We start from the raw sequence: 56,897 nt of genomic DNA on the forward strand, positions 1-56,897 counted from the left end.
CTGATGCACACCTCGACTTCGCCGCAATACTCGATCATCGCTTCGTGCGATGTGGCCGCGGCCATGATGGAAGCGCCGGGCGGCACCGCCCTGGTGGAAGAATCGATCATGGAAGCGCTTGATTTCCGCCGCGCCATGAAAAAAATCGACCAGGAGTGGGGCCAGGACTGGTGGTTCCAGGTGTGGGGTCCGGCCACCTTCAACGACGAAGGCATGGGCCAGCAGGAAGACTGGATGATACGCGCCGAGGATGACTGGCACGGCTTTGGCGACCTGGCTCCGGGCTTCAACATGCTCGACCCGATCAAGGCGACCATCGTCAACCCGGGCCTGTCGCTGGACGGCCAGTTCGGCGAAACGGGCATTCCCGCGTCCATCGTCACCAAATACCTGGCCGAGCACGGCGTCATCATTGAAAAATGCGGCCTGTACTCATTCTTCATCATGTTTACCATCGGCATCACCAAGGGCCGCTGGAATACCCTGTTGACGGCCTTGCAGCAGTTCAAAGACGACTACGACAAGAACCAGCCGATGTGGCGCATCCTGCCGGAATTCGCGGCGGCCAACCCACGCTATGAAAAAATGGGCTTGCGCGACCTGTGCCAGCAAATCCACGATTTCTACAAGGCTTACGACGTGGCCCGCCTGACGACGGAAATGTACCTGTCGGACATGATCCCGGCCATGAAGCCGTCGGACGCGTTCGCCAAAATGGCGCACCGTGAAATCGAGCGCGTGGCCATCGACGAACTGGAAGGGCGCATCACGTCCATCCTGCTGACGCCGTATCCACCGGGCATTCCGCTGCTGATCCCGGGCGAGCGCTTCAACAAGACCATCGTCGACTACCTGCGCTTCGCGCGTGACTTCAACGAGCGCTTCCCCGGCTTCGAGACGGATGTGCATGGCCTCGTGAAACGCGAAGTCGATGGCAAGCGTGGTTACTTCGTCGACTGCGTCAAATTGGATGAGAACGTTTAAAAACGTCGCCCTTCCTTAGACAGTGGTCATGAACGCCGCCTGATGCAGATCAGGCGGCGTTTTTCATTTCAGACGGTTGCTCATGGCTGGCTCCGATGAAAGACGGAGGGCCCCATGCCTTCCTCACGCAAGGGCCATGCCGGCCAAGCGCAGGGCACGGACGGGGTAATGACGAACGGCGTTTCGCCGATAGCGTAAAAACCATCGTTTCCGGCGTAGCGCGTTTCCTTGTCAAGATAAGCTTTCAAACAAGCTTAATCGGCTGGAATGATTACGTCGCCTATCCGCCACAGTGCGCGTCATCAGCAAAAAATATTTTTCATTTTCAAATAACAAACTTCGCTCTACCTCACTATAAACAGCCTGAATAACACGCTAACGTCCATTAAAAATAAACGTAGTCAACATGCAAATACTTAATTGAAAACGGGATTTTGGTAAGCAAGCCCTACAATTAACAGGCCAGATTTTAATTGCCTGAAAGAAACTAAATGACGCACCCTACTTTGCGCCGCTTACTGTCCATCACATTGCTCAGTCTGCTTGCCGCCTGCGGCGGTGGCGGTGGCGGTGGCGGCGACAGCAAGACCGGCTCTACCCAGAACCCGGACGTTTCGGTCGTGCCGCCAGCGATCACCGCTCCCGGCACGTCGCCTGGCGATACCATTCCGCCGCCGCCCCTGACCACGCCGCCTGCCAAGCAGACGGCCACCTTTACGCGCCCGGAAGCGTCGCGCTTCCTGGGCCGCGCCACGTTCGGCCCGGACATGGCAGCCATCGATGCGCTGGTCGCCAGCGATAGCGATGTCTGGTTCCGCGCGCAGTTTTCCAAGCCGCAAACCTTGCACCGCAAATATATCGATGCCAAATATTCCGCTGCGGGCGCGGTGGCCACCAAGGCCGTGCCAAACGACTTTTATGAGTCGTTCTGGCAGCAGGCCGTGCGCGGCGATGACCAGTTGCGCCAGCGCGTGGCCTTTGCCCTGTCTGAAATTTTCGTCGTCTCTACGCAAAACGAGGCCGTGTGGCCGCAAACGCGGGGCGTCGCCAGCTATTACGATATGCTGGGGCAACAGGCGTTCGGCAACTTCCGCACCTTGCTGCAGGGCGTGGCCACCCATCCGATGATGGGTCTGTACCTGTCGCACCTGCGCAACCAGAAGGAAGCGGCCACGCGCACGCCCGACGAAAATTTCGCGCGCGAAGTCATGCAGTTATTTACCATCGGCTTGTACCAGCTGAACGCCGATGGCTCATTGAAATTGTCCGGCGGCAAACCCATCGACACCTACACACGCGACGATGTGAGCGGCCTGGCGAAAGTATTTACGGGCTGGAGCTGGGCCGGGCCGGACCAGGCCGCGAACCGTTTTTATGGCAGCGTGGCCGATCCGGACCGCGACTGGAAACCGATGCAGAACTATGCGGCGTTTCACTCCACCAGCGAAAAACGCTTCCTCGGCGTGAGCGCGGCGGGCGCTGGCGGCGGCGAAGCAGACATGGCGCTGGCCCTCGACACCCTGTTCAACCATCCGAATGCGGGCCCGTTTTTTGGCCGCCAGCTGATACAGCGCCTGGTCAGCAGCAATCCCAGCCCGGCCTATGTGGGCCGGGTCGCAGCCGCCTTTGCCAATAATGGCTCGGGCGTGCGCGGCGACATGCAAGCCGTGATCCGCGCCGTGCTGCTGGACCCCGACGCGCTGGCGCCAGCGGGCACCAGCCTGCGCACGGGCAAACTGCGCGAACCGCTTGTGCGTTTGGGCAACTGGATGCGCGCGTTTAACGCCAAGGATGCCGCCTTGCAGTACCGCATCTATTACCTGAGCGACCCACTCTCCGGCTTGGGCCAGAATCCCATGAACGCGCCATCGGTCTTCAACTACTTCCGTCCCTCCTACGTGCCACCCAATTCGGCGCTGGCGACGGCCGGCCTGGTGGCGCCGGAAATGCAGATCACGTCGGAGCCGTCCGTCACCGGTTACCTGAACTTCATGCAGGACGCCATCCGCGGCGGCGTGGCGGAAAGCCGTGCCGTGCGGGCCGACTACTCGGCCGAACTGGCTCTGGCCGACCAGCCGGCCGCCTTGCTGGAGCGGGTCAACTTGCTGTTGATGTCGGGCAATATGTCGTCCCGGCTACGCAGCAAGATCGTCTCGGCTGTGACCAGCATCGCGATTCCCGCAGCCAGCGGCAGCAATGCCGCGCAAGTGACGACGGCGAAAACCAATCGCGTGCACCTGGCCATTTTCCTGGCCATGGCCTCGCCTGAATACCTGGTTCAGAAATAAGGAAGCTGCATGACTATCACCTCCCACTTCTCGCGCCGCCGCTTCCTCGGTTCCATGCTGGGCCTGGCCGGCAGCACGGCCGCGCCATTCGCCCTGAACCTGGCCGCCATGGGCCAGGCTGCGGCCCAGTCCGCCGACGACTACAAGGCCCTCGTGTGCCTGTTCATGGCCGGCGGCAACGATACCTTCAACACGGTACTGGCCACCGACACGCCCTCCTGGAGTGAATACTTGCGGCTGCGCAACACGGGCGGCAACGACTCGATCCACCTGCCCGGCGTCGGCGAAACGGGCGGCGTACTGCCGATCGTGCCTGCCACGGCGCAAGCGGGCCGCAGCTTTGCCCTGCATCCCGCCCTCGGCCCCGTGAAAGACCTGTTCGACGGCGGCCGTGCCGCCATCCTTGCCAACGTGGGCACCCTGATCCAGCCAGTGACGCTGGCGCAATACAAGGCAGGCAATGTGGCGCTGCCGCCGAAACTGTTTTCGCACAACGACCAGCAATCGACCTGGCAATCGGGTCTGCCGGAAGGCGCCAGCGTGGGCTGGGGCGGACGCCTGGGCGACCTGCTGGGCACGCGCAACTCCAATGCGACGTTTACGGCCATCTCGGCCGCGTCGAACGCCCTATTCCTCAGCGGGCGCCAAGTGCGCCAGTTCCAGGTGGGACAGGCAGGCGCCGTGCCGATCCGCAATATCGGCAGCGGCTACCTGTTCGGCACCACCCAGGGTGAGACCGCCTTGCGCGACATCATCAGCACGGCGGGCGACGACATGATGGAGCAGGAACACGTAGCGACAGTCCAGCGCGCCATTTCCAGCCAGAGCGTGCTGAGCGGCGCCATGCTGGCGGCCGGCGCGGGCGGTGTGCCGAATCCGCCGCCGTATGTCAACCCGAACACGGGCGCGTCTGGCGTCAACCAGTTGGCCGTGCAATTGCAGACCGTGGCGCGCATCATCGGCGGACGCGGCGCCCTGGGGGCGAAACGGCAAGTGTTTTATGTGACACTGGGCAGCTTCGACACGCATGACCGGCAAAAAGTGCTGCACGGCGACCTGATGGCGCGCCTGGCGCACGCGCTGGCGTATTTCGACGCGACCCTGGCTGCCCTGCAGGGCGCCGACGTGCGGCGCCAGGTGACGACATTTACGGCATCGGACTTCGGCCGCACCTTCAGCAGCAACGGCGACGGCACGGATCACGGCTGGGGTGCGCACCACTTTGTCGTGGGCGGCGCAGTGAAAGGCCGCGACATCTACGGCACCGTTCCCGTCACGGGCCTGGGCCATGCACTGGACGTGGGTTCCGGCGCCCTGCTGCCGACCACGTCCGTCGACCAGTACGGCGCCACCCTGGCCACGTGGTTTGGCGTGGCCGACAGCCAGCTGGCCGAGGTGTTTCCGAACATCGGCAACTTCAGCCGGCGCGACCTGGGTTTCATGACGGCAAGCTAGCCGTTGACGGCCACCGTCAAGGTGACGACATAGCCATCCGTGGCATTGCCCGTCACCGTGGCCATCTGCAGGCTGGTGCCGTCGCTGAAGACGTTGTCGGTGGCATAGCTGATCTGTGCCAGGTTGCGCACGCTGGCCGTGTAGCCGCTGGCCGCATACACCTCGTTTAGCGTTGCCATCGGGAAGGTGAATTGCGAGGTCTTGATGCGGTTCGCAGCGCTGGCCGCCTTGGCCAGACTGGGATAGACCTCGAAATGCACGTGCGGCATGCGCCCCGCGTAGCAGCCGGGGAAAATGGTGGTGAAGGCGAGGTTGCCGGTGCTGTCCGTTTCCTGCACGCCGCGCAAATAATTTTGCGCCGTCACGCCGCTCGAATACAGCGAATACAGGCCTTCGCGGTCGCAATGCCACAGGTAGACGGCATAGCCGGCCAGGCTGGCGCAACTGCCGCTGGCATTGAGCAACTGCAGCCTGATGGTGAGCGGCACGCCCGCCGCCGCGCCCGTGGCGCCATTAAAGCTGGCGCGGATATCGCTTCGCACCACGCCCGACTGGTTCAGCACATTAATGATGCTGCCGCCATTCGTGTTCGTGCCGTCGGCCGGATACGGCCCGCCCGTTTCCTCGGGAATCACCGTGCAGGCGCCCGTGGTGGGCGTCGCGGCCGTACCCGTACCGGAGGTGCCCGTGCTGGCGCCGCTGCTCGCGGCGGTACTGCTGGCGTCCGAACCACCGCCGCAGCTGACCAGGGGCAAGGTGGCGGCGCCGGCCAGCAGCCAGCGCAGGACTTTCCGCCGCTCAGCCGCCTGCCGCATCATTTCGAGGTCGGATGCCAGACCGTGATCGTGTAATTCCATACATACTCCAATAAGTGGGGCAAGCCCGCCAGGGCGAGCTTGCGTTCCATGGTTCAGGCCGTTGTATTGACCAGATTGCCGCTGGCAGACAGGCTACCGCCCGCATTCGCCGCGCCCAGGCTACCCGACAGCGCCTGCAGGAAGCTGCCCAGTTTGCTACTACTGCCGGTGCTGCCCTCATCGCCGCCCAGTGCGCTGAGCAGGCTGGCAAAGCTGGACTGCAAGTCCGTCACGCTGCTGTCCGTGCTGTCGCTGCTGCTGTCGCCACTGTCGCTACTGGACGCGGCGAGTTTTTGCAGCAGGTTTTGCAAGTCCGACTCAATGTTGCCGGGTCCGCCAGCGCGCGCGCCACCGCCGGGCGGCGGTTCGGAAGGCGGTTCGCCGCCCTCATCTTGCCCGCCGACACTGCCGCCGCTCTGCGCATGCAGGCTGCCCATCAGCTGGTGCAGGAAGGCGCCCAATGCCTGGCCCACGTCGCCGCTGGCGCCACTTTCAGACGTGGCGGTATCACTGCCGCCATCACTGGCGTCCACTGACACGCCAATCGATGACAAGGCGCTGGAAATGGCGTCGAGAAAGGCGCCATCGTCAGGCTTTTGCGGCCGCGCGCCGCCCACGCTGCCGGTGCCGCCGCTGCTGCTGGTACTGCTGGTGCTGCCGGTACTGCTGGTGCTGCCGGTACTGCCACTGCCGCTCAGGCGGCTGAGCGTGCTCAGCTGGCTGGCGGTGCTGTTTGAACTCAAGGCAATGATGCTCATGCTCAATCTCCTATGCTTCGATGATACGGTTATTGGGGGTGGCGCGGACCGGGGCGGCTGTCGTGCTGCTGCGTCTGCTCGCGCTGCTCCGGCGTCAGCACGGCCAGCAATTGCTGCTCCAGCCGCGCCTGCTGCAAGCTGATTGTCGCCATGGCTTGCGCCGCCGTGTTCGCTAACGCGCTGGCTTTCGTATCGTCGTAGGCGCTGGACGCGGCCAGTTCGCGCAGCTGTGCATGGGCCTTGAAGGCGATCTTTTCCTGTTGCCGCAGCAAGGGCGCCTGGGCGTAGGTGGCAGCAAGAACCTTGTCCTGCTGCGCTTCGCTCAACTCGATGCCGCGCAGAAACGGCAGCAAGCCTTGCGCGCCTGGAGCGCTTGGAGCGTGAGCAAAGCCGGGCGGCGGCTCTGGCATGGCGCGTGGCGGCGGGCCGTCCGGTGCCGGGGTCTGCTGGCTCTGCTGGGCCAGTGCGAGCAGCGGCATGCTGCAGGCGGACAGCAGCAACAGGGATACGGCGATACTCAGGTGTTTCATCGGGCTTTCCTTTCGTGGCGATCAGCCCTGATTGTCGGCGTCTGGCATGTAAAGCAACGTTAGGGCTGCGTAAAAGCGTGTAAAGGAAGGTGCGCAAATGTAAGTGGACGTATGTAAAAGCGCGTAAAACCGCCTTGAACAGCCCCCTTTGACTGCTATCATCGGGCGATATTCACCCGAAAAAGCACAGGCATGAGCAAGGTTTTGTTAATCGATGACGACGTGGAACTGGTCGGCATGTTCCAGGAATACCTGACGCAGGAAGGTTTTGACGCCCGCGCCGTGCATGACGGCGAAAGCGGCGCGGCCGAAGCGCTGACAGGCCTGTACGCCATCGCCATCCTCGACGTCATGATGCCGCGCATGAATGGCCTGGAAACCCTGCGCCGCATCCGCGCCGGCAGCAACTTGCCCATCTTGATGCTGACGGCGCGCGGCGACGATACGGACCGCATCGTGGGCCTGGAACTGGGCGCCGACGATTACGTGACAAAACCTTGCACGCCGCGCGAGCTGACGGCGCGCATCCGCGCCATCCTGCGCCGTTCGCAAGCGGCGCCGCACGACAGTTCGGGCCTGGCGCCGCTGGCCGTGGGCCAGTTGACGATGTGGCCGGAACAGCGCCGCGCGTCCTGGGCCGGTGCGCACCTGGAGCTGACGAGCACGGAATTCAACCTGCTGGAAGTGCTGGTGCGCCATGCGGGCAAGCCTGTGAGCAAGAATCAATTGTCTGAGCTGGGCCTGGGCCGGCCCATGGCACGCTTCGACCGCAATATCGACGTGCACTTGAGCAGCCTGCGCCGCAAGCTGGGCAGCCTGGCCGACGGCCGTTCCTGCCTGCAAACCGTGTACCGTCTCGGCTACCAGCTGATCAAGGAGTAAGCGTGGGCCGTCTGTTCTGGAAGTTTTTTCTGTGCATCATGCTGGCGCAAGTAACGGCTACCATCGGCATCGGCGGCACCTTCTGGCTGAAAAACCGGGCCGCGCAGCAAGAGCGGGCCCTCGACATCGACACCAGTCCGCCGGCGCAAATGATCATCGAGGCCGCCAGCGCCACCCTGGAAGCGGGTGGCAGCCGGGCCTTGCGGCAATTCCTGGGCAAGCTCGAACGCATGCGCGTATTTGCCGTCGATATCCAAGGGCAAGAACTGATGGGCCGCACGGTGCATCCCACCATGCTGGCCAAGGCGCGCGCCATGCTGGAACAGGGCCAGGCCCATCCCGTGGTGCGCGAAGCGGCCGGCAGCGATGGCAAGCGCTACCTGCTGTTCCTGCCGTCGTCTGAACGCTTCCGCAATGCCGGAGCGGGCGCCGCGCGCGACACGCTCAATGCCGTCGCCATGAGCGGCCCGCGCGCCATGGGACCCGGTCCACGACCCAACGAAGCGGGCGCCCCGCCGCCACGCGGCGAATTCGGCCGCGGCATGCCGCCCGGCCCGCGCATGGACAGTCCCTACCGCACCTTCATCCCGCTGGCCGCCGCCATCGCCGCCAGCCTGCTGTTCTCCTTCTTGCTGGCCTGGTATTTTGCGCGCCCCATCCGCGACTTGCGCCAAGCGTTCGAAGCCGCTTCGCACGGTAATCTGGCGCCCCGTTTTCATGCCAGCGGCAAGCGTGGCGATGAATTGACGGACCTGGGCCGCGATTTCGACCGCATGACGGGCCGTTTGCGCAGCCTCATGGAAAGCCAGACGCGCTTGCTGCATGATGTCTCGCACGAGCTGCGCTCGCCATTGGCGCGCTTGCAGGCTGCCATCGGCCTGGCGCACCAGCAGCCGGAAAAGATGGACGCCTCGATGCAGCGCATCGAACGCGAAAGCGAACGCATGGATAAGCTGATCGGCGAGCTGCTGACCCTGTCGCGGCTGGAAGCGGGCGCCGGCTCGCCCCTCAGCGAAGACGTCGACATCGCCGACCTGTTGCACGACATTATGGAAGACGCCCGCTACGAAGCGAAGGCGCGCCAGGTGAGCATAGCCCTTGCGGGCGACGCGGCCATCGCCGACGCGGCTGTCTCGGGCCGGCCAGAACTGCTGGCGCGCGCCGTGGAAAACGTGGTGCGCAATGCCGTCAAGCACAGCCCCGATGGCGGCACGGTGGAAGTGAATTTGTCGCGCCTGCATGACGGCAAGCAGGATCTGCTGTGCATCGCCGTGCTGGACCGGGGGCCTGGCGTGGCCAGCGCCGACCTGGCCAACATTTTCCAGCCGTTCTTCCGCGCCAGCCATACCCAGCACAGCACGGATGGGCATGGCCTGGGCCTGGCCATCGCCCAGCATGTGATCAGCGCCCACGGCGGGCGCATCGGGGCCAGCTTGCGCAGCGGTGGCGGGCTGTGCGTGGAAATGCTGTTGCCCGTCAAAACGCCAGGCTGACCTGTCGGCGAGCCTGGCGTCGGGTATTGCCGGGAACTTTGCTAAGCCTGCGTATCGATGATGCTGCCCAGAGTGGACGAAGTCGATTTAGCAGGACTCGTCGCCGTATCGGCGCTGCTGGCCGTCTGCGTATCTTGTTGCGCCGCCTGTTGCGCGGCCGCCGCTTGCAACTGAGCAATTTGCGCCTGCAAGGCCTGGATTTGCTGCGCCAGCTGCTGTTGCAGCTTTTGCGACGCGTCCGTCTGCGTGCCCTTCTGCGATTCCGTCAATTGCTTTTGCGCCGCCGTGATCTGCTTTTGCAGCGCCGCGATCTGCGAACTGCTGCCCGAACTGGCGCTACCGGCCGCGCCGACTGTGCCGACTGCGCTGCCTGAACCGATTGCCGCTACCATGATGCCTCCCGAATGTGTCGATACCAAGGTTAACGGCAGGCATGGGCGCGGATGTAGTGCCGCGGGTGTAAAGGCAGGTAAAGAGCGCGGCCGGCACACATTGTTGCTCCTCGGCACAAAAAACTGGCACACTGACGCTTCCCCAGCCAAACCCTGATCGGATCGCCATGCCCCTGCTGCCCGCCCTGCCCGACCACGTGCCCCGCCAGCGCTGCGGCGTGATCGAGTTTCCCGTCCACCACATGCGTGGCGGCACATCGACAGGCCTGGTCTTGCATGCGTCCTGCGTACCGGCCGAGCAAACTCTGCGCGAGGAATTGCTGCGCCACCTGATGGGCGTGCCACAGTCCGGCCGGCTGCCGGGCAACCGGCAAATCACGGGCCTGGGACGCGGTGCGCCCACCAGCAACAAAGTCTTCCTGGTCGAGGTGGAACAGCATGCCGGCCAGCCGCGCCTGGTCAGCACCCTGGCGCAACTGGCCGGCGAGCACGCGGATATCGACTGGAGCGTGAACTGCGGCAATATGTCGTCCGCCCTGCAACTGTGGGGCCTGGACAGCGGCGTGATCGAGGCGCTGGCCATCGGCGCGCACGATATCGATATCCGCAACACCAACACGGGCGTCATCACCACCTCGCGCATGGCGCGCGAACTCGATGGCAGCTTTACGGCCACCGGCATTCCCGGCGTGCCCGGCCGCTTCCCCCGCGTCGACCTGTTCCTGCAGCAACCCGCGGGCGCCAAGACGGGTAAATTATTACCGACAGGCAAGGCGCAAGACAAGGTGCACGGCTACGACGTCTCGTGCGTGGACGTGGCCGTGCCCATGGTCATCGCGCTAGCGAGCCAGTTCGGCAAGACGGCACAGGAAGCAATACGGGAACTGGAGGCGGACACGGCGTTCATGCAAGCCATCCGCCAGGTATGGAGCGCGGCGGGACTGCTGATGGGCTTGCGGCGGCGCGATGGCGGGTTGATGACATTGGAAGAACTGGAACGCAGCGAAACTATCCCCAAGTTCTGCATTGTGGCAGCGGCAACGGGAGAGGGAAATATTGCGGTACGCTACTTTACGCCGCAAGCGGGCCACGCCTCGCTGGCCGTCTCGGGCGGCTGCTGCCTGGCGGCGGCTTGTCTGATACCGGGCACGGTGGCGCATGCGCTGGTGCGCGGCGTGCCGCCAGTCGGGCAAGCGGATGCAGAGATTGAACTGGGCATAGCAAACCCGGCCGGCATCCTGGCCACCACCATCGTGGCGCGCCAGGATGGGGCGACGGGAAACATCGTCATCGACAGCGCGGCCTACCGGCGCAGCACGCAAATCTTGCTGCGCGGCCATGTTCCCCTGTACCAGCCGTCAGCCGCATTGAAAGCGTGGCTACTGAAGCAGTTTTAAAGCAAGACCAGGCTGGGCTGGCGCCCCGCCATGCATGGCAATCAGGTCTTGGGCAAGGTCACGCCAACTTGGCCCTGGTATTTTCCACCACGGTCCTTGTACGAGGTTTCACACACTTCATCGGACTCGAAGAACAGCACTTGCGCCACGCCTTCATTGGCGTAGATTTTCGCCGGCAATGGTGTCGTATTCGAAAACTCCAGGGTCACAAAACCTTCCCATTCCGGTTCGAATGGGGTGACGTTGACGATGATGCCGCAGCGCGCATAGGTGCTCTTGCCCAGGCAAATCGTCAATACGTTGCGGGGAATGCGGAAATACTCGACCGTGCGGGCCAGCGCGAACGAGTTCGGCGGGATGATGCAATAGCCCTTGCCCGACACATCGACGAAGTTGTTTGCGTCAAAATCCTTCGGGTCGACGATGGTAGTGTTGATGTTGGTAAACAACTTGAACTCGTCGGCGCAGCGGATGTCATAGCCATAGCTGGACGTACCGTAGGATACGATGCGGTTGCCGTCGCGTTCCTTGACCTGGCCCGGTTCGAACGGCTCGATCATGCCCGTTGCTTCCGCCATGCGGCGTATCCATTTATCGCTTTTAATCGTCATCGCAGGGGGTTCTTTCTAGAATATCAGAATGGCGGGGGCCGCATGCCTGCTGCAGGCACGGCCCGAATGGCAGGATTTTACGCGAAAACCCGCCACTTTTGGCCCTTGCAAGATGAAAATCGTTGGTCTCAGGCTACTGTTTCGCCTGCAAGGAAGTGATCATCTCGCGCACCACTTGCGCCGTCAGTTCAGGGTTTTCCATAGGAAACAGATGGCCGCCCGGTACCTGGCGGAAAAACTTGCCGACCAGCTTGCGCGTGGCCGTCAAGCCCGCCTGGCGGCATTCCACCGATTCCGTGCCGCCGATAAAACCGATGGGCACGGGAAAGCCAGCCTTGACGAGGCCGCCGATATGGTGCGGCAAGCTGCGGTAGACATCCGTTTCCACTTCGCGCGTAAAGCGCAGCTGCACCCCTTCCGGATGAGGGACCAGGCCGCTGTCGATGTAGTCGTGCAAGACTTGCGGCGCCCAGATGGCGAACATGTCTTTGGCGGCAAAGTGTGCGTACGCGGCTTGCGCGTCGGGCCATAGCTTGCGCCGTCGGGCGGAAAAACGCGACGGAGAAAACCGTTCGCCCAGCGCCGTATTGCGCGCCAAGCGCACCAGCAAGGCGCGCCAGCCGGCCACAACGGGCGAATCGAGCAAGACCACGCAGCGCACCAGGTCGGGCCGCTGCTTGGCCACCATCACGCTGAGCATGCCGCCGAGCGAATGACCGACGAGGATCACGGGCCCGCTGTAGCGGCGCTCCAGCGCATCGATATACTCGCGCACCAGCTCGGGCCAGCCCGTGCTGACGGGGTAAGCAGGATCGTGCGCGTGCATGTCGAGCGCCTGCACAGCGTAGTGCTGGCTCAGCAAGCCGAACAGCTTGCGGTAGGTGCCGGCAGGATAACTGTTGGCGTGGGCAAAGTGCAGCTGCGGGAGGGTCATCGTGGGATGGTGCCGGTGAATGCGATAGGCAATTGTAATGGCATGCCGGCACGACGTATCAGAGGAAGGCCTCTAATTTCCGAGGTACCAGCGGGTGCGCTGAAGCCATGCCCGGCACGAAGGAGGCCAGCACCGCGCCCAGCTCCGCGCTTGATTCCACCACGCAAAAGGCATCGTCGAACGCATGCTCGCGGTTCATGTGATTGCGCACAATGATGCATTCCAGCCCAGCCGCGTTGGCGGCGCGCAAGCCGCGCGGCGAATCTTCCACGGCCACGCACTGGGCGGCGGCCAGGCCAAGGCGCTGCAAACCCAGCTGGTAGCCGTCGGGCGCCGGCTTGCTTTCCCCATACATTTCACGCGTCAGCACGAAGTCGAAATGTTGCAACATGCCCGTGGCCGCATGGCTGATCTGGAAGTGCTGTGCATACGCGCTCGTCACCACGCCCATGGCCACATGCGGGCGCAGCGCCGCCAGCACCGGTTCGATGCCGGGCATGGCCAGCCGACGCGCCTGGCGCAGCCGTTGCGCAAACAGCACGGTGCGCTCGGCGCGCAGGCGCTCGACCAGTTCGATGGCGTGGCCCTGCCCCAGCAGCACATGCCAGGCGCCGTAGTTATTGTCCAAAAACCAGTCAAAGAATTGCTTCAGCGTCAAGTCTATGCCGTAGGGCAAGAGCAAGTCGCGGTTGCTTTCGTAAAACAGCTGCTCGGTATTGACCAGCACGCCATCGTTGTCCCACAGCACGCCCTGGATGGTTTTCATGGTGAGGTTTTTACGTACAGTAATTACTTGAAAAATATGTCGTAAGACAATTTCACGATCAGCAACACCAGCAGCACCAGGAACAGGATACGCACGAAGGCGGCGCCGCGGCGCACGGCGATCCAGGTGCCGGTCAGGGCGCCCAGGATGTTGCACACAGCCATCGGTGCGGCCACCGCGTACACCACGTGACCGGCGGGAATGAAAAACGCCAGCGCGGCCACGTTGGTGGCAATATTCACCAGTTTCGAGCAAGCCGAAGCAAGGATGAAATCGAAGCCGAAGACGCGGATGAAGAGGAAGATCAAAAAACTGCCCGTGCCTGGCCCGAACAGGCCGTCATAAAAGCCGATGGCGCCGCCGATGACGATGGCGAGGATGCGTTCGCGCGGACCGATGGGGCGCGCTTCGCGCGTCGTGCCGAAATCCTTCTTGATGAAGGTGTAGATGGCCATGATGATGATCAATACCAGTACCATCGGGCGCACCACCTGCTGCGGCACATACGACACGGCCGCCGCGCCGATGAAGGACATGAAAAAAGCGCTGGCCACGGCGGGCAGCACCAGCAACCAGGGGATGTGCACCTTGCCGACAAACGAGCGGGCGGCAAACGTGGTGCCGCAGGCGGACGCCAGTTTATTCGTGCCCAGCAAGGACGTGGAAGCCATGTTCGGCATCAGGTTGAACAGGGCCGGCAGCTGGATCAGCCCGCCCCCGCCCACGGCGGCATCGATCAGGCCGGCAAAGAAGGCAAATAAACACAGCAGCGAGATGGTCAGCATGATAGGCAGTAAGGAATGGGCGACAGCGGCAGTATAGGCGCCGTGGATTTTTCCGGATGCAACTTCATATTGCGGAAAACGCAATCAGGCGTAACGCTTGACGGAATTCGCTCCGTGCGGTCTACTGGCTTCTTTTGCCGGGAGCCTCGCGATGTCGATGAAACTGATGTGGGAGATCCGCGCCTTCTGCAGCGTGGTTGAAAAGCGCAGCTTCATCCACGCGGCGCGCATGCTGGGACGCTCACCGTCCGCCGTCACGCGCGCCATCCAGTTCCTCGAAGACGCCATCGGCGCCGAGCTGATCCTGCGCACGCAAAAGCAATTCACCCTGACGACGGCCGGGGAAACATACTATGCGTCGGCCAAGCACTTGCTGGAAACGCAGGCCGAGGCGGAAGATCAATTGGCTGAGCTGAGCAACTCGCCGCAAGGCTGGGTGCGCCTCTCGGCGCCGGAAATCCTGTCGCTGGGCTTCTTGCCGAAAGTGCTGGCGCAATTTTCGCGCGATTATCCGAACGTCTCGGTCGACATTCATTTCTCGGACAAATCGATCGACCCCATCCAGGAAAAGCTGGACTTTGCCATCCGCGGCGCCTTTCCCCAGTCGAGCGAGCTGATCGGCTATCCCCTGTGGAACTACCGCCGCTACATGTACGCTTCGCCCGACTATATACAACGCATGGGCGCACCGGACGAACCCGAAGAGCTGGCCGGCCACGACATCATCATGCACTCGGCCCCGCGCATCCTGCGCGACTGGCATTTCGTCTCCAGCGACCGCAACGTGCGCTACCAGGTGCAACCGCGTTTCCGCTTCACTTCCGGCATCGCCACGTTCCAGGCCGCCCTGGAAGGCGCCGGCATCGTGCGCCTGGCCAGCTGGCTGGCGGAACCGGCCGTAGCCGCCGGAACACTGCGCCGGGTCTGCACGGCGTACCGCTTGACGTCATCCAAGGAGCTGGACCCCAGCATCCACGCCGTCTACGGCAGCTCGCGCATGGCCAAGGGCGCGCGGCTGTTTCTGGAATATGTGCGGCAGCGGGGGCTGGAGATACCGGATGAGCGGGTCGGCGTCGCGCACTCCCCCGCATGAACAAGCAGGCATAGTCGGCCTGAACTAAGTAATCCTCGGGACATTATGATGAACTTATGGCGCATAGAACCGGCTGCTATGCAAGGCGCCCGCTGCGACGCAGTGCGCGCATTGCGAGCAGTGGGCAACGCCGCAGAGCACCAGTGATGGAAGTCAGAAATCACAATAATTTATTGGGGGTTGCTTAGCGCCCATGCCAGTAGCGCGGCCGGCTGGCGCGATACTGCGTTACCTCAATTCCCGCCCCGAACTCCAGCACCACGGCACCCGCCACATCCGTGCGTAGCCGCGTGATCCCCATGTCGCCATAGCGCGCATACACCTGCGCCTTCGGATGTTTATAGCGGTTGCGGTGCCCGACCTGGAAAATCGCCAGGGTCGGATGAACGGCGTTCAAAAACGCCGGCGTGGACGATGTGCCGCTGCCGTGGTGCGGCGCCAGCAGCACGTCGGCCGCCAGTTCGCCATCCGCCGAGCGCGCCAGCAACTGCGCTTCCTGCCCCGCTTCGATATCGCCGGCCAGCAAAATTGCATGCTGGCCTGCCGTGATTTTCACGCTGCAACTGCGGGCGTTCGGTTTCAACGATATATCGTCGTGGCTGGCTGGCAGCGGGTGCAGCATGGCGAAATGTACGCCTTCCCAGGTCCAGCTCTGGCCCGCCATGCAGTGTAAATACGGCCGCCGGGCTTGCCGTCGGAGCTCGACGGCCGGATGGCCATCGAACAGCGACGAGGCCAGCCAGCCTACGTCTATGTTTTCCAGCAAGGACACGGCGCCGCCCGCGTGATCGAGGTCGCTGTGGGAAATAATCACGCCATCGAGCGTGCCTATGCCGCGTGCGCGCAAGTAGGGCACGATGACGCGACTGGCGCCATCGGCATCGAGGCTGTAGGCGGGTCCCGTGTCGTACAGCAGCCGGTGCCCATGCGTTTCCACCAGCACGGCCATGCCTTGTCCCACGTCAAAGGCCGTGATCCACATGCGGCCCGGCGGCGGACTGGACGGCAAGGCCGTCAGCAGGGGCAACCAGCCCAGCATGCCTGCCCAGCGATGCGGCCATCCCCGTGGCGCCAGCAGCCATGCCGTGCCAAATAATGCCCAGCAAAAACTCCACCACGGCGGCGCGGGCGCCGTCCACACGGCAAAACGGCGCGCGCCCAGCCAGTCCAGCACTTGCGCCAGCATCTGCACGATGGCGTGCGCCAGCAGCAGCAACCAGTCACACAGGGGCGCTGGCAGCAGGCTGCCCGCCAGCGACAAAGGCGTGACGACCAGGCTAATGATGGGTATGGCCAGCGCATTGGCCACGGGGCTGACCAGCGACACTTGCGAGAACAGCAGCATCGTCAAGGGCACCAGTCCCACCGTCACCACATACTGCGTGTGCGCGCCCAGCTCCACGGCGGCGCGCAGGCGGCGCCAGCGGCTGGCGCTCTCCGGCAAGGCCGCCGTGGTGCGGCCCGCCGTGGCGTACAGCATGGTGGCGACGGCGCCGAACGACAGCCAGAAACCGGGCCACAGCACGGCCCACGGATCGAACAGTACGACCACGCCCAGCGCCAGGCACAGCACGTGCCCTATGCTGGTGATGCGTCCCAGCCACAAGGCCAGCGCCACCACCAGCAACATATACAAGGTGCGCTGCGCGGGCACGCCGAAGCCAGCCAGCAGCACATAGACAAATGCCGCCAGCGCGCCCGCCAGTGCCGCCACCTTTTGCGCCGGCAACAGCAAAGGCAGTTGCCGGTCGGTAAAAAACGAGCGCCGCCACAGGGCGCCCGCGCCCAGGGCGAACAGGCCCGCAATCATGGTGATGTGCAGACCCGATATCGAGATCAGGTGACTGACGCCCGTACGGTTGAACACTTGCCAGTCCGACTGTGGAATGGCGCGCTGGTCGCCCACCACCAGCGCCACGATCACGCCCGCATACTGTTTGCCGTCCAGGCTACGCAGTATGCGCGCACGCAACGCCGCGCGGCTGGCCTCCACCACATTGCCGAAGCCGGGCACGAAGGCGGCCAGGCGCACGTTCGGCGTATCCGCGCGCGGTTGCGGCCGCACATAGCCGGTGGCGCGCACGCCCCGCTCCAGCAGCCACGCCTCGTAGTCGAAACCCATGGGATTCGCGTTGCCATGCGGGCGCTGCAGCCGTACCGTCAGGCGCCAGCGCTCGCCCGGCTGCACGTCACCCACCGCGTTCGTCACCTCATCGCGAAAACCCGCGTACCAGGACAGGGCGATCAAGGGCGGCACCTTCGCCCCAACAGCATTTTCCACGGCAAAATTGAAGCGCACACCCTGCTCGAAACGGTACGGCAGGCTGGCCACCGTACCGGTGACGGTGATGTCCTGGCCTTCATCGGCCAGCGCCAGTTGCGGCGCCAGGGCCGCGTGGGCCAGCCATGCAGCCCAATAAAAGCCCAGTCCCACACCGGCGACAAGCGCGACAGCAGAGCGCCAGCGCGCGTGATGGCGCAGCAGCAATGTAAGCAGTCCCCCTGCGCCAGCGATCACCCATAGCAGCGTGCCCGCATGCGGCGGCAAGCTGGCCTGCGTCTGCAGCCAGGCGGCGCCGGCGGCAAAACCGAGTATCAGAATGCGCATGAGTAGGCCGGATCGTCGCTCGACGCGAAAGGGGCTCAGGTACTGTGCCGCTTTCCACGCCCTGCCCTCTGATCTGGCGCAAAGATAGGGTAGATAAAACCGCTCTTGCACGCAATGCGCCACGGTCGCTGGCGAAACTTCCCCCATGCTAAGATGGTAGTTATCCGGCGCCAAAGCGCCACGACTTTGCGGACCTTGCATGACCCCACTGACAGCGGCCGAAACCTATTTGCGGGACTTTCATCAGCGCCAGGTCGGCGTGACCTCCGCAGCGTTTGCACACCTGCCCGCCCGCTCTGCGTCCACCCGCTACGCCTCGTCCTATGCTGTGCTGACCGACCTGGTGCTGACCGACCTCGTGCCGCTCAGCAATATGCCCCTGACGGTGCTCGACCTGGCCTGCGGCGATGGCTATCTGCTGGGCCTGCTCGCGGCCAGGGCACCGGCAACACTGCATTTGACCGGTATCGACATGAGCGAAGCCGAACTCGCTGTGGCGCGCGCCACCCTGCCCCCATCCGTGCGGCTGCAGTGTTGCCGCGGCCAGGCGCTGGACCTGCCATCGGCTAGCGTGGATTATCTCGTTTCGCACATGGCGCTGATGCTGATGGACGACATCGAGCAAGTCGTCAGGGAAATGCGCCGCGTGCTGCGGCCCGGTGGCCAGTTCGCGGCCATCGTCGGCCGGACTTTTTTGCTGGGCGAAGTCAACGACGTTTTCATGCGCGTCTTCAACGCCATTGCCAGCGTAGCGCTGCCGCCGCTACGCTTCGGCGACCGGCGCGCCGGGTCGGAAGCCGGCTGGCGCGAGCTGCTCGATGGCGCGTTCGCGCACGTCGCGTTTGACGATATCGACGTCCCATGGACGCCCACGCCCAACGAACTGTGGGCCGCCCTGACAGACACGTATGACATCGACCGCCTGGACGACGACGCCAGGCAGCGCCTGCGTAGCGCGTTCTTGGATGCCGTGGCGCATCTGCTAACCGGTGACGGAGTGATCGTCACCGGCTGGGGGCTGCGCCTGGTACGCGCGCGCGCCGTCTGAACTACCATCGACGCCATGACCTGCTGGCATCACCGGCAACAGGGCTGGCGCGCAGCCCCCCACCTGTCAATTGCAGGCTTGCTGGCAGGCGGACTGCTCGGCGCCGCACTCGGCTTGAGAAGTACCGCCAGCGATGCAAGCCCGCCATTCGACAGCGCAGTAGTGATAGCAGCTGGCGAGGGCTGGCGTCGCAGTCACAGCTAAGCCGAGACCTGTCGCAAAAAGAAATGCAGCGAGCTTTTTATTCATAGTGTTCTCCCAAAGTCGAATGGCTGATGAATCCCTGCGGGCGCCATCCTCTGACGCAGGGTCACATACACAGGTATGTCGGGTGTCATCGCAAGCTGTCTGTGCGTCAGCGCGAAGTGGAAAGTCCTGCGGCTGCCAGCGCATCCTGGAGCACCGTTAAGTCAAGCTGTCTATATTAACGCGGCGCGCCCCAGCTAATAGCCAGGCCGGCAGCCAGAATAATTTCGCGCATCGCCGTCAATTTCAGTTATTTTGAAAACATGCAAAAATTTCTTCGCCAAATCTGAGCCCATGATCAGCTCATCATTATTAATTGTCAAGATAATTCAATTCATTTCGCGCCATCGGATAATTCCTCACGCAATGAAAAGAATAGGCGCGAGACCGTAGCTGTACCGCTTTGCTTCATTTCAAATCCACGGTGTCGGGCGCCGTCACCATTGAAACGAAGCGGCAATTACTCCTTGTTCGACGCGCGCAAGAGAATAAGTCCAACCTTGCCCCCGGAAAAACAATCCGCACACCATGCAAATATCATTACCATGGAAATGAATAGAAACATACTCTTTGTTATTATCACCATAACGGCAATAAAAAATGCACAATTAAATTAAGCAGATCATAAGCAGATCAAATATACTTAATAAAAATACATTCATTTATTCTCTGGCAGAATAAAAGCGCAATAGGCAAAAACGACAAGCCACTTGAAAGATCAGCGCTCCTCATTGGCAGGTCGCGCCTTTGTGGCTCTCGTTCTTTGCAACAGCCGCACCACGCGCGCGGAAAAATCTTGGCCCTGCGCACGGTATAATCGGCCTCGCTTACCTCGACACCCAGGCACGACATGACTTCCTCCGCACTTCCTCCCGATACTTCCACCGACATTTCCGACAGCACCGAAGACAATAACGACGCTACCCTGGTCGCGGAACTGGGGGAACTGGCCGAACATATCCGCCTGGTCAAGATGGAAGGCCGCGTCTTTGTGCGCTTTTCCGGCACGGTCAAGGCGGGTGGCTTGCACGTGCCGTATGCACTGGTGCCAGCGCAGGGCGTGCTGGCGCGGCCGGCCAAGTGGCGCAAGATGGACCGCGAGGCCAAACTGGCCATGGTGCGCGAACGGGCCAGCGCGGCCGTCTTCGAGGAATTGCGCCAGCATGTGATGGAATTCGTCGCCGATATCGCGGGCCTGAGCGAAGACGTGGAGATGGACCCGATGGTCTTCCTGCACACCCTGGCCGACATGCAGACGTCGGAGCCGGCCGGCATGGTGTTCGACCGCATCCGCCAGCGCTTCAACCACGCCATCGAGCGCCAGCAGGAAGAGCAGCATGCGGCGCGTACGCGCCAGAGCATCAACCTGGCCGAGTATCCCGCCTCGTTCGAGATGGCCCGGCGCCTGCCGCGCCGCTTCATCGCCCTGCTGGGACCGACGAACTCCGGCAAGACACACCGCGCGATGGAAGCGCTGGTGAAAGCGAAGAGCGGCATTTATCTGGCGCCCCTGCGCCTGCTGGCCCTGGAAAACTACGAACGCCTGCAGGAAGCCGCGCCGCATGGCAAGCCGCTGGCCGTGAGCCTGATCACGGGCGAGGAACGCCGCCTCGTCGACGACGCCACGCACGTCGCCAGCACGGTGGAAATGCTGGACACGAAAACTGTCGTCGAGGTAGCCGTCATCGATGAAATCCAGATGCTGGCCGACCCGGACCGGGGCGCCGCGTGGACGGCGGCAGTCTGCGGCGCGCCGGCCCACACCGTGTACCTGGTGGGCGCGCCGGAAGCGCGGCGCGCCATCGAAGCGCTGGCCGAGCGCCTGGACTGCCCGCTGGAAGTGCACGTATTAAAACGCATGGCGCCCCTGTCGATGGAGCCGACCGCCGTGCGCAAGGTGCGCAACCTGCGCCGCGGCGACGCCGTCATCGCTTTCTCGCGCCGTGAAGTGCTGATGTGGCGCGACATGATCACGGAAACGGGGTTGTCGGTAGCGACCGTCTACGGCAACCTGTCGCCCGAAGTACGGCGCGCGCAGGCGCAGCGCTTTCGCGATGGCACGGCCGATATCGTCGTCGGCACGGATGCGCTGGCGATGGGCCTGAACATGCCAATCGCGCGCATCGTCATGACCACCTGCGTCAAATACAATGGCCGCGAAGAGGAAGAGATTTCGGCCGCGCTGGCGCGCCAGATCGCCGGGCGCGCGGGCCGCTATGGCGTGCATGAGGAAGGCCTGGTGGCCGGCTACGACAACGAGACGCATGAAGTCATGCGCGCGCTGCTGAAGGAAAAGCTGCATCCGCTGAACACCAGCGGCTTTGCCGTGGCGCCCTCGCTCGAACATTTGCACCGCATTTCGTCGGTGACGGGCGAGCTGTCGCTGTCAAAACTGCTGCGCCGCTTCATCCACAATATCGACGTGCCGGACGGCTTCTTCTTCCCCCGCATCACGGAAGACCAGAAGGAGCGCGCCGTCTGGCTCGACACCCTGCCCCTGTCCGTGGCCGACAAGTTCACCTTGTCGCTGGTGCCAATTTCCAGCAAGGTGCCATCGCTGCAAACGGCGTGGGAGCACTGGTCGAAGAACTTGTCGCAGGGCAAGACCAGCACTCTGCGCCAGCATGCGTATGGCGGCGGTACGGAGAATCTGCAGCAGGTGGAAGACACTTGCCGCTACTACTCGGCGTATGCGTGGCTCAGCTACCGCCTGCCAGAATTTTTCCCCGATATCGCCGTGGCGCAAAACCTGTCGCGCGACGCATCGGAACGCGTCGATTCCATCCTGCGCGCGCACAATGCGGCCTCGCGCGGACGCTCCGGAAAAAAGTTCAAATAAGCGTCAACTGATTTCCCAAAACCAGACCTCGCCGCAATCCCAGTAGCATTCGGTGCCGCAGGCCTTCACGCCGATGGATGGCAGCAGGATATCAATATGCCCGCCAGCGCCGCCCAGATAGCCGGGGATGCGGAAGAAGGCGACCAGGCCCTGGCGCTGGCCGATGCCGGCCATGGCAGCATCCCTGGCTAATTTTTCGGGCCTGCCAAACATCGATGGGCTGGCCAGCATGTGCGCCAGCTTGGCCTGTCCCGGCTCGATCAGCGCGCCCTTGAATGGCCCCTTGCGGATGGCCATGCGGCCTTTCAGCCTGATGCCGGCCTTGATCAGCGCCAGGCTGACGCGGATGGCGCAGGTGTTGGCAAAGCTGTCCTGGCCGATCAAATCCTCCCAGCCGATTTCGCCGAACAGGGCCGCCTGGTCGACGGCTGCCACGCTCGAGTAATTTTCACGCAGATTGATGAATGCAGGTTTCACGTCAGTCTCCCGTTGCCCCTGGTCGACAGGGAACATCAGGCCGATTGTAGGAGGCTGCGGCAGCCCCGCACTGAGCGAGGTCAAGCGTAGATCGGCTTAGGTCGGCTTAGGTCAAAGGCCGTAACCCGACAACACCCGTAACACCAGCAACGTGTCGGATGAGCGCCGCTTACGGTTTGCCCGGCGCCGCATAATGCAATTTGAGCACCAGCCCATTATGGTCATCGGCCATGTAGATATCGCCATCCTGGCCCTGCTTCACGTCGACGGGCGCGCCCCTGCCTTGCTTGCCCTTGCGCTCCCAGTTGCTGATCAATTCGACGGACTTGCCCAGCGGCGCGCCGGCCTTGTCGGGCAGCAGCGCCACCAGGCGGTGGCCGTTGCTGCGATAGCCGTGGTAGCCGATGATCAGGCTGTTCTTGTACAGCTCCGGGAAGCGGCTGGCCGTGTAGAACGTCATGCCCAGCGGCGCGGCGTGGCCGGGCAGCAGGCGCTGCGGCGCCGCATATTGGGCGTCGCAAGCCGTCTTCGGATATTCGGGGCTCGCCACATTGTCGTCGTAGCAGTACGGCCAACCATAGTGCCGGTCGGCCTTGATCAAATTCAGCTCTTCGTGTGGCAGGTTTTCGTCGCTTTTCAGTTGCGGCATGGCGGCCTGGATCGCGTCGCGTGCGTTTTCCGCCTGCCACAAGTCGCCCGTCGCCGGGTGGAAGGCCAGTGCCATGGAATTGCGCAAGCCGCGCGCATGCGTGCGCCAGCCCGTCACCGTGCCGGCCGGCCAAGCCATCTTGTACTCGCGGATGGCGCCCAGAGCTTCCGGACCTTCCGCCGAAGGGCAGGCCTTGGCCGGATCGGGTGCCTTGCCATCGTTCTCGCAATGGTCGGTGCTGGAACCCACGTTCACATACAGGTCGCCCTTGGGACTGAAGCGCATGTTCGTCAGCAGGTGCAAACCCAGTCCCGGCAGGCGCGGCGTCTTCGCCGTGCCGCCGATGATATCGGTGGTAGCGCGGGCGGGGTCGCGCAAGTCGACGCGGAAGATGCGTCCCACCTCGCCCACGTAGACCATGCCGTCCGGTCCCTGCACGATGCCGTTCGGGCGATCAAGCTTGTCGAGCAACAGCTTGCGCTCGTAGCCACCACCGGCCGCCTTGCGCTGCAACAGCCACAATTTGCCCTGCTTCGGCGTCCATCCCAACATGTCCGTGACGAGGATGTCGCCATTCGTCAGCGGCAGCACGCCACGCGGGAATTTCAGGCCGTCGGCCAGCACGGCCACGCAAAAACCGGGCGGCGTGGTGACGTCGAGGCGCGGCAAGCCGTCGCACTGGGCGCCGGGCGCCGCCAGGGCTTGCGCGAACGCGCCGCTCAAACAGGCCGCCAGGGCGCCAGAGGTGATCTTTTTGTTCATCAGGGTGTTTCCATCAAGGGTAGTCGGGGCATCACGGCGCGCGCGTTGGCACTGGTAACGGCGGCCACTTGCGCGATATCCAGGCCGCGCAATGCAGCCAGCATGGCGCCAATGCGCGGCAATGCTTCGGGGCTGTTGCGGCCAGGGTGTATCCAGGCCGGGGAAATATCGGGCGCGTCCGTCTCCAGCACGATAGCGTCCAGTGGCAAGTCCGTGGCCATGCGGCGTATCTGCAGGGCGCGGGTAAACGTCATGGCGCCGCCGAAACCGAGCTTGAAACCGAGGGCTATATAGCCCTGCGCCTGCTGGAAGCTGCCGTTGAAGGCATGCGCGATGCCGCCGTTCGGGCGAATCTGGCGCGCATGCTTGAGGACGATGTCCTGCGAGCGGCGCACATGGGCCAGCACGGGGAGGTCGAAGTCACGGGCGATTTTCAGCTGTTCGCGCAAAAAATGCTCCTGCTTGGCGCGCATGGCCGGTTCGCACAGCATGGGAATGAAGAAATCAAGGCCGATCTCGCCTATGGCGACAAAGCGCGGGTCGGCCATGGCCGCTTTCACGGCGTCGCGCAGGGCGATCAGATCGTCTTCCGTGGCGTGCGGCACGTAGATCGGGTGGATACCCAGCGCATAGCAGGCGTTGGACGCCGCTGCCGCCAGGTCGCGCACGATGGTGAAATTGGCCCGTTCGACGGCGGGAATGACGATCATTGCCACGCCCTGGCCGCCGGCACGTGCCGCCACCTGCAGCGATTCGCTGCCGAATTCATGCGCGTCGAGGTGGCAGTGCGTGTCGATCCACAGCATGGCGGCTCCTTAGTATTGCTTAGTATTGCTTAGTATTGCTTAGTATTGCTCAGTATCAGTAAGGCTGCAGCCCTTCGTCCGTCAGGCGCAGCACGCGGTCGCAGCGCTTGGCCAGTTCAATATCGTGCGTGACGATGACGAAGGCGGTGCCCAGGGTGCGCGACAATTCCAGCATCAGGTCGAAAATCTGTTCGGCCGTGGCGTGATCGAGGTTGCCAGTCGGTTCATCGGCCAGCACGCAGGCTGGCTGCGTAACGAGGGCACGCGCCAGGGCCACGCGCTGGCGCTCGCCGCCGGACAATTCGCCCGGCGTGTGCGTAACGCGCTTGGCCAGGTTCACGCGCGTAAGAATTTGCTGCGCCAGCTCGGTGGCGGGCGCGCGCTTCATGCGCCGTATCATCAGCGGCATGGCGACATTATCCAGCGCGGAAAACTCGGGCAGCAAGTGATGGAATTGGTAGACGAAACCCAGCGAGGCGTTGCGCAGGTCGCCGCGCGCCTTTTCGCTGAGGGTGGCGAAGTCCTTGCCCAGCAGGGTCACCTTGCCGCTGGTCGGCGTATCGAGGCCGCCCAGCAGGTGCAGCAGGGTCGACTTGCCCGAGCCTGATGCGCCGACGATGGCCACGCGTTCGCCGCGGTGGATGTCGATGTCGATGCCGGCCAGCACCTGCACCTTGTAGCTGCCTTGCGTAAAAGTCTTGCCCAGGCCACGGCAGCTAAGGACGGCAGAATCAGCGGAAGCGCCGTTAGAGGCAGGTTTGTTCAGATCGGTCATGGTAGTAGTCAGTGGTTTATTCATAGCGCAGGGCTTCCGCGGGTTTGACGCGGGCAGCCCACCAGCTTGGGTACAGGGTCGCCAAAAAGGCGAGGATCACGGCCAGCACGCCGATCTTGGTGACGTCGGGCCAGCGCAGGTCGGACGGCACAGTGCTGATGAAGTAAATGTCCTTGGAGAGGAACTGCACGCCCAGCAGATGCTCGATGAAGGGCACGATGACGTCAATGTTCATGGCCACCAGCACCCCGCCGCCCACGCCCAGCAGCGTGCCCAGGATGCCCACCAGAGCGCCCTGGATCATGAAAATCTTCATGATGGAGCGGGGCGAGGCGCCCAGGGTGCGCAGGATGGCGATATCGGCCTGCTTGTCCGTCACCGTCATCACCAGGGTCGACACCAGGTTGAAGGCGGCCACCGCGATGATCAGCGTCAAAATGATGAACATCATGCGCTTTTCCGTCTGCACGGCGGCGAACCAGTTGGCGTTCAGCTTCGACCAGTCGCGCAGCCACAGGTCGCCAGGCATGGTTTTTTTCAGCTCCGCCGCCACTTGCGGCGCCTTGTTCATGTCGGCCAGGCGCAGGCGCAGGCCGGACGGGCCGTCGAGGCGCAGCAAACGCTGGCCGTCTTCGATATTGATGAAAGCCAGGCCGGCATCGAATTCATTGTGGCCCGCCTGGAAGATGCCGCTGACGGTAAAGCTGCGCATGCGCGGCAGCACGCCGGCCGGCGTGACCTGGCCCTGCGCCAGCATCAAGGTCACTTTTTCACCGAGGTTGACGCGCAAGGCGCGCGCCAGTTCGATGCCCAGCACGATATTGAAGGTGCCCGGCTGCAGCGCCTTGAAGCTGCCCATGCGCGTCTGGCCGGCCACGTCGGAAACGTTCGGCTCTTCCTCGGGCAGCACGCCGCGCACGATGGCGGGGCGCAGCGCATCGTCGCGCAGCAGCATGCCTTGCGTTTCCACAAACGGCGCGGCGCCCTTGACGGCCGGGTTTTTAAATGCCTGCGCCGCCTCGGCGCGCCAGTCCGGCATGCTGCCGCTGTTGTCGAACACTTCCACGTGGGCCAGCACGGACAGCATGCGGTCCGTCACTTCCTTCTGGAAGCCATTCATCACGGACAGCACGACGATCAGCGCCGCCACGCCCAGGCCGATGCCGGCCATGGAAATGAGGGAAATAAAGGAGATGAAGCTGTTGCGGCCACTGCGCTTGCCGGCCCGCGTGTAGCGCAGGCCGACCAGCCATTCGAAGGGCAAATTCTTGAAAATACTCATTGTTCAGGCGGTCTTTATCGTTTCTTGGAAAGTTATTCGTAGCGCAAGGCCTCGGCCGGCTTGACGCGCGCGGCGCGCCAGCTCGGGTAGATGGTCGCCACCAGCGCCAGACCAAAAGCGATCAGACCGATCTGCGCCACGTCCAGCCAATGCACGTCCGACGGCACGGCGCTGATCTGGTAGATTTCCTTGGAGATGAAGTGCAGGCCGAAGATGCCTTCGATGAAGGGTACGATGACGCCCACGTTCAGCGCCAGCAGCACGCCACCGATCACGCCCAGCGCACTGCCCAGCAAGCCCACCAGCGCGCCCTGGATCATGAAAATCTTCATGATGGAGAACGGCGAGGCGCCCAGGGTGCGCAAAATCGCGATGTCGGCCTGCTTGTCGGTGACCGACATCACCAGCGTCGAGACGAGGTTGAACGCGGCCACGGCGATGATCATGCTGAGGATGATGAACATCATGTTCTTCTGGCTTTGCACCAGCGCATACCAGCTGGCACTGGCGCGCGACCAGTCGCGCATCCACAGCTGGCCCGGCATCGAGGCTTTCAATTCGCGCGCCACCTGCGGCGCCTGGTTCATGTCATGCAGACGCAGACGCAGACCGGACGGGCCATCGAGCTGCAGCAGCTGCTCGGCATCCTGCATGTTCACAAACGCCAGGCTGCCATCGAGTTCGTTATGACCCGCCTCAAAGATGCCGGTCACCTTGAGCGCGCGCATGCGCGGCATGACGATGCCATTGGCCGGGTCGCCCGCCCTCGGCTCGCGTTCCAGCATCAGGGTCACGTTCTGTCCCACTTTCACGTCGAGCGCCTTGGCCAGGTCGATGCCCAGCACGATGCTATACGAGCCTGGCGTGAGGTCCTTGAAACTGCCCTGCTTCATCTGGCTCGCCACGCTGGAGACGGTGGCTTCCTGCTGCGGCAGCACGCCGCGCACGACGGACGGGCGCATGGTTTCGTCGTTGAGCAGCATGCCCTGGGTTTCCACGAACGGCGACACGGCTTTTACTTGCGGGTTGGCGTAGGCGGCGCGCTCCTGCGCCTGCCAATTAGGCATGGAACCGCCGGTATCGAACACTTCGACGTGGGCCAGCACCGACATCAGCCGGTCGGTGACTTCCTTCTGGAAGCCGTTCATGACGGAGAGGACGACGATCAGGGCGGCCACGCCCAGGCCGATGCCGGCCACGGAAATGAGGGAGATGAAGGAAATGAAGCTGTTGCGGCCACTGCGTTTCCCGGCGCGCGTATAGCGCACGCCGACCTGCCACTCGAAAGGAAATTGTTTGATGATGCTCATGCGCTCCCGCGACAACGATGATATGCGAGCGCGCAGTGTGCCACACAATGGCCATTTCATGCATGAAACTGCATGTGAAACAGCGCACGCTGGCGCCAAATCTGGCGCCAGCGCCTTATTGTGCCAACCCAAACACCTGCAGCAGCTGCCCCGCCAGCGCATATTGCCGCATCTGCGCCAGGGTCAAACGGTGCAGCTGGTCGATGCGCCGCTGCTGTATCGTGAAGTAGCTGTCGCGCGTCTGGATGATCTGCTGCAGGTTGCGCCGCCCCGCCTCGTACTGGATACTGCCGCCGCGCACGACAAATGCCATTTTCTTTTCCTGCTCGTCGAGCAGAGCCAGGGTGCGCTGCGCATTGGCGATACGCGGCAGCATGCTGGCCAGGTCGGCGCGCGTGCCCTGCTCGGCACGCGCCACGTCCGCCTCGGCCGCCTGGGCGCGGCTGATGCTCTCGTCGCGCTGCGCCAGGGAGCCGCCGCCGAGCGGAAATTCCCAGCTAACGCCCACCGACCAGCCGCGCTGCTGTATCGTCGATGGCGGCGGCGTGGTCTTGTTATTGAGCAAATGTCTGACATCGAGGTCGATTTTCGGCGCCAGCGTGGCCGCCACGCTGCGCACGCGCAGCTGGGCCGCCGCCGCCCGCTCGCGCGCGGCGCGCAACTGCGCCTGCAGCATGTCGGCGTTTGCCAACGCCTGCGCCGGCAGCGGCGCAAACGTAAAGTCAGCAAACTGCGCCACCGGCTCGAAGGCCAGCGCCTCGAGCTTGATCTGCGCGGCCAGACGGTCCGTCAGCAGGCCGTCGTGTACCAGTTCCGCGTCCAGCTGCGAGCTTTGCGCCAGTTCGCGGTCCACTTCCGACGATTTTCCCAGCTCCGCCTGACGCGCCACCTGTTTCACCAACTGCGTCACGTCACGCAGGCGTTCCTGCGACTGCAGCAGGCTGCGTTCCAGGCGCTGCATGTCGAAATACGCTTCGGCCAGTTTTTCCGCGCTTTCCGCGCGCGCGCGCTGCACGTCGAAGGCGGCGCCCGCCATTTCGCGGTCGGCCGCATCGAGTTCGGCGCGGTCGGCGCCGCCGTTGTACACATTCCAACGCAGGCTCGCCTCCACTTCGTGCGTGCGCCGTTCCACGTCCAGCGTCCCGTCGAGGTCGTTGCTGCGCCCGCGCCTGGCCTGCAGCGCCGCATTCGGGAACAGGCGCGAGCGGGCCTGCTTGTAGCGCGCCTCGGTGGTGGCCAGCGCCGCCTGCGCCGCGATAAGTTGCGGGTCGCGCGGCACGGCGCGGGCCAGCAGGGCCGGCAAGCCGCGCATGGGCGCCGGCTGGACGGACAAGGTTCCTGGTGGCTGCGCCTGCGCTTCCACCACGATGCTGGCGCACGCCAGCATGATCGATACCAATATGACACGCATCAACGCTCCTGCAGGGAAGACTGCAAGCCGCGCAGCACGGGCTTGAACACATATTGCAGCACCGAGCGGCGCCCCGTCAGGATGCCCACGTCGACCGGCATGCCGGGGGTAATCGGCAGCACCTTGCCGTGCGCCGTCAACTGGCTGCGGTCGGTACTCAGCTGCACTTCGAAATACGGTTCGTTACGCTCGTCGGGGATGGCGTCGGCACCCACGCGCACCACTTGCGCCTTCATGCGGCCATAGGTGGTGGCGTCGTAGGCGAGCACGTTTGCCGAGGCGCTCTGCCCCACGTGGATAAAACCGATGTCGGACGGTTTCACGCGCACGGAAATGAGCACTTCCGAGTCGGCCGGCACGATTTCCAGAATAGGTTTCCCAGGCTGCGCCACGCCGCCCACGGTGGCTACCAGCACGCGGTTGACGACGCCGTCGACGGGCGCCATCACGTCGCGCCGGCTCACCTGATCCTGCTGGCCCTTGACGGTACTGGCCAGGGCGCCGGCCTTGGTTTCATATTCGCTGCGCTGCGCTCCCCACTGGCCGCGCATGCGCGCTTCCACTTCGCCAGCCTGCGCCTGCGCCTCGGCCAGGGTGGCCACCAGGCGTGGCACGGAGCTGCGCAGGCTGTCGAGCTCCGTGCGCTGCTGCTGCACGCGCTGCTGCGCGTTCAGGTAATCGCCGCGCGAACCAGCACCCTCTTTGAACAGCCGCTCTTCGATCGACAAACTTTCCAGGGCGATCTTCAAGCCAGTGTCGAGCTGGGCAATGCGGCTGTGCGCCTCGGCCAACTCGCCGCGCCGGCGCGTCACGCCTTCGCGCGCGGCCGCCGTGGCGGACGCAAATTCGCGCTGGCCATCGCGCCACAACTGCGTTTCCTTGGCGATCAGCTCGGGCGCCTCACGCTGCCATTCCGGTGCGAACTGCGGCGTGCCGCCCGTCAGCAAGGCATCGAGGCGTGCCCTGCCCGCCAGCGCGGCCAGGCGGTTCTGCACGCTGGCGCCCAGGTTGGCATCGTATTGCGCCGTATCAAGGCGCAGCAGCAAGTCGCCACGGCGCACCCGCTGGCCCGGTTTCACCAGCATTTCACGCACGATACCCCCTTCCAGGCTTTGCACTTCCTGCAAATGCGATGGCGGCGTGATGGCGCCGCGCCCATTCACGGACACGTCGAGCTGGGCGAACGTGGCCCAGGCCAGGGTCAGCGCCAGCAACACGGCCGTCAGGGCCAGCATGCAGATAATGATGCGGCGCGGCTCGCGTTCCGGATCCGGGTGCGCCTGCGGCAGCGGACGGGCATTCAGCGCGCTCATACTGCAGCGCCCGTCGTGTTGGCAACGGCGGCGGCTGGCTTGGCGGCCTGGTTTTGGCCCGCATTTTGACTTGCATTTTGACTTGCATTTTGGCCCGCATTTTGACCCGCATTTTGACCATTAATCACACGCAAGACTTCATCGCGCGGGCCGTCGGCCACGATGCGCCCCTTGTCGAAGACGATCAGCCGGTCCACCAGCGCCAGCATGGCCATGCGGTGCGTGACGAGGACGATGGTCGTATCTTTTAAGGTACGCAAACGGCCGATCAAACGCTGCTCGGTGGCCGGGTCGAACATGCTGCTCGGTTCATCGAGCAGCAGCATCGGCGGTTTCGCCAGCAAGGCGCGGGCCATGGCCACGGCCTGGCGCTGGCCGCCGGACAGGCGTTCGCCCCGCTCACCCACTTCCGTCGCCACGCCATTCGGCAGCTGGGTGATGATGTCGTCCAGGCAAGCAAGGCGGATGGCGTCAAGCAGGCCGGCATCGTCCGCCTGGCTGCGGCCCAGTTCGATATTTTCGCGCAGGGTGCCGTGGAATAGCGTCACGTCCTGCGGCACATAGCCGATCTGGCGGCGCAGGCTCAAGGGTTCGAGCTGGGTGCTGGCCAGGTCGTCGAACAGCACGCTGCCGCTTTGCGGGCCGTACTGGTTCAGCAACAATCGCAACAAGGTGCTCTTGCCGGAACCGAGCTTGCCGATCACGCCCACCCGTTCGCCGGGACGTATCTGCAGACTCAGTTTATCCAGCAGCGGCGGCGAGTTCGGGTAGGCAAAACCCACGTCGCGGAACTCGATGCGCCCGGACAGTGGCGGCGCCTGCAGGCTGGCCGCATCGTCGTCCGTGGGCGCTTCCATGATCTTGTTCAACGCGTGGTATGACAGCTTGGTCTGCTCCCAGCGCATGATCAGGCCCGCGATCTGGCTCACGGGCGCCAGCGCGCGCCCCGTCAGCATGCTCACGGCGATGATCTGGCCCAGGGTCAGTAGGCGTTCTCCCATCAGCAACGCGCCGACGGCCACCACGGCCACGCCGGACAGGGCCAGCACGGCCGTGTTGATGTAATTGACCCGGCTGACGATTTCACGCGTCTCGACGCTGTTGGCGGCGATGGCCACCGTCAGACTTTCCCATTTGCGGCGGCTCCACGCCTCAGCGCCCAGCGCCTTGATGGTGTCGAGGCCATTCATGGTTTCAAACAGATGCGCCGTGCGCTGCCCGCTTTCCTGCATCGAAGCGGCCACGTGGCGCGCCAGCGCCGCACGCGAGGCGAAGGCGACGAGCAGCAGGATCGGGATGGCGGCCAGGGGTACCAGCACCAGCCAGCCGCCGACAAAAGCGATGACCAGCAGGAACAGCAGCAGGAAGGGCAAATCACCGAGGGTGGTCAGGGTGGTCGAGGCAAAGAATTCGCGCACGGATTCAAAGTCGCGCACGGTATTGGCCAGGGCCCCGCCCGAGGCGGGCCGGCTGGCCGCGCGCAGACGCAAGCACTGGGCGAAGATGTTCGACGACAGCGCCACGTCCATGCGCCGCGATGCCGTTTCCACCAGTTCGCCGCGCAGCAAGCGCATGGCCAATTCAAAACCTGTCAGTCCCACCACGGCGATCGTCAGCACCCACAGGCTGGACGTGGCGTTGTTGGGGATCACGCGGTCGTACACTGCCATCGCATAGAACGGCACCAGCGCGCTGATGACGTTCAAGACCAGCGTGCCCAGCAAGGCCCAGCGAAAGACCCAACGGTTGCGGTTGAAGACGTCCCAGAACCATCGGCCCGCCGCCGGCATGCTGTAGAGCAAGCTGCGCTGGTCGAAAAACATCACGGGCCGCACGGCCACCCAGCGCCCGGCGGGAACTTCCTGCGCCAGCATGGCCGCGTCCAGCCAGGAGGTACCGGCGATGCCCGGCACATGGCATTCATATTTATCATCGGCAATGCTCAGCACCACCAGCGCCTGGCCCTCGCCGTTGACCAGCAAGGCCGGCATTTCCGTGGCGCGGCGCGGCTTATCCATCGGCAGCGGCGTGCCGGCCAGGTTGGCATGGCTGAGCGCCTGGTCGAGAAAATCAGCGGCGGCCGGGTCGCCATGCGCTGCCACGCTGGCGCGCAAGCGCTCGGCTTGCACGCCGGTGTCAAGAAAGCGGGCCAGGAAGACGATGGCGTCGGCAAGCGTCTCGGCGCAGGCGGTGGATGGGGAAGCGTCGACGGCGGCGTGCGCGGCAGAAGGTAGCGTCATGATGAGCTCAAATCCGATCTCAGGCAGTTGCAATGAACAGTGAGGAACTATTGTCAAGGTCGCGCAGTAGTGGCTTGCAGAAACATTGTGCCATAGTAATAACAGCTATTCAGAATGATGTTGTGAAAAAATAAAACTGCGGTGCGTCGTGACCGACGCACCGCAGCAGAAACTACCAAGTCAATACCGCTGCTGCCGATTTATGCCGCGCCAGCCCTGCGGCGGCGCGCCATGAAGCCCAGCAAGCCCAGGCCTGCGACCAGCATGGCCCACGTTTGCGCTTCCGGCACCGGCGACACGCTGAGCAGGGTTTGCGAGGCAGGATTGACGCTGCTCAGGCTAGTGTAGTTGTACAGGTTCTGGATGGCGCCATTGCCCTTCGCCACGCCCAGCATGCTGTTCGCCTGGCTGACGACGGCATTATTCAGGTTCTTGAAACGCAGGTCGCCCGTCAGCAGGTTCGTGTTGTCGTTATTCAATTCCCACAAGGCCAGCTGGAAGGCGGCGGCGCTGTTGGCGCTGGTGGACACATTCGCAATGGACGAGGCGTAATAGCCCTCGTACAGGCGCTTGACGGAATCGCTGGCGGTAAAGGCGCTGCTGCTGTAACTATTCGCGCTGTTGCTCACGGCCACATGGGGATCGAGGCAAAAAGCCAGGAAGGTGTTGCTGTCGTACTTGACTTCCCACAAAGTAGGCGAGATGGCGTTGCCGGAGCCAAAGGCACCGCCGCTGGCGGTAAACAGGCTGACGCTGTGCGAGTCGATGACTTGCAGGTTGGACGCTGCCAGGGCGCTGCCGCTGGCGAGGGCGAAGACAGCCGCTGCGATGCTGCCGCGGACGATCAGGTGCATGGATTTTTTCATTGCGTATTCTCTTTAAAGTGATTGGAGAGCGCCGGCGCCGCCTGCGGACAGGGGCGCCGGAACATATCAGCCAGGCGGGTATGGCCTGGTAAAACAGGACATCAGGCAGCCATTTCCTGGGGCTGTGCATTGGCATGTGCCATGGCGCGGCGCAAGACTTCGGCCATTTCGCACTGGGCCTGGGCTTCGGCAGCGGGAGCCACCGGGGCTGCAGCCACCGTGGCGACGGTCGCATCCTGGCCCAGCGCCGTGTCGAGTGCATGGTCGTCGCGCAGCAGGTCGGCCATGCTCGGCAAGGTGATGCCGGCCTTGGCCGCATCCTTGGCGTCGACGTTGAAATACACGTCCGTCATGTCTACCGTCTTGCCATCGGCCAGGGTGGCGCTGCTGCGCTCCAGGTGCAGGTTGTCGTTGGCGTCGAGGAAAGGCAGTTCCGTGTAGGAAACCGTCAGGCTGGCCACGCCCGCGTCATGCAGCGACATCAGCTCGCCATCGTCCGTGACGCCATTGCTGTTGGCGTCGCGCCAGATGCGCAATTCGGCAAACTTGTCATCGTGCAAGTCGACCACGCCGTCACCGTTCGAGTCATAGCTGGACAGCTTGGCAAAGCCCGTGCCCTTCTCGCTGCCGCCGAACAATTCGGAGATATTGTCGATCTTGCCATTGCCATTGCTGTCGATGGCCAGCAAGCCGTCATGGGCCGAGACCCAGCCCGACTGGATGGCGCTGCCCGTGCCCAGCAAGTCGAAACTGCCGTGGAAATCGGCGCGGGCGATCGTGTGCACGCCGTCACCGTTCAGATCGATGACGATAGGCGTGATGGCGGCATCCCAGCGCATGTCGTTCTGGCCCGAAGCCAGCTTCAAGATGTCCGTGTAGATCACGTTGGCATAGGAACCATTGCTGTTGACGTCCGAATCGATGTTGTCATTGCTGCCCACGTTCTTGGCGCCCCACTTCCAGCTGTTCATGGCATAACCAGCATGCATCACGTTGCTCTTGTCGAACTTCAGCGAATAGCTGCCCGGATCGAGGTTGCTGAACAGATAGTTGCCACTGGCATTCGTGTACGTGGTGGCCAGCAAGGCACCGCTGCCGGAATACAACTGCACTTTGATGTTGGCGATGCCGGCCTCGTTGGCATCCTGTATGCCGTCATGGTCGGCGTCGCGCCATACCTTGTCGCCCAGGCTGGCTTTGCGATAGATGCCCGCATCCCAGCTCATGTCGTTCTGGTCGGCAGCCAGGTTGATCAAGCCGGAACGCCCCGTGCTCGTATCGACGTCGGAATCGGCCGTGTCGCTGCCCACATTTGCCTTGGTGTAGTAGAAACCCGATGGACGGACGACTTCCACCTTGTAGCCGCCGGCGACCAGCTTGTCGAACAGATAATTGCCACTGGCATTCGTCGTTGTCGTGGCGATGATTTGGTTGCTGGCATTGAGCAGATTGACTTTCACGCCCGCCACGCCCAGTTCGCCCGCATCTTGCACGCCGTTGTAGTTATTGTCTTCCCACACGCGGTCGCCGATGCTGCCGGTGACAGGCGCGCATTTGACCAGGCCGGCATCCCATTCCAGCTGGACATCGCCCGATTTCAGCCCGATCCAGGTAGTAGTGAGGCCGGTGGCCGGATTGACATCCGAATCGGTGGCATAGCCGCCCACGTCCGCCTTGGTGAAGGTATAGCCGGCCGGTGGCTCAAAACCCAGGAAGTAGCGGCCAGGCACCAAGTTGCTGAACAGGTAGTTGCCGCTGGCATCCGTGGTGGCGCTGGCGACCACGACACCCGATTCGTTGAACAGGTTGACTTTCACGCCACCGACACCCGCTTCGCCCGCATCCTGCGTGCCATTACCGTTGGCGTCAAACCACACGCGGTCGCCAATGGCAGCCGTTTTGTACAAGCCCGCATCCAGGTCCTTGTAGTTTTGGCCGGCGGCAACCGTCACCAGGCCGCTCTGGCCTGCGGCATTGATGTCGCTGTCGAGCGCGTCATTGCCGCCCGCATCCTTGACCGTGGTCAGATAACCTGGCGGCGCGACGACGGCGACGGAATACGTGCCGGCATCGACGCTGAAATTATAATAGCCGGTGGCATCCGTGACGGTCGAGCCGATCACGCTGCCGGCTGCATTTTTCAGCTGCACCGTGACGCCGCTGATACCGGCCTCGCCCGTATCCTGCACGCCGTTCAAGTTGGCATCATGCCAGACGCGGTCGCCCAAGGAGGCCGGCAGGGCCACGATGCCCGCATCCAGGCTATGGTTGCTGTCGCCGGAAGCAAGCAGTACTTGCGCCGTCTTGCCATCGATGGCGCTGGCATCGGAATCGCGCTGGTCGTCGCCGCCCTGGTCCTGGCCCGTGAAGGCATAACCGGCAGGCAGGCTGGTCTTGTCAAACTGCACGCTGTAGGCGCCCGGCTTCAGATTCGTGAACAAATAGTTGCCATTCGCATCCGTGACGAGCGGGCTGCCGACGACATTGCCCGACGCATCGAGCAAAGTCACTTTCACGCCGGCCACGCCTGCTTCGCCCGCATCTTGCAAGCCGTTCTTGTTGGCATCGAACCATACGCGATCACCGAGTTCGGCGGCGCGGTACAGGCCAGCGTCCAGGCTCAAGTTGGTCTGGCCCGGCGCCAGGGTGACAGGCGCCATGTTGCCGGCCGCATCGATATTGCTGTCCTTGGCCGTGTCGCCGCCCTGGTTGGCAGCTGTTGCCGTGTAGCCATTCGGCGTGACAACGGTGACGGAATACGTGCCTGGATTGACGTCGAAATGGTAGCCGCCGTTGGCGTCGGTGGTGGTCGATGCCACTACCGCACCCGCGCCATCTTTCAATTGCACCACGACATTGGCAATGCCCGCTTCGCCCGCATCCTGCACGCCATTGGCGTTCTTGTCTTCCCAGACGAAATCGCCCAGGTGGGCCATCGGCACCTTGAAAGTCAAGTAATGGGGCGCCAGGCTCAGGTCTTGCGCATTGCAGCCTTCCGTGCCGCCATCGTCGCGCACCTTGAAGCCCAGATCGAAGTCGCCGGCAACCGTCTGGCTTGGCACGAAGACCAGGTGGCCCGCGCGGATATCATCGATGGAGATCTCCGTGCCCACCGCGACGGCCACGCCATTGAGCAAGACTTGCCCGGCCGTGGTGGTATTGGTGATGACGACGGACTTGAAGCCGTTGTTCTCGACGTCGTCGTGGAAGCCGAAATCGCTTTCGCTCAGCACGACGCTGGCGCCGTCGACCAGGGTGAAGGTCTTGTCAGCCGCATCCGGGGCGTCATTGACGGGATCGATGATGACTTGCAGGCTCAGCTGGACGATATCGCCATTGCCCTTGTCGATCGTTACCTGGATGGTCGAGAAGCTGCCATTGTAGTTGGCAGCCCAATCGCCGGGACGCACGTACACGGTGTCCGCGTCGAGCATGCCGAACAAGGGGGTGTTGCTGGTCGATTCAGTATCGTCAGGCAACAAAACCGTGAAATTCTTGATGTTCAGTTCGCCTTGCACCGAATAGCCGGCTTGCACCAGCAAATCGCGGATGTCGAAATTCTTGTTAATGTCTTCACAAACGTGAACCGTCGTCGACAGATTGTAAGTAGTCATGCGGCCTCCTGGCGATACGCATCAGTGGCGGCAGGAGTGGAAACGTGGGGGGCCAGGGCGCAAACAGCCTGACCGCGCAAAGCGGCAAATGTATACATGGGTGGGCTTCCAAGAAAGAGACTTGTTTAAAAAATGAAGCCGGCAGCATCTTGTATACGATTTCAAGGGACACAGGAGCCAAACGACGCAACCACACAGCAGGGGTGCGATTGTCTTTCTGATATTTAAGTTAGCGCAATTATATCGTCGATATTTGCAAAAGCAAATTGTTTTCCACTAATAATAATGAGATCAGTGTAATTTTGATGTTTTTTTGATACCTTCACTATTCGACGAAAATTGTATGCCCCTACTCTGGCATGGCCACAATCGCCTACAATCTCGGGATGAATCAACTTACCCTCGTCCTGCCCTTCGCCTTGCCCACTGCAGAACTGGCTGCCGACCTGCTCAAGGTCTTGCAGGCGCCCGCCCTGGCGGCCCTGTTGTCGCGCACTTCCAATTGTAATTTGGAAACTTTTGACAATACCAACCGCCTGCTGCCGCACGAAGCGTGGCTGGCGCACGCGCTGGGCCTGGCGTTCGCGCCCAACGGCGAGGCGACGCAGGCGGCCTTTGCGGCCCGGGCCATGCGCGGCTACGGCTTGACGCCGGAATCGGGCGCGCGCTATTTCCTGCTGCATCCGGCCCACCTGGCCATCGCCCGCAGCCATATCAGCCTGGAAGACTTGCGCCAGCTCAAGTTGAGCGAGGCCGATGGCCGCGCCCTGTTTGACATTGCGGCCCCCTATTTCGACGAGATCGGCCAGCCCCTGGCGTATGGCGACGCGGGCACCTGGTTCATGCGCGCCGACGCCTGGAGCGACTTGCAGTGCGCCACGCCGGACGGCGCCACCACGCAAGACCTGTCCGTCTGGATGCCGGAAGGCGAGCACGCGCGCGCCGCGCGCCGCCTGCAGAACGAAGTGCAGATGCTGTGGCATGAACATCCCGTCAACGCGGCGCGCGAAGAACAGGGCTTGAAAGCCATCAACTCCTTCTGGATCTGGGGCGGGAGCCTGGCCACGGCGGAATCTGCACCGGCACCTGCGCGCTGCGCCGCCAGCCTGCATACCAAGGACGCGCCCGGCTGGCTGGCGGCGCTGGCGGAACCATCACGGCGCCATGCCAGTCCAAGCAGTGTGCTGGCAGACCAATCCGACGCGATCGTCGTACTGGGCGGCCTGGTCGAAGCGGCGCAGGCCCAGGAATGGGGCATGTGGCTGCAACAGTTGCAGGCACTGGAAGCAGACTGGTTCGTGCCCCTGCTGGCGGCCCTGAAAGATGGCCGCCTGGGCCAGTTGCGCCTGGTACTGAGCCACCGCGACGCCTGGCTAGCTTGCAGCACCAGCAAGCATGCGCAGCGCAAATTCTGGCGCGCAATTACCCTGAACAAGTTGAAAGCATCATGACCCGTACCCGCATCGCCACCCGTCCCTGCCCTTACCGCGAATCCGAACTGCTGCGCCAGGGCGGCATCCACCCCGTGCTGGCCCGGCTGTACGCCTCGCGCGGCCTGTCCGATGCGAAGGAACTGTCGAGCGAACTGGCGGCCCTGATGCCGCCGTCCGGCTTGCTGCACATCGGCGCGGCCGGCGTCTTCCTGGCCGACGCGATTGCCGCCAAGAAACGCATGGTCATCGTGGCCGACTACGATTGCGATGGCGCTACCGCCTGCGCCGTCGCCATTCGCGGCTTGCGCGCCATGGGCGCCGACGTCGATTTCATCGTGCCCAACCGTTTTGAGTACGGCTACGGCCTGACGCCGGAAATCGTCGAACTGACGGCCCGCGAAAAGTCGCCCGACATCATCATCACCGTCGACAACGGTATCGCCAGCATTGACGGCGTGGCCGAGGCGAACCGGCGCGGCATCCAGGTGGTCGTCACCGATCACCATTTGCCGGCCGACACCCTGCCCGACGCGGCTGTCATCGTCAATCCGAACCAGCCCGCCTGCGGTTTTCCCAGCAAACACCTGGCCGGCGTGGGCGTGGTGTTTTACGTCTTGCTGGCCTTGCGCGCGGAGCTGCGCCAACGCGGCATCTTCGATGCGCAAACGCAGCCCAAGCTCGACAACCTGCTCGACCTGGTGGCGCTGGGCACGGTGGCTGACGTGGTGCGCCTCGATACGAACAACCGCATCCTCGTCGCGCAAGGTTTGAAACGCATGCGCAAGGGCAATATGCACGCGGGCGTGGCCGCCCTGTTCCGCGTGGCGGGCCGCGAAGCGCGTAGCGCCACGCCGTTCGACCTGGGTTTTGCCCTGGGGCCGCGCCTGAATGCGGCCGGCCGCCTGCAAGACATGTCGCTGGGCATCGAATGCCTGATCACGGACGACGAAGGCCGCGCCTGGGCGCTGGCGCAGCAATTGAACGACATTAATCTGAAGCGCCGTGAAATCGAAGCGGAAATGCAGGATACGGCCCTGCTGCACCTCGATGATTTCGAGCCGGCCAACAGCAGCACCATCAGCGTCTTCGATGCATCCTGGCACCAGGGCGTGATCGGCATCGTCGCCTCGCGTCTGAAAGAAAAATTTTACCGCCCGACCATCACGTTCGCGCCGGGCGCTGATGGCTGGATCAAGGGTTCGGGCCGCTCAATTCCCGGCTTCCACTTGCGCGACGCGCTCGACCTCGTATCGAAACGGGCGCCCAGCCTGATCGACAAGTTCGGCGGCCACGCCATGGCGGCGGGTTTGACCATCCGCGCAGACGCCTTCGACGCGTTTTCCAAGGCCTTCGAAGCCGTGGGCCAGGCCTGGCTCAGCCAGCAGCAATTGGAACGGGTCGTGGAAACGGACGGCCCGCTGGAAGACGCCTACTACACGACAGCCTTCATCGAGCTGATGGATGGCCAGGTGTGGGGCCAGGGCTTCTCCCCACCCGTCTTCTGCGACGAGTTCCGCGTCGTCAGCCAGCGCATCCTGAAAGAGCGCCATCTGAAGCTGCTGCTGGAAAAGAACGGCGTGCGCTTCGACGCCATCTGGTTCGGCCACACGGACGCCTTGGGCGAACGCACGCGCGTGGCCTTCCGCCTCGATGCGAATGAATACAATGGCACGACCAAGGTGCAACTCATGGTAGAGCACGCCGAGCCTGCGTAGTGTCACCTGACACAAGCTACTACGCGTCGGTATAGGCGGCCTGCGATGCTCACCGTACTAAAGTACGGCTGCGCTTCTCGACCACCTCTTCCTTCCGCTCGCTACGGTACTGTCAGGTGTTGCGACGTTTGTGGTTTTATTGCTGTGTCTCATGCTTACGTGGAACAATATCGCATCAAACCACAGCGGCAGCTGGAACCAACCAACACACCATTTAAAAACAGCACCATGTTGACCGGCCTGAACCACCTCACCCTGTCCGTGCGCGACCTGGCGCGCAGTATCGTCTTTTACCGCGACACTTTGGGCCTGCGCCTGCATGCGCGCTGGGACAGGGGTGCGTATCTGTCGGCCGGGGATTTGTGGCTGTGCCTGTCGCTGGATACCGGGGCGACCAACGGCACGAGCGGCACCTACACGCACTATGCCTTCTCCATCTCGCAGGAAGACTTCTCCGCCTTTGCCGCCCGCCTGCGCGCCGCCGGCGTGGTGGAATGGCAACAAAACCGCAGCGCCGGTGATTCCCTGTATTTTCTCGATCCGGACGGCCACCAACTGGAAGCCCATGCGGGTGGCCTGGCGCAACGGCTGGCGGCCTGCCGGACGGTGCCCTATGCCGACATGCAATTCTTTGACTAAGGGGCGTGGGCACACACATTGGGAAGAGGATAGCAATATCTCCAAAAAAGGAGTAATATTAATCCATAAAAGGAGACCATTATGAATCTTGCCTATGCCTACCCCAAGAGCCGCTTCGAGCCGGCGGTACTTGTCGACCTGAACGCCAAAGCCGAGCGCGAGCGATTGTCGCAGGCGGCACTGAAGGGGTTTTTCAAGCTGGCCGCCGCCTGGAAGTTGCGCGACGACGATGCGCGCGAATTGCTGGGCGGCCTGTCCAGCAGCGCCTACTACGAGTGGAAAAAGCACCCGGACCGCGTGCTGGAAGTGGACCGCATCACACGCATTTCCTATCTGCTGGGCATCTACAAGGCCTTGCACATTTTGTACGGCGACAAACTGGCCGACGAATGGGTGAGCTTGCCCAACAAAAATCCCGTGTTTGGCGGACGCACGCCTCTGTCGCAGATGCTGGCCGGCGGCTTGCTGGCCATGCAGACGGTGCGCAAGCTGCTCGATGCACGCCGCGGAGGGCTGTAATCTTGCCTGCCATCGCCAATGACCACCTGCCGCCGCTGGCCGCCTTGCGCCAGATCGACACTTGCCGCCTGATTCCTTCACGCTTCGCCGACATGGAAGACTCCGTGCTGGCGCCCCTGGCCGAAGATGACGATCACCTGCGCGAGCTGTTTGAACTCGATAACGCGACGAATGCGCGCCTGGTGGCCGAGTATGGCGGCGCGCCAGGCATTGGCGTGGACGAGCTGGTTTTTGGCGTGCCGCACTTTCGCATCATCAACGCCGCCTACACTTACGCCCGGCCGGAAGGTGCGCGCTTCAACGATGGCGAACGGGGTGCCTGGTATTGCGCCTTCGACATGAAAACGGCGCTGGCCGAGATCATTTTCCACAAGACCGTGGAATACCAGGAAATCGATTATTTCGACGACAGCGTCAGCTACCAATCGCTGCTGGCCGATTTTTCCGCCAGCTTCCACGACCTGCGCGGCCAGGAACGCTACCAGGCTTGCCTCGATCCGGCCAGCTACATCGCCTCGCAAGACCTGGCCGCCATCCTGCTCGAAGCCGGTTCCATGGGCGTCATCTTCCCCAGCGTCCGGCACGCCAGCGGCACCAACCTGGCCTGCTTCCGCCCTGCCCTGGTGGGGAATGTTCGCAAAGGCGCCGCCTATCGGTTAACATGGCGGGGTACGCCGACGCCGCACGTGGAAGCCTTGCCAGGCAAATAAAGCGCGCGCAATGGCACCCGACTCACCGCAACTTGATATTTCGCATGCAAACCAATCCTGAAAAAGACACCGAACTGCGCCTCAAAGTGAACAGCGAAACGGCACGCCTGGCCTGGAGCGAACTGGAAAAGCACTTCGCCCAGGGCAATGTCGTCTGGGTCGCCAATGAACTCGATCTGGTCGAAGTGGCCGTGCGCATCTCGCACGACGACAAAACCACCATCACGCAATGGATGGCCGATGGCAAAGTGGCCAAGGTGTCGGACCAACAGGCGCTGGACTGGCAAGCCGCCGACGCGGCCCTGTGGGCTGTCGTCGTCAGCCCGTTTATTTTGGTGCAGCAGGACAAACCCACCAAACACTGATGCCTACAGGCTGCGCTCGAAGCAAGGAAAATGTGCAGCCAAGTAAATTTGGCACTTAATTTAGCTATCCGATGCTATCATCGGTCTGCCTACTTATGGAGGGCAGTATGAACTTTCTGAACATTCAACCAATTAGCTACTTGAAGACGAACACCAGCGACGTGGTCAAACAGGTGCTGGAAACGCATGACCCAGTCGCCATCACTGTAAACGGCAGAGTTCAGGCAGTTGTTCAAGACGCTGTTAGCTATCAAAAGACTCAAGATCAACTTGCCATGCTCCGCATCCTTGCTCTTGGCCGTAAGCAGATTGAGGAAGGCAAAGTAATTGATCATGATGACGTTGTGGCTCTTCTGGAAGCTGAAGACGACGAAAACTGATTCAGCACATGAAAATCATTTGGACTCAATACGCCCTAAACGATTTGCAAGACATTCGCTCCTATCTGAAGCAGAACGAATCCCTTACTTTTGCCAAGAAGGTGACTCAGGAGATTGTGGCTGAAGTCAATTCCCTCAAAGACTGGAACAATAAAGGCGCCTTTGTGCCTGAACTTGAAGACCTTCATTTGACCACCCACCGTCAACTGTTGGCCGGTCAGAATCGCATCATTATCGAGCACGGACATAACGCTATCATTTATGTTCATATGATTGCCCATACCAGCCGTGACCTGGAAGCACTGATTCGCCGTCGATTGCTCCATTCGTAATTATTGGCAAGACGTTCTCTGGGCACGTTTTGCATTTTTACCCAATGCATTGCCCCCGCTAGATTGCGCAATGCAGAGGATTTGACAATGCGCAGCAAGCGCATTGTCAGCTCGCGTCAGTGCCCGCCACCCAGGTAAGCCGCTATCACCTTCGGATCGTTCTTTAAACTCTCGGCCGGGCCGTGCACGGAAATACTGCCGTTTTCCAGCACGTAACCGTAATCGGCCACGTTCAGGGCGGCGGCGGCGAATTGCTCCACCAGCAGCATGGTCACGCCTTCGGCCTTCAGGCGCGTGATGATGCGGAAGACTTCCTCCACCAGAATGGGCGCCAGGCCCATCGACGGCTCGTCCAGCAGGATTACTTCCGGGTTCAGCATCACGGCGCGGGCCATGGCCAGCATTTGCTGCTCGCCGCCCGAGAGCGTGCCGGCCAGCTGGTCGCGCCGCTCCTTCAGGCGGGGAAACAGCTCCAGGGCCTTGTCCAGGTCGCCCTTGATATCGCCTTTCGGACGCGCCCGCGTAAAGCGGGGAAAAGCGCCCAGCAGCAGGTTGTCCGTCACCGACATCGAGGCGAACACGCGCCGTCCTTCCGGCGAATGGGCCAGGCCGGCGCGCGCGATGCGGTGCGAGTCGAGCCCCGTGACATCCTTGCCGCCCAGGGTGACGGTGCCCGATTTCGGTTTCAGCATGCCGGAAATGGCGCGCATGGTGGTGGTCTTGCCGGCGCCGTTCGAGCCGATCAGGGTCACCAGCTTGCCCTTCGGGACATCGAGCGAAATGCCGTGCAAGACTTCGACTTTGCCGTAGGCGGCGTGCAGATTATGAATCGTCAGCATGGTCTTCCTCTCAGTGCGCCGCTGGCGCCAGGGTGTCGGCGCTGCCGCCCAAATAGGCTTCGATCACTTTCGGATCGCTCTGGACAAGCGCGGGTGCGCCTTCGGCGATCTTCTGGCCAAAGTCCAGCACCGTCACCACGTCCGACAGGGCCATCACCACATCCATGTGGTGCTCGATCAGGATGATGGTGATGCCGTGCTCGCGGATCTTGCGGATGATGGCCATCAACTCCTTGATGTCGGGCGCCGTCAGGCCCGCCGCCGGTTCATCGAGCAGCAGCAGGCGGGGATTGAGGCCCAGCGCGCGGCCGATTTCCAGCAGCCGCTGCTTGCCATACGGCAGATTGCGCGCCTCTTCGTTTGCCAGGTCGGCCAGGCCCACGAACTCGAGGATGCTGGCGGCCCGCTCGCGCGCCGCCTTCTCTTCGCGCTTGTAGCGCGGCGTGTGCAGCATCACGTCCAGCACATTCGATTTGAAGGTGTTGTGCAAACCCACCAGCACGTTTTCCGTGGCCGTCATCTCGCCGAACAGCTGCACGTTCTGGAAGGTGCGCGCCACGCCGCCCAGGGCGATTTCGGACGGCGTGCGGCCGGAGATCACCGCGCCGGCAAATTCCACCTTGCCCGCCGTCGGCTTGTAGATCCCCGTCAACACATTCATCATCGTGCTCTTGCCCGAGCCGTTCGGCCCGATCAAGCCGTGCACCGAGCCTTGCGTGACGCTCAGGTCTACCTGGTTCAGCGCTTTCAAGCCGCCGAACTGCATCAGCGCCTGGTCCACGCGCAGCAGCGTTTCGCCACGCTGGCCGCCCTGAGCGTGCTCGAACGGCGCCACGCCATGCGAGGCGACGGCCTGCACATGGCGCCGTCCCTTGCCGATAAAGCTCATCAGGAAGCCGACGATGCCGTCCTGCAGGTAATACACGACAAATAAAGTCATCAGACCGAAGATGGTCAAACGCCAGTCAACCATGTTTTCCAGTTTGTAGGAAAATGCAGCCAGGCCGATGGTGGCGACCAGGGGCACGAGCACGCCGCGCACGGTGGAACGCTTCTTGGCCAGCATGAAGGCGGAGCCGATCACGCCCAGCACGGCGGCGCTGACGGCGATCTTGCGGAACAACTCGATGTCGGCCAGCAAACTGGGCAGCATGACGACGATCAGCGCGCCGATCAAAGCGCCCGAACGCGTCTTGCGTCCGCCCATGATGACGGCCAGCAGGAACAAAATCGTCAGCTCGAAGTTGTAGGTATTGGGCGAGATATATTCCTCCGAATACGCGTACAGGCTGCCGGCCAGGCCCGCAAAACCGGCGCTGATGACAAACGCATACACTTTATAGCGGTACACGGACACGCCCATGCAATCCGAGGCGATCGGGCTGTCGCGCAAGGCTTCAAACGCCCGCCCCAGGTTCGACTTTAAAATGCGATGCACCACCACCAGCGAGACCACCATCAGCGCGGCGACCATGTAGTAGTACTCCACTTCGCTCAATTTGTGGCCGAACAGGACGGGCTTGTGAATCTTGATGCCCATCGGGCCTTCCGTCAGGAAGCTCATTTCATTGATCAGGATTTGCACGATGGTGCCGAAAGCCAGGGTCACCATGGCCAGGTAGGGCCCCGTCACGCGCAGGGCCGGCAAGGCCAGGATGGCGCCAAACACCGCCGCACCCACGATACTGGCGGGGATGGCCAACCAGAACGACAAGCCCAGCTTGAACACCAGCACGCCCGTGACGTACGAGCCGATGCCGAACAGGCCCGCGTGGCCCAGCGACACCTGCCCCGTGTAGCCGACGACGATATCGAGGCCGAACAGCAGGATGGCGTAAATCAGAATGGTCTCGGCCAGGTGGATGTAGTAGGGGTTCGGAATGACGATGGGGAACAGCGCGAGCGCGGCCAGGCCCGCCGCGCTCAGCGCCAGCATGGTGATTTTCTTGTTCATGTAATCCTCAGACTTTCTTGATCGCGGCTTTGCCGAACAGGCCGGACGGCTTGATGGCCAGCACCAGCAGCAGCAACAGCAGGCCAGGCACTTCCTTGTAGCCGGTGGAAATGTAATAGCCGGTGGTCGTCTCGGCGATGCCCAGTATCAGCCCGCCGACGATGGCGCCCATGCCCGACGTCAGGCCGCCGATGATGGCCACGGCAAACGCTTTCAAGCCCAGCGAGGCGCCCATGGTGGCCCCCGTCAAGGTCAACGGCGCCACCAGCACGCCCGCAAAGGCGGCCGTGGCCGACGACAGCGCGTAGGAAAAGGTGATGACCATGCCCGTGTTGATGCCCATCAGACCGGCCGCGTCGCGGTCGTTGGCTGTTGCCACCACTGCCTTGCCGTAGATCGATTTGCGGTTGAACACTTCGACGGCCAGCATGATGGCCAGCGCGCCGACGATGACGGCTACCTGCATCTGCTGCACATTGGCGCCAAACACCTGGAACGGCGCGGCCGACAGCGGCGACGGGAACATCAGGTCATCCTTGCCCCAGATATTTTCCGCCACGTTCTTGAAAATGATGGCCAGCGCGATGGTCGACATGATCCAGCCGAATTCGGACTTGATCTTGATGGCGGGCCGCACGCCTATCCATTCGACGAACACGCCCTGCAAGGCGCCGAAGACGATGACGATGGGGACCATCAGCAAATAGCTCATGTACGGGCCGCCATGGATGGTGCCCACCAGGGAGAGGCCCACGAGCGCGCCCAGCATCAGGGATTCGCCCTGGCCGAAATTGAGGGTGCCGGAAGTGGCAAAGGTCAGCTGGTAGCCGAAGGCGATGACGGCGTAAATCATGCCCAGCGCTACGCCGCTGAAGACAAGCTGCAGGAAGATTTCCATGGTATTCCCCGGAAGACGAACGATGAAAAAATGGCCAGTCCTGATTCCTCAAGGCTGGCCATTTCGCGGCTAGTTGAAATTAGCCGGACTTATTTGGCAAGGACGACTTTGCCGTCCTTGACTTCGCCAAACACGGTTAGCTCGGCCGTGATCGCTTCATGGTTGGTCTTGCTGAACGGTTTGTTGTAGGTGGTGACGGCCCCCTCCACTTTTTCATTCAGGCTTTCCAGCGCAGCGCGCACTTTCGGCCCGTCCGTACCGCCGGCCTGCTTGAATGCGGCGGCCAGCAGGTAGATGGAATCGTAACCTTGCGCGGCCGAGACGGCCGATGGCATGCGGCCGCCCGATGGCTTGTAGGCGGCCACATAGGCGTCGATGAAGGCCTTGCGTTTCGGCGTGCTGGCATCCTGGATGAAGGTTTGCGGCATGCGCGTGCCATTGCCGTTCTTGCCCGCGTTGTCGATGAAGTTACCCATGGCCAGGGTCCAGCTACCGATCAGCGGCACTTTCCAGCCCAGTTTTTCCATGCCGTTGGCGATTTGCGCCAGTTCCGGGCCGATGCCGTAGGTCAGCACCACTTCCGCACCCGCCTGCTTGGCTTTCAACAACTGGGCCGTCATGTCGACGTCCTTGATGTTGTATTTTTCAACGACAACGGGCTTGATGCCCTTCTTGTCCAGCGCCTTTTCCAGGTCTTCGCGGCCCAGCTGGCCATAGTTGGTGGAGTCGGCCAGAATCGCCACTTTCTTGAACTTGCGGTTCTCGATCGCCTCATGCACGATCATGCCGGACTGGATGGTGTCATTGGCGGCATTGCGGAAGATGTAGTTTTCCGGCTGGTCGGCGAATTGCTTGGTGACGATGGAGCCCGTCGCCACATTGTTCATGACGGGAATTTTCGCTTCCTGGTAAAAGCGCTGGGAAGCCAGGGCGACGCCCGTGTTGATGTAGCCGACGGTGGCGGCGACCTTTTCCTTATTGATGAGTTCTTGGGCGATCTGCACACCGCGTTCGTTCTTCGCTTCGTCATCGCGCTCGATCAGCAGCAAGGAACGGCCCAGTACGCCACCCTTGGCATTGATTTCTGCGACGGCCAGCTTGACGCCATCGCGCATCGACACGCCCATCGGCGCGGAACCGCCCGTGAACGGACCGGACACGCCGATCTTGATGGGGTCGGCTGCGACTGCCGCCTGCGAGAAACCCAAAACCAAACTTGCCACGAGCAATTTCTGTTTCAAATTCATTGTCATCTCCTCTGATACAACGTTTTTAATGCCACTTATTTTTATAGTCGTACGCTGGATAACCGCCCCATCGATAAATCATTGTAGGTGAGTAAACATGCACCAGCAACAACTACATATGACGCGTCGCAACATGCGGAAAAGACGCAGTTGCTGGCCAGATGTCAGTCTTTTGTAAGGAAAATATGAAGCAAATTGGCGCAGCGGTGCCATCGGACAACAATCCGTGGCAAAACACGACAGGCAAGCAGGCGAGCTCGGCGATTTACAAAGCCGCTGATCTGGCGCAATACCGCCACGGCTCAGCATGCTAAGGTCGGCCATGCCAGCGCGTGCGCGCCGGTCCAATCAGCCACTGCTACCGCATGGAGGCCATATGCAGCGCCCGTCGAACTCGTCCCTTTTTCCCTTGCTACTTGGCGCCATCGCCAGCCTGCTGCTGGGCGGTTGCGCTACCGACCTGGCGCCCGTGCGCACCTTCGCCGAACAGACGCAAAAAATGTCGGTCCACTTCGAACCCATGCTGGCGGGCGGCGTCCACAGCTGCATGGACAAGGCCATGCGCAAGCGTCTGATCCTGGCAGAACGTTTCGATGCGCAAGCCAGTGAACAGGCGGCGCGCGCCGATTGCGCCGCCATCGCGCAGGCCAGCGCATCGGTCGCCAGCCTGAACAACGTCCTGCTGCGCTATGCGCACACCCTGGCGGCGCTGGCCGATGCCAAGCTGCCTGACTACCAGGAAGAGCTTGGCGGACTCGGCGATGCGCTGGGCGGCCTGGCACAGCCGGGCGCCGGCGCGCCACTGCTCGATGCCGACAAGCTGGCCAAGGTCGTCAAATTGAGCGAACACCTGAGCCGCCTGGCCACGCAGCGCCTGCAGAAATCGGCCTTGCGCGAATTGCTCGACGAGCAGGAAGCCGTCGATATTGTCAGCAATGCGCTCAAGGAATATGCCCAGCGCAGCTACCGTGCCGGCTTGCAGGATGAATTGCGCGACCTGGACCTGCTGCGCGGCGCCGTCGACAAGGCCGCGCCGCGCGAACCGCTGGCCGCCAACTACATCCGCACACGTCTGCACCTGGAAGGCCGGCAATTGCAGGAAAGGGAAAAGATCGTCGCCGCGTACGTCGCCGCCGTCGATGCGCTGCAAGCCAGTGTGGCTGCGCTGCGGGCCAATCTCGACCGCCTGCAGGCGCCCGAACTGCAGCGGCAGCTGGCGCAGTTTGCACGCGACGTCGCCACGCTGCAGCGGCAAGCGGCGTTCTATGCCCCGGCCCGCTGGTAAATGACAGGCCCACCGGAGAATCCCATGGCCCCACTGACCGAACTGACGAAAGATCAAAGCTACGCCATCGCCGACAGCCTGGCGCAAGCGTCAAACCTGGTGCTGGAATTGCGCATCCGCGAACGCGAGGCGCTGGCGCCGGACGAGCGCGCGCTGCTGGAACAATATGAAAACCACCTGGACCAGATGGTAGCCCTGTTTCGCGCGTATGGCATTTACCTGACCGCCGAAGGCGCCGAGCAGGCGCGCGGCGATATCGAGGGCGCCATCGCCAAGGGCAAGCTGCAGCTCAAGCGCATCAGCGACATCAAGGCCGCCATAGCCGCAGCGGCCAGGCTGGTCGACCTGGGCGCAGCCATCTTGTCGCGCGACCCGTTCGCCATCGGCGAGGCGGCGGCCGGCTTGCGTGCCAAGCCGAAAACAGCAGACAAAGCTTAACAACGCCTAACAAAACCGTCGCGAGCGGAAGGGAGTTGCGACCGAGAAGCGCAACTGTACGAAGGTACAGTGAGCATCGCAGGTCGTCAATCGCGACGCGCAGTAGGTTTTGATAGGTGTACTAAGGTTCGGGCGGGCGGTGCCCCATCGCGTGCGTGGCCATTTTCAGGTACAGGTTCGCCTGCTCCTCGTTGTGCGCATAGCCCATGCGCCCCTCGGACAGGGCCACGGATTTCTGCTGCAGCGCTTCTGGGTAGCCGAGGTCGCAGGCAGCGTCCAGCCAGTAACGTGCCCTGGCCTCGTCGCTGTCCTGCAGCATGTTCGCCACGATGAACATGGCCGGCGCCACGTTGCGCCGGGCCGCCAGCTCCAGCCAGCGCAGCGCGGCGGCGCTGTCCTGCGGCCCGCCCATGCCGTTTTTCAGCATCAGGCCCAGGTAATGTGCGGCAGGACCGCTGCCCTGCCCCGCCGCCTGTTCGAACAGGGCGCGCGCCTGCGGCTGGGACGCTTCTCCTGCGCGCATCAAGGCCTTGGCCCGGGCCGTGACATCAGGTGCCGCCGATGCCAGGGGCGACGCAAAAGCAACTGCCAGCAGCCATGCCGCCAGCTTCATTTGGACAGGTCGAGCTGGTACAGCGCAAAGCCCTTGCCGGCGCCATCATCGGCCTTCAACTGCGTCACATTGGTGATGCCGGCCGCTTTCGCCAGGTCGATCACGTTCGGCGCAGAATGAAACACCACCGGGCCTTGCGTGGCGACCTTGGCGAAGGTCCAGCTGCGCGCGGAGCCGTTTTTCGCGCGCGTCAGGTGCTTCTGCTGCGTGACGTAGGCAATCAGCAGTTCGCGGTTGTTGTCGGGCGAGGCCACCACCGTCTTGCTGCCGTCGAGGCCAGGGAAATTGCCGCCGCCGCTGGCGCGGTAGTTATTTGTCGCGATGAGGAATTCCTGTGCCGCGGCCACCGGCTTGCCCTGGTAGGTAAGCGCCTTGATGCGCTGGCCCGGCGGCTGCGTGACGTCGATCTGGTAGCGTACGTCGGCACTGGTGATGGCGTCGAAGTTGTAACTAGGATGGGCCGTGTTGACCAGCTCTTGCGGCGCGGCCTTGTGCGGATCGATGGTGTTGAAACGCTGCGCCGACTGTTCCAGCCAGGCTTTCAGCTCCGCGCCATTCATCTTCACGCCGTACAGCGCATTCGGATACAAATACAGGTCGGCCGCATTATTCAGCGCCACATTGCCCGCCTTGACGTCCGTGTAATCGGACACTCCGGCCGAGCCGCTCTTGAACGGCGACGACATCGACAGCACGGGCAAATGCGCGTACTGCGGCAAGTTCGCCTTGACATACGTGGCCAGGTAGCCTGCCTGCGCCTGGTTCACCACCTCGATGGCGCTGACATCGCCCACGTCGGCGAAATACGTCGACATGCGGAAATCCGTGGCGCCGACCGGTGTCTGCACATAGGCGATAGTGGCAGCGTGCTCCTCGGCCACCAGCTTGGCAATGGCCGCATCGGGCGCGACATAACTCTTGTCCGCATTCTGGATGCCGCGCGCTTCCACCGTGGTGGCGCTCTTGTCGATGACCCACTGCTGGCCGTCGTGGCGCAGGCGCAAACCGATCACGCCCAGGTGCTTGCCCCACAGGTTGGCCATCACGGTAGGTACGCCATTGACCAGCCCTTTGACTTTGTCGACGCCGGGCAGGTTAAATTGCGGCACCGTACTGGTGGCGTTCGGGAACAGCTGGTGCGAGTGGCCGATCAGCATGGCGTCCACACCCGGCACTTGCGACAGGTAGTAATTGCCGTTTTCCATGGTCGGCGAGTACGGGCTGTCATCCAGGCCGCCGTGCGAGATCGCCACCACCAGCTCGGCGCCCTTGGCGCGCATCTCGGGGATGAATTTTTCCGCCGTCTCGCGCACGCCCTGCGTATAGACCCTGCCTTCGAGCCAGCGCTTGTCCCAAGCCATGATGGTGGGCGGCGCAAAGCTGATGATGCCCACCTTCACGGTGCTCGTCACCGGTTTGCCATCGGGGCCGGTCGCCGTGATTTGCTTGGCGATGATGTGATATGGCGCAAACAGGGGCTTGCCCGTCTTGACGCTGTAGACGTTGGCCAGCACTTGCGGGAATGCGGGGCCGGCGCAGCGGGGCTTGGCCGCATCGACGCTGTCGACATCGAAGCGGTTGCCCGTCACCTGGCTCAAGAACGCCAAGCCGTAGTTGAATTCATGGTTACCGATGCCGCCGCCATCGACCTTCAGCAAATTCATGGCCTTGTAGATGGCCAGGGTCTGCTCGCAGGCCAGCGGTTTGACGAGGGCCTGGTAGTCGGCCAACGCCGTGCCCTGGATGGTGTCACCGTTGTCGAGCAATAGGTTGTTCGGAAATTCGGCACGCGCCTGGGCGATCAGGGCCGCCGTGCGTTCCAGGCCGATCGAAGGCTCCGCCTGCAGCTTGTAGTAATCATAACTGAGCACATTCGCGTGCAAGTCCGTCGTCTCCAGCAGGGCCAGGGTGGCGCTGCTGCCGGCCGGCGCGGCCGATGGCGCCCGGGCAGGCCCGGTGGCGGCGGGCGGCAAGGCGCCGCAGCCGGCCAGCAGCAACGGTAACAGGGCAAGACGGGGGAGTTGAAGCATGATGTATTCCTGTGGAAAGACAATATCGCCAGCATCATACGCAGCACGGCAGCCATCTTCAAGGCAAAAATATTGTCGTAAATACAGCAAAATCGTCATTTTATTGCCCTGTGCAACAGCAATTGCGCCGCAGCGGCAGCGGAAACGCGCCGCGCTCGCGTATAATCCAAGGTTTGATTTCACCATAGAAGACCAGAACATTATGGAAGCCGAACGCATCAATATCATCTCCGCCCTGCTCAACGACCTGACGGTCCGTGAAGCCGAACTTCGGAGGTATCTTTGACTTCACTGTCAAGTCGGAGAAACTAGAGCAAGTCAACGAAGAACTGGAAGATCCGACCGTCTGGAACGATCCCAAGCGCGCCCAGGACCTCGGTAAAGAGAAGAAGGCGCTGGAAGCCATCGTCTTCACGCTGACCAAGGCCGATGCCGACCTGCGCGACACCCGCGACCTGTTCGACATGGCCCGCGAAGAAGGCGACGACGAGACGCTCGAAGCGATCGAGCAGGACGTGCAGGAAATCCGCAAGGTCATCGAAAGCATGGAGTTCCGCCGGATGTTCAACAATCCGATGGACCCGAACAACTGCTTCATCGACATCCAGGCCGGCGCCGGCGGTACGGAAGCCCAGGACTGGGCCTCGATGCTGCTGCGCCAGTACCTGCGCTATTGCGAGCGCAAGGGCTTCAAGGTCGAAATATTGGAGCAATCCGACGGCGAGGTAGCCGGCATCAAGACGGCCACCCTGAAGGTCGAGGGCGATCACGCCTACGGCTTCCTGCGCACGGAAACGGGCGTGCACCGTCTGGTGCGCAAGTCGCCATTCGACTCGGCCAACGGCCGCCACACCTCGTTTACGTCGCTGTTCGTGTATCCGGAAGTCGATGATTCGATCGAGATCGACGTCAACCCGGCCGATATCCGCGTCGATACTTACCGCGCGTCGGGCGCTGGTGGTCAGCACATCAATAAAACCGACTCCGCCGTCCGCATGACCCATGCGCCGACCGGCATCGTGGTGCAGTGCCAGAACGACCGTTCGCAGCACCGCAACCGCGCCGAAGCGATGGAAATGCTGAAAGCCAAACTGTACGAACATGAACTGCGCAAGCGCATGAGCGAACAGCAAAAGCTGGAAGACTCGAAGACCGACGTGGGCTGGGGTCACCAGATCCGCTCCTACGTGCTGGACCAGTCCCGCATCAAGGACTTGCGCACCGGCTTCGAGACGGGCAATACCAAAGGCGTGCTCGATGGCGACATCGACGAGTTCATTTCCGCCTCGCTCAAGCAAGGCGTGTAAGGATGAATGTATCCGTTCCAGCCCGGCGTGCCTTCCTGTTCGACATGGATGGCACCATCGTCGACAACATGGCCTTCCACACGACATCGTGGCTGGCGTTCTTTGAACGCCACGGCCATGCGCTGGATGCGGACGCCTTTTTCCGCGACACGGCAGGACGGCAGGGACACGAAATCATCGCCAAGTACCTGGGTGAGGATGCCGATCACGTTACCCTGCTGGCTGAAAAAGAAGTCGTCTACCGCGAACTGTATGGCCCGCATCTGGCCACGGTGGCCGGCTTCGATCAGCTGATCGCCAGCGCGCGCCAGGCCGGCGTCGGGCTGGTGGTGGGCACGGCCGCGCCGAACGAGAACATCGCATTCACGCTCGACGGCCTGGACCTGCGCCACCGCTTCGACGCCATCGTCGGCGCCGCCGACGTGGAACGGGGCAAGCCGCATCCCGACGTTTTCCTGAAAGGCGCCCAGCTGGCCGGCGCACTGCCGCAAGACTGTATCGTCTTTGAAGACGCGCCCCTGGGCGTGGAAGCGGCGCGCCGTGCCGGCATGCGCGTCGTGGTGCTCACCACCACCCTGCCAGCCGAAGCGTTTGCCACCTTCGACAACGTCATTGCCATCGTGCCGGATTTCTCCGCACTCGACGTCGACGCACTGTTTGCCAGCGTGGCGCCAGCGCTGGCACCACATCATCAATCATCACCAACGAAGAACACCATGACTACGGATATCCAAGAACAAGCCGCCGCCCCCGATGAAAACAAGATCATCGCCGAGCGCCGCGTCAAGCTGGCCGCACTGCGCGAACAAGGCATCGCCTTCCCGAACGATTTCCGCCCCGAGCACAAGGCGGCGGATCTGCACGCGCAATACGGCGCCAAGACGCGCGAAGAGCTGGAAGCCGAACCTGTCACCGTGGTGCTGGCCGGCCGCATGATGCTCAAGCGCGAAGCAGGCAAGAAAGCCGCTTTCGCCACCCTGCAAGACGCATCCGGCCCGAAGGCCGACGGCCGTATCCAGATCTACGCCACCCTTGATCTCACCGGCGAAGCGGCCATGGCCGCCCTGCACCACTATGACCTGGGCGATATCCTGGGCGTGACGGGCACCCTGTTCAAGACCAAGACGGACGAACTGACCATCAAGGTCACGCAACTGCGCCTGATCACCAAGTCGCTGCGCCCGCTGCCGGACAAATTCCACGGCCTGGCCGACCAGGAAACGAAGTACCGCCAGCGCTACGTCGATCTGATCATGAACGAAGAGACGCGCCGTACCTTCAAGGCGCGTACCGCCGCCATCTCGTCGATCCGCCGCTTCATGGAAAAGAACGAGTTCATGGAAGTGGAAACGCCGATGCTGCACACGATTCCGGGCGGCGCCGCGGCAAAGCCATTCATCACGCACCACAATGCGCTGGACATGCAAATGTTCCTGCGCATCGCGCCCGAGCTGTACCTGAAGCGCCTGGTCGTGGGCGGCTTCGACCGCGTGTTCGAGATCAACCGCAACTTCCGCAACGAAGGCGTGTCGATCCGTCACAATCCTGAATTCACGATGATGGAATTCTACGCGGCCTACACCGACTACAAATGGCTGATGGACTTCACGGAAGCCGTCATTCGCCAGGCCGCCATCGACGCGCACGGCACAGCCTCCCTGACCTACGGCGGCCGCGAGCTGGACCTGTCCAAGCCGTTCCACCGCCTGACCATCGTCGAAGCGATCAACAAGTACGCGCCAGGCTACACGCAGGAACAGTTGAACGATGCGGAATTCATCAAGGAAGAGCTGAAGAAATTCGGCGTCAAACCATTCGCCACGGCCGGCCTGGGCGCGCTGCAACTGGCGCTGTTCGAAGAGACGGCTGAAGCGCAACTGTGGGAACCGACCTACATCATCGACTATCCTGTCGAAGTGTCGCCACTGGCGCGCGCTTCCGACACGGTGGCCGGCATCACCGAACGTTTTGAACTGTTCATGGTGGGCCGCGAGATCGCCAACGGTTTCTCCGAGTTGAATGACGCGGAAGACCAGTCGGCCCGCTTCCTGGCGCAAGTCGCTGCCAAGGACGCCGGCGATGAAGAGGCGATGTTCTACGACGCCGACTACATCCGCGCGCTGGAATACGGCATGCCGCCAGCCGGCGGCTGCGGCATCGGTATCGACCGCCTGATGATGATCATCACGGATTCGCCGAACATCCGTGACGTCTTGCTGTTCCCGCATTTGCGCCGCGAAGACTAATCACGGACGCCAGTCAATAAAAAGCCGCCTGATTTTGCGATCAGGCGGCTTTTTTACTTGTGCGGCCAACTATCAGCCGGCCAGGGTCACGCGCTGGTGGCTGCGGCAGGCCTGCTGCGCCGCCAGCGCCGCGGCCAGCGCGCGCATGCCGTCGTCGCCAGTAGCTGCCGGCTGCCCTTCACCGCGCATGGCGCGCTGGAAGGCGCGCACCGAACGCACATACAGGTTTTCATGCTCGACGGGGATGTCGACACTGCCGCCGTCGCGGGTCAGGCAAATAGTGCCGACGGGACGCTGCGTCATCACGCCGGTGGCGAAAATGGTGCCCTCGGTGCCGATGATTTCCACGCCGGACAGCGAATACGGCGCATTAAACGCGTCGTGCACCTGTACCAGGGTGCCGTTGTCGAACTCGATGACCGCCATCACACCCTCTTCCAGCCCGGCCACCGTCATGCCGCCGCTGGTCGCGCAGG

At 62.7% G+C, this 56,897-nt stretch carries 49 protein-coding genes and 1 pseudogene (2 of these 50 running past the window's edge); 23 read left to right on the forward strand and 27 right to left on the reverse strand.

The features are described 5' to 3' along the window. The 3 genes from ACP7DE_RS19810 to ACP7DE_RS19820 form a co-directional block, all read left to right on the forward strand. Nucleotides 1-984, forward strand: partial view of an Orn/Lys/Arg decarboxylase N-terminal domain-containing protein gene (locus ACP7DE_RS19810; RefSeq protein ID WP_426073678.1) — the final stretch only. It extends 1,281 nt beyond the left edge of the window; the window shows 984 of its 2,265 coding nt (coding positions 1,282-2,265); its start codon lies beyond the left edge, outside the window; the stop codon is at nucleotides 982-984. Between the two features lie 491 nt (nucleotides 985-1,475). Then, nucleotides 1,476-3,272 carry a DUF1800 domain-containing protein gene (locus tag ACP7DE_RS19815; protein ID WP_426073679.1) on the forward strand — a complete coding sequence of 599 codons (1,797 nt, stop codon included), beginning with the start codon at nucleotides 1,476-1,478 and terminating at the stop codon, nucleotides 3,270-3,272. Nucleotides 3,273-3,281: 9 nt separating this feature from the next. Further along, nucleotides 3,282-4,727: a DUF1501 domain-containing protein gene (locus ACP7DE_RS19820; RefSeq protein WP_426073680.1), complete on the forward strand. Its 1,446-nt coding sequence runs from the start codon at nucleotides 3,282-3,284 to the stop codon at nucleotides 4,725-4,727. Here ACP7DE_RS19820 and ACP7DE_RS19825 read toward each other — a convergent pair. Genes ACP7DE_RS19825 through ACP7DE_RS19835 form a run of 3 tightly spaced genes read right to left on the reverse strand, consistent with a single transcriptional unit; the run spans nucleotide 4,724 to nucleotide 6,872 of the window. Beyond that, complete coding sequence (locus tag ACP7DE_RS19825) at nucleotides 4,724-5,584, reverse strand: intradiol ring-cleavage dioxygenase (protein WP_426073681.1); 861 nt, start codon at nucleotides 5,582-5,584, stop codon at nucleotides 4,724-4,726. The two genes, ACP7DE_RS19820 and ACP7DE_RS19825, sit on opposite strands and share 4 nt — an antisense overlap. A gap of 53 nt (nucleotides 5,585-5,637) precedes the next feature. Further along, nucleotides 5,638-6,342, reverse strand: coding sequence for a hypothetical protein (locus tag ACP7DE_RS19830; RefSeq protein WP_426073682.1), 705 nt, complete (start codon nucleotides 6,340-6,342; stop codon nucleotides 5,638-5,640). Between the two features lie 29 nt (nucleotides 6,343-6,371). Next, a complete protein-coding gene (locus ACP7DE_RS19835) occupies nucleotides 6,372-6,872 on the reverse strand; it encodes a Spy/CpxP family protein refolding chaperone (protein WP_426073683.1) in 501 nt (166 codons plus the stop codon). Nucleotides 6,873-7,064: 192 nt separating this feature from the next. Here ACP7DE_RS19835 and ACP7DE_RS19840 point away from each other — a divergent pair, with 192 nt between their 5' ends. Continuing rightward, complete coding sequence (locus ACP7DE_RS19840; RefSeq protein WP_426073684.1) at nucleotides 7,065-7,754, forward strand: response regulator transcription factor; 690 nt, start codon at nucleotides 7,065-7,067, stop codon at nucleotides 7,752-7,754. 2 nt (nucleotides 7,755-7,756) lie between these two features. Then, nucleotides 7,757-9,247, forward strand: a complete 1,491-nt coding sequence (locus tag ACP7DE_RS19845) for a HAMP domain-containing sensor histidine kinase (RefSeq protein WP_426073685.1) — start codon at nucleotides 7,757-7,759, stop codon at nucleotides 9,245-9,247. A gap of 41 nt (nucleotides 9,248-9,288) precedes the next feature. On the opposite strand, the gene ACP7DE_RS19850 is transcribed toward ACP7DE_RS19845, so the two are convergent. After that, the gene (locus ACP7DE_RS19850) at nucleotides 9,289-9,639 is read right to left on the reverse strand and encodes a FlxA-like family protein (RefSeq protein WP_426073686.1); all 351 of its coding nucleotides are present in this window, start codon (nucleotides 9,637-9,639) and stop codon (nucleotides 9,289-9,291) included. 167 nt (nucleotides 9,640-9,806) lie between these two features. Here ACP7DE_RS19850 and ACP7DE_RS19855 point away from each other — a divergent pair, with 167 nt between their 5' ends. Then, nucleotides 9,807-11,036, forward strand: a complete 1,230-nt coding sequence (locus tag ACP7DE_RS19855; protein WP_426073687.1) for a PrpF domain-containing protein — start codon at nucleotides 9,807-9,809, stop codon at nucleotides 11,034-11,036. Between the two features lie 41 nt (nucleotides 11,037-11,077). Here the strand turns inward: ACP7DE_RS19855 and dcd are convergent, their stop codons facing one another. The 4 genes from dcd to ACP7DE_RS19875 form a co-directional block, all read right to left on the reverse strand. Continuing rightward, nucleotides 11,078-11,647, reverse strand: a complete 570-nt coding sequence (gene dcd / locus ACP7DE_RS19860) for a dCTP deaminase (RefSeq protein ID WP_426073688.1) — start codon at nucleotides 11,645-11,647, stop codon at nucleotides 11,078-11,080. A 133-nt stretch (nucleotides 11,648-11,780) separates the two neighbouring features. Next, nucleotides 11,781-12,581, reverse strand: coding sequence for an alpha/beta fold hydrolase (locus ACP7DE_RS19865; protein WP_426073689.1), 801 nt, complete (start codon nucleotides 12,579-12,581; stop codon nucleotides 11,781-11,783). Between the two features lie 58 nt (nucleotides 12,582-12,639). Further along, nucleotides 12,640-13,347, reverse strand: a complete 708-nt coding sequence (locus ACP7DE_RS19870; RefSeq protein WP_426073690.1) for an HAD family hydrolase — start codon at nucleotides 13,345-13,347, stop codon at nucleotides 12,640-12,642. A 23-nt stretch (nucleotides 13,348-13,370) separates the two neighbouring features. Then, nucleotides 13,371-14,132 (reverse strand): sulfite exporter TauE/SafE family protein, encoded by a 762-nt coding sequence (locus ACP7DE_RS19875; RefSeq protein ID WP_426073691.1) that lies wholly within the window; start codon nucleotides 14,130-14,132, stop codon nucleotides 13,371-13,373. A gap of 151 nt (nucleotides 14,133-14,283) precedes the next feature. Between ACP7DE_RS19875 and ACP7DE_RS19880 the strand changes: the two genes are divergently transcribed. Next, complete coding sequence (locus tag ACP7DE_RS19880) at nucleotides 14,284-15,225, forward strand: LysR family transcriptional regulator (RefSeq protein ID WP_426073692.1); 942 nt, start codon at nucleotides 14,284-14,286, stop codon at nucleotides 15,223-15,225. A 184-nt stretch (nucleotides 15,226-15,409) separates the two neighbouring features. Here ACP7DE_RS19880 and ACP7DE_RS19885 read toward each other — a convergent pair whose 3' ends face one another. Further along, nucleotides 15,410-17,833, reverse strand: coding sequence for a DNA internalization-related competence protein ComEC/Rec2 (locus ACP7DE_RS19885; RefSeq protein WP_426073693.1), 2,424 nt, complete (start codon nucleotides 17,831-17,833; stop codon nucleotides 15,410-15,412). A 199-nt stretch (nucleotides 17,834-18,032) separates the two neighbouring features. Between ACP7DE_RS19885 and ACP7DE_RS19890 the strand changes: the two genes are divergently transcribed. Then, a complete protein-coding gene (locus ACP7DE_RS19890; RefSeq protein ID WP_426073694.1) occupies nucleotides 18,033-18,881 on the forward strand; it encodes a class I SAM-dependent methyltransferase in 849 nt (282 codons plus the stop codon). A gap of 1,096 nt (nucleotides 18,882-19,977) precedes the next feature. Beyond that, nucleotides 19,978-21,966, forward strand: coding sequence for a helicase-related protein (locus tag ACP7DE_RS19895; protein ID WP_426073695.1), 1,989 nt, complete (start codon nucleotides 19,978-19,980; stop codon nucleotides 21,964-21,966). A 3-nt stretch (nucleotides 21,967-21,969) separates the two neighbouring features. Here ACP7DE_RS19895 and ACP7DE_RS19900 read toward each other — a convergent pair whose 3' ends face one another. The 11 genes from ACP7DE_RS19900 to ACP7DE_RS19950 all read right to left on the reverse strand — a co-directional run bounded on the left by ACP7DE_RS19900 (nucleotide 21,970) and on the right by ACP7DE_RS19950 (nucleotide 37,471). Further along, nucleotides 21,970-22,443 (reverse strand): T6SS effector amidase Tae4 family protein, encoded by a 474-nt coding sequence (locus tag ACP7DE_RS19900; RefSeq protein ID WP_426073696.1) that lies wholly within the window; start codon nucleotides 22,441-22,443, stop codon nucleotides 21,970-21,972. Between the two features lie 169 nt (nucleotides 22,444-22,612). Continuing rightward, nucleotides 22,613-23,854 (reverse strand): PQQ-dependent sugar dehydrogenase, encoded by a 1,242-nt coding sequence (locus tag ACP7DE_RS19905; RefSeq protein WP_426073697.1) that lies wholly within the window; start codon nucleotides 23,852-23,854, stop codon nucleotides 22,613-22,615. After that, nucleotides 23,854-24,657, reverse strand: a complete 804-nt coding sequence (locus ACP7DE_RS19910) for a TatD family hydrolase (RefSeq protein ID WP_426073834.1) — start codon at nucleotides 24,655-24,657, stop codon at nucleotides 23,854-23,856. Before ACP7DE_RS19910 ends, ACP7DE_RS19905 begins: the two co-directional genes overlap by 1 nt. Nucleotides 24,658-24,715: 58 nt before the next feature. Continuing rightward, on the reverse strand, nucleotides 24,716-25,435 hold the full coding sequence (lolD, locus tag ACP7DE_RS19915; RefSeq protein WP_426073698.1) for a lipoprotein-releasing ABC transporter ATP-binding protein LolD: 720 nt from the start codon (nucleotides 25,433-25,435) through the stop codon (nucleotides 24,716-24,718). Nucleotides 25,436-25,451: 16 nt separating this feature from the next. Next, nucleotides 25,452-26,717, reverse strand: coding sequence for a lipoprotein-releasing ABC transporter permease subunit (locus ACP7DE_RS19920; RefSeq protein ID WP_426073699.1), 1,266 nt, complete (start codon nucleotides 26,715-26,717; stop codon nucleotides 25,452-25,454). 32 nt (nucleotides 26,718-26,749) lie between these two features. Further along, complete coding sequence (locus tag ACP7DE_RS19925; protein WP_426073700.1) at nucleotides 26,750-28,027, reverse strand: lipoprotein-releasing ABC transporter permease subunit; 1,278 nt, start codon at nucleotides 28,025-28,027, stop codon at nucleotides 26,750-26,752. A 115-nt stretch (nucleotides 28,028-28,142) separates the two neighbouring features. Then, a complete protein-coding gene (locus ACP7DE_RS19930; protein ID WP_426073701.1) occupies nucleotides 28,143-29,438 on the reverse strand; it encodes a TolC family protein in 1,296 nt (431 codons plus the stop codon). Continuing rightward, complete coding sequence (locus tag ACP7DE_RS19935) at nucleotides 29,438-30,751, reverse strand: HlyD family type I secretion periplasmic adaptor subunit (protein ID WP_426073702.1); 1,314 nt, start codon at nucleotides 30,749-30,751, stop codon at nucleotides 29,438-29,440. The genes ACP7DE_RS19930 and ACP7DE_RS19935 overlap by 1 nt, the downstream gene beginning before the upstream one ends. Continuing rightward, the gene (locus tag ACP7DE_RS19940) at nucleotides 30,748-32,991 is read right to left on the reverse strand and encodes a type I secretion system permease/ATPase (RefSeq protein WP_426073703.1); all 2,244 of its coding nucleotides are present in this window, start codon (nucleotides 32,989-32,991) and stop codon (nucleotides 30,748-30,750) included. Before ACP7DE_RS19940 ends, ACP7DE_RS19935 begins: the two co-directional genes overlap by 4 nt. 200 nt (nucleotides 32,992-33,191) lie before the next feature. Then, complete coding sequence (locus ACP7DE_RS19945; protein WP_426073704.1) at nucleotides 33,192-33,845, reverse strand: PEP-CTERM sorting domain-containing protein; 654 nt, start codon at nucleotides 33,843-33,845, stop codon at nucleotides 33,192-33,194. Nucleotides 33,846-33,958: 113 nt separating this feature from the next. After that, the gene (locus tag ACP7DE_RS19950) at nucleotides 33,959-37,471 is read right to left on the reverse strand and encodes an SdrD B-like domain-containing protein (protein WP_426073705.1); all 3,513 of its coding nucleotides are present in this window, start codon (nucleotides 37,469-37,471) and stop codon (nucleotides 33,959-33,961) included. A 386-nt stretch (nucleotides 37,472-37,857) separates the two neighbouring features. Between ACP7DE_RS19950 and ACP7DE_RS19955 the strand changes: the two genes are divergently transcribed. The 8 genes from ACP7DE_RS19955 (at nucleotide 37,858) to ACP7DE_RS19990 (ending at nucleotide 43,564) form a co-directional block, all read left to right on the forward strand. Next, on the forward strand, nucleotides 37,858-38,922 hold the full coding sequence (locus tag ACP7DE_RS19955) for a hypothetical protein (RefSeq protein ID WP_426073706.1): 1,065 nt from the start codon (nucleotides 37,858-37,860) through the stop codon (nucleotides 38,920-38,922). Continuing rightward, on the forward strand, nucleotides 38,919-40,619 hold the full coding sequence (gene recJ, locus ACP7DE_RS19960) for a single-stranded-DNA-specific exonuclease RecJ (protein WP_426073707.1): 1,701 nt from the start codon (nucleotides 38,919-38,921) through the stop codon (nucleotides 40,617-40,619). Before ACP7DE_RS19955 ends, recJ begins: the two co-directional genes overlap by 4 nt. 228 nt (nucleotides 40,620-40,847) lie before the next feature. Then, nucleotides 40,848-41,258 carry a fosfomycin resistance glutathione transferase gene (fos, locus tag ACP7DE_RS19965; RefSeq protein WP_426073708.1) on the forward strand — a complete coding sequence of 137 codons (411 nt, stop codon included), beginning with the start codon at nucleotides 40,848-40,850 and terminating at the stop codon, nucleotides 41,256-41,258. A gap of 81 nt (nucleotides 41,259-41,339) precedes the next feature. After that, a complete protein-coding gene (locus ACP7DE_RS19970) occupies nucleotides 41,340-41,777 on the forward strand; it encodes an MbcA/ParS/Xre antitoxin family protein (RefSeq protein WP_034755432.1) in 438 nt (145 codons plus the stop codon). Between the two features lie 2 nt (nucleotides 41,778-41,779). Then, a complete protein-coding gene (locus ACP7DE_RS19975; RefSeq protein ID WP_426073709.1) occupies nucleotides 41,780-42,487 on the forward strand; it encodes an RES family NAD+ phosphorylase in 708 nt (235 codons plus the stop codon). Between the two features lie 44 nt (nucleotides 42,488-42,531). Next, nucleotides 42,532-42,852 carry a DUF2288 domain-containing protein gene (locus ACP7DE_RS19980; RefSeq protein ID WP_426073710.1) on the forward strand — a complete coding sequence of 107 codons (321 nt, stop codon included), beginning with the start codon at nucleotides 42,532-42,534 and terminating at the stop codon, nucleotides 42,850-42,852. 107 nt (nucleotides 42,853-42,959) lie between these two features. After that, nucleotides 42,960-43,232, forward strand: a complete 273-nt coding sequence (locus ACP7DE_RS19985; RefSeq protein ID WP_426073711.1) for a type II toxin-antitoxin system Phd/YefM family antitoxin — start codon at nucleotides 42,960-42,962, stop codon at nucleotides 43,230-43,232. A gap of 8 nt (nucleotides 43,233-43,240) precedes the next feature. Further along, on the forward strand, nucleotides 43,241-43,564 hold the full coding sequence (locus ACP7DE_RS19990) for a type II toxin-antitoxin system RelE/ParE family toxin (protein ID WP_426073712.1): 324 nt from the start codon (nucleotides 43,241-43,243) through the stop codon (nucleotides 43,562-43,564). 116 nt (nucleotides 43,565-43,680) lie between these two features. Here the strand turns inward: ACP7DE_RS19990 and ACP7DE_RS19995 are convergent, their stop codons facing one another. The 4 genes from ACP7DE_RS19995 to ACP7DE_RS20010 form a co-directional block, all read right to left on the reverse strand. Beyond that, on the reverse strand, nucleotides 43,681-44,403 hold the full coding sequence (locus ACP7DE_RS19995) for an ABC transporter ATP-binding protein (RefSeq protein WP_426073713.1): 723 nt from the start codon (nucleotides 44,401-44,403) through the stop codon (nucleotides 43,681-43,683). Between the two features lie 10 nt (nucleotides 44,404-44,413). After that, nucleotides 44,414-46,357 (reverse strand): ABC transporter permease subunit, encoded by a 1,944-nt coding sequence (locus ACP7DE_RS20000; protein ID WP_426073714.1) that lies wholly within the window; start codon nucleotides 46,355-46,357, stop codon nucleotides 44,414-44,416. Nucleotides 46,358-46,364: 7 nt separating this feature from the next. Next, nucleotides 46,365-47,255: a branched-chain amino acid ABC transporter permease gene (locus tag ACP7DE_RS20005; protein WP_426073715.1), complete on the reverse strand. Its 891-nt coding sequence runs from the start codon at nucleotides 47,253-47,255 to the stop codon at nucleotides 46,365-46,367. 89 nt (nucleotides 47,256-47,344) lie between these two features. After that, a complete protein-coding gene (locus tag ACP7DE_RS20010) occupies nucleotides 47,345-48,502 on the reverse strand; it encodes an ABC transporter substrate-binding protein (RefSeq protein ID WP_426073716.1) in 1,158 nt (385 codons plus the stop codon). Nucleotides 48,503-48,878: 376 nt separating this feature from the next. Here ACP7DE_RS20010 and ACP7DE_RS20015 point away from each other — a divergent pair, with 376 nt between their 5' ends. After that, nucleotides 48,879-49,787, forward strand: a complete 909-nt coding sequence (locus ACP7DE_RS20015) for a hypothetical protein (RefSeq protein WP_426073717.1) — start codon at nucleotides 48,879-48,881, stop codon at nucleotides 49,785-49,787. A 24-nt stretch (nucleotides 49,788-49,811) separates the two neighbouring features. Further along, a complete protein-coding gene (locus ACP7DE_RS20020) occupies nucleotides 49,812-50,225 on the forward strand; it encodes a hypothetical protein (protein ID WP_426073718.1) in 414 nt (137 codons plus the stop codon). A gap of 121 nt (nucleotides 50,226-50,346) precedes the next feature. Here ACP7DE_RS20020 and ACP7DE_RS20025 read toward each other — a convergent pair whose 3' ends face one another. Then, on the reverse strand, nucleotides 50,347-50,838 hold the full coding sequence (locus ACP7DE_RS20025) for a tetratricopeptide repeat protein (RefSeq protein ID WP_426073719.1): 492 nt from the start codon (nucleotides 50,836-50,838) through the stop codon (nucleotides 50,347-50,349). Continuing rightward, complete coding sequence (locus ACP7DE_RS20030; protein WP_426073720.1) at nucleotides 50,835-52,868, reverse strand: bifunctional 2',3'-cyclic-nucleotide 2'-phosphodiesterase/3'-nucleotidase; 2,034 nt, start codon at nucleotides 52,866-52,868, stop codon at nucleotides 50,835-50,837. Before ACP7DE_RS20030 ends, ACP7DE_RS20025 begins: the two co-directional genes overlap by 4 nt. Between ACP7DE_RS20030 and ACP7DE_RS20035 the strand changes: the two genes are divergently transcribed. The 4 genes and pseudogenes from ACP7DE_RS20035 to lysS all read left to right on the forward strand — a co-directional run bounded on the left by ACP7DE_RS20035 (nucleotide 52,867) and on the right by lysS (nucleotide 56,421). Next, on the forward strand, nucleotides 52,867-53,154 hold the full coding sequence (locus tag ACP7DE_RS20035) for a hypothetical protein (protein ID WP_426073840.1): 288 nt from the start codon (nucleotides 52,867-52,869) through the stop codon (nucleotides 53,152-53,154). The genes ACP7DE_RS20030 and ACP7DE_RS20035 overlap by 2 nt on opposite strands. Beyond that, a protein-coding gene (gene prfB, locus ACP7DE_RS20040; protein WP_152284547.1) for a peptide chain release factor 2 occupies nucleotides 53,071-54,175 on the forward strand; the annotation gives its coding sequence in 2 pieces (ribosomal slippage) (nucleotides 53,071-53,151 and nucleotides 53,153-54,175; 1,104 coding nt in all). Before ACP7DE_RS20035 ends, prfB begins: the two co-directional genes overlap by 84 nt. A 2-nt stretch (nucleotides 54,176-54,177) precedes the next feature. Continuing rightward, a pseudogene (locus ACP7DE_RS20045) lies at nucleotides 54,178-54,726 on the forward strand (HAD family hydrolase); the annotation flags it as partial. Between the two features lie 165 nt (nucleotides 54,727-54,891). Then, nucleotides 54,892-56,421 (forward strand): lysine--tRNA ligase, encoded by a 1,530-nt coding sequence (gene lysS, locus ACP7DE_RS20050; RefSeq protein WP_426073835.1) that lies wholly within the window; start codon nucleotides 54,892-54,894, stop codon nucleotides 56,419-56,421. A 72-nt stretch (nucleotides 56,422-56,493) separates the two neighbouring features. On the opposite strand, the gene ACP7DE_RS20055 is transcribed toward lysS, so the two are convergent. Continuing rightward, nucleotides 56,494-56,897, reverse strand: the end of a protein-coding gene (locus ACP7DE_RS20055) for a Gfo/Idh/MocA family protein (protein WP_426073721.1). It continues 598 nt past the right edge of the window; the window shows 404 of its 1,002 coding nt (coding positions 599-1,002); its start codon lies off the right edge, out of view; its stop codon occupies nucleotides 56,494-56,496.

It is taken from the genome of Janthinobacterium sp. DSP2-3-3 (genome assembly GCF_049897325.1).
In the GTDB taxonomy this organism is placed as follows: domain Bacteria; phylum Pseudomonadota; class Gammaproteobacteria; order Burkholderiales; family Burkholderiaceae_D; genus Janthinobacterium.

What these genes read in the sequence shown, in the direction of transcription:
- ACP7DE_RS19815 (WP_426073679.1), top strand. Translation starts at nt 1,476, where the DNA reads ATGACGCACCCTACTTTGCGCCGCTTACTGTCCATCACATTGCTCAGT.
- ACP7DE_RS19820 (WP_426073680.1), top strand. Translation starts at nt 3,282, where the DNA reads ATGACTATCACCTCCCACTTCTCGCGCCGCCGCTTCCTCGGTTCCATG.
- ACP7DE_RS19825 (WP_426073681.1), bottom strand. Translation starts at nt 5,584, where the DNA reads ATGGAATTACACGATCACGGTCTGGCATCCGACCTCGAAATGATGCGG.
- ACP7DE_RS19830 (WP_426073682.1), bottom strand. Translation starts at nt 6,342, where the DNA reads ATGAGCATCATTGCCTTGAGTTCAAACAGCACCGCCAGCCAGCTGAGC.
- ACP7DE_RS19835 (WP_426073683.1), bottom strand. Translation starts at nt 6,872, where the DNA reads ATGAAACACCTGAGTATCGCCGTATCCCTGTTGCTGCTGTCCGCCTGC.
- ACP7DE_RS19840 (WP_426073684.1), top strand. Translation starts at nt 7,065, where the DNA reads ATGAGCAAGGTTTTGTTAATCGATGACGACGTGGAACTGGTCGGCATG.
- ACP7DE_RS19850 (WP_426073686.1), bottom strand. Translation starts at nt 9,639, where the DNA reads ATGGTAGCGGCAATCGGTTCAGGCAGCGCAGTCGGCACAGTCGGCGCG.
- ACP7DE_RS19855 (WP_426073687.1), top strand. Translation starts at nt 9,807, where the DNA reads ATGCCCCTGCTGCCCGCCCTGCCCGACCACGTGCCCCGCCAGCGCTGC.
- dcd (WP_426073688.1), bottom strand. Translation starts at nt 11,647, where the DNA reads ATGACGATTAAAAGCGATAAATGGATACGCCGCATGGCGGAAGCAACG.
- ACP7DE_RS19865 (WP_426073689.1), bottom strand. Translation starts at nt 12,581, where the DNA reads ATGACCCTCCCGCAGCTGCACTTTGCCCACGCCAACAGTTATCCTGCC.
- ACP7DE_RS19870 (WP_426073690.1), bottom strand. Translation starts at nt 13,347, where the DNA reads ATGAAAACCATCCAGGGCGTGCTGTGGGACAACGATGGCGTGCTGGTC.
- ACP7DE_RS19875 (WP_426073691.1), bottom strand. Translation starts at nt 14,132, where the DNA reads ATGCTGACCATCTCGCTGCTGTGTTTATTTGCCTTCTTTGCCGGCCTG.
- ACP7DE_RS19880 (WP_426073692.1), top strand. Translation starts at nt 14,284, where the DNA reads ATGTCGATGAAACTGATGTGGGAGATCCGCGCCTTCTGCAGCGTGGTT.
- ACP7DE_RS19885 (WP_426073693.1), bottom strand. Translation starts at nt 17,833, where the DNA reads ATGCGCATTCTGATACTCGGTTTTGCCGCCGGCGCCGCCTGGCTGCAG.
- ACP7DE_RS19890 (WP_426073694.1), top strand. Translation starts at nt 18,033, where the DNA reads ATGACCCCACTGACAGCGGCCGAAACCTATTTGCGGGACTTTCATCAG.
- ACP7DE_RS19895 (WP_426073695.1), top strand. Translation starts at nt 19,978, where the DNA reads ATGACTTCCTCCGCACTTCCTCCCGATACTTCCACCGACATTTCCGAC.
- ACP7DE_RS19905 (WP_426073697.1), bottom strand. Translation starts at nt 23,854, where the DNA reads ATGAACAAAAAGATCACCTCTGGCGCCCTGGCGGCCTGTTTGAGCGGC.
- lolD (WP_426073698.1), bottom strand. Translation starts at nt 25,435, where the DNA reads ATGACCGATCTGAACAAACCTGCCTCTAACGGCGCTTCCGCTGATTCT.
- ACP7DE_RS19920 (WP_426073699.1), bottom strand. Translation starts at nt 26,717, where the DNA reads ATGAGTATTTTCAAGAATTTGCCCTTCGAATGGCTGGTCGGCCTGCGC.
- ACP7DE_RS19925 (WP_426073700.1), bottom strand. Translation starts at nt 28,027, where the DNA reads ATGAGCATCATCAAACAATTTCCTTTCGAGTGGCAGGTCGGCGTGCGC.
- ACP7DE_RS19930 (WP_426073701.1), bottom strand. Translation starts at nt 29,438, where the DNA reads ATGCGTGTCATATTGGTATCGATCATGCTGGCGTGCGCCAGCATCGTG.
- ACP7DE_RS19935 (WP_426073702.1), bottom strand. Translation starts at nt 30,751, where the DNA reads ATGAGCGCGCTGAATGCCCGTCCGCTGCCGCAGGCGCACCCGGATCCG.
- ACP7DE_RS19940 (WP_426073703.1), bottom strand. Translation starts at nt 32,991, where the DNA reads ATGACGCTACCTTCTGCCGCGCACGCCGCCGTCGACGCTTCCCCATCC.
- ACP7DE_RS19945 (WP_426073704.1), bottom strand. Translation starts at nt 33,845, where the DNA reads ATGCACCTGATCGTCCGCGGCAGCATCGCAGCGGCTGTCTTCGCCCTC.
- ACP7DE_RS19950 (WP_426073705.1), bottom strand. Translation starts at nt 37,471, where the DNA reads ATGACTACTTACAATCTGTCGACGACGGTTCACGTTTGTGAAGACATT.
- ACP7DE_RS19955 (WP_426073706.1), top strand. Translation starts at nt 37,858, where the DNA reads ATGAATCAACTTACCCTCGTCCTGCCCTTCGCCTTGCCCACTGCAGAA.
- recJ (WP_426073707.1), top strand. Translation starts at nt 38,919, where the DNA reads ATGACCCGTACCCGCATCGCCACCCGTCCCTGCCCTTACCGCGAATCC.
- fos (WP_426073708.1), top strand. Translation starts at nt 40,848, where the DNA reads ATGTTGACCGGCCTGAACCACCTCACCCTGTCCGTGCGCGACCTGGCG.
- ACP7DE_RS19970 (WP_034755432.1), top strand. Translation starts at nt 41,340, where the DNA reads ATGAATCTTGCCTATGCCTACCCCAAGAGCCGCTTCGAGCCGGCGGTA.
- ACP7DE_RS19980 (WP_426073710.1), top strand. Translation starts at nt 42,532, where the DNA reads ATGCAAACCAATCCTGAAAAAGACACCGAACTGCGCCTCAAAGTGAAC.
- ACP7DE_RS19985 (WP_426073711.1), top strand. Translation starts at nt 42,960, where the DNA reads ATGAACTTTCTGAACATTCAACCAATTAGCTACTTGAAGACGAACACC.
- ACP7DE_RS19990 (WP_426073712.1), top strand. Translation starts at nt 43,241, where the DNA reads ATGAAAATCATTTGGACTCAATACGCCCTAAACGATTTGCAAGACATT.
- ACP7DE_RS19995 (WP_426073713.1), bottom strand. Translation starts at nt 44,403, where the DNA reads ATGCTGACGATTCATAATCTGCACGCCGCCTACGGCAAAGTCGAAGTC.
- ACP7DE_RS20000 (WP_426073714.1), bottom strand. Translation starts at nt 46,357, where the DNA reads ATGAACAAGAAAATCACCATGCTGGCGCTGAGCGCGGCGGGCCTGGCC.
- ACP7DE_RS20005 (WP_426073715.1), bottom strand. Translation starts at nt 47,255, where the DNA reads ATGGAAATCTTCCTGCAGCTTGTCTTCAGCGGCGTAGCGCTGGGCATG.
- ACP7DE_RS20010 (WP_426073716.1), bottom strand. Translation starts at nt 48,502, where the DNA reads ATGAATTTGAAACAGAAATTGCTCGTGGCAAGTTTGGTTTTGGGTTTC.
- ACP7DE_RS20015 (WP_426073717.1), top strand. Translation starts at nt 48,879, where the DNA reads ATGCAGCGCCCGTCGAACTCGTCCCTTTTTCCCTTGCTACTTGGCGCC.
- ACP7DE_RS20020 (WP_426073718.1), top strand. Translation starts at nt 49,812, where the DNA reads ATGGCCCCACTGACCGAACTGACGAAAGATCAAAGCTACGCCATCGCC.
- ACP7DE_RS20025 (WP_426073719.1), bottom strand. Translation starts at nt 50,838, where the DNA reads ATGAAGCTGGCGGCATGGCTGCTGGCAGTTGCTTTTGCGTCGCCCCTG.
- ACP7DE_RS20035 (WP_426073840.1), top strand. Translation starts at nt 52,867, where the DNA reads ATGATGTATTCCTGTGGAAAGACAATATCGCCAGCATCATACGCAGCA.
- ACP7DE_RS20030 (WP_426073720.1), bottom strand. Translation starts at nt 52,868, where the DNA reads ATGCTTCAACTCCCCCGTCTTGCCCTGTTACCGTTGCTGCTGGCCGGC.
- lysS (WP_426073835.1), top strand. Translation starts at nt 54,892, where the DNA reads ATGACTACGGATATCCAAGAACAAGCCGCCGCCCCCGATGAAAACAAG.